Origin of the sequence: Cupriavidus cauae (assembly GCF_008632125.1) — a bacterium.
GTDB lineage: Bacteria > Pseudomonadota > Gammaproteobacteria > Burkholderiales > Burkholderiaceae > Cupriavidus > Cupriavidus cauae.
In genome coordinates this window covers 1-57,671 of record NZ_VWRN01000019.1, presented here as the reverse complement: position 1 = coordinate 57,671, position 57,671 = coordinate 1, and the positions used below count along the sequence as shown (strand labels likewise).

The 57,671-nt window shown below is 69.8% G+C and carries 35 protein-coding genes and 1 pseudogene (1 of these 36 running past the window's edge); 23 read left to right on the top strand and 13 right to left on the bottom strand.

What is annotated here, in order from left to right; all coding sequences use genetic code 11:
- Window positions 1–247 carry the final stretch of a TetR/AcrR family transcriptional regulator gene (locus tag F1599_RS05725; protein WP_150082483.1) on the top strand. 488 nt of this gene lie to the left of the window's left edge, so the window shows 247 of its 735 coding nt (coding positions 489–735); the start codon falls outside the window, past its left edge; the stop codon is at window positions 245–247.
- Window positions 244–2,907 (top strand): PEP/pyruvate-binding domain-containing protein, encoded by a 2,664-nt coding sequence (locus F1599_RS05720; protein WP_150082482.1) that lies wholly within the window; start codon window positions 244–246, stop codon window positions 2,905–2,907. The genes F1599_RS05725 and F1599_RS05720 overlap by 4 nt, the downstream gene beginning before the upstream one ends.
- Window positions 2,908–3,167: 260 nt before the next feature.
- On the opposite strand, the gene F1599_RS05715 is transcribed toward F1599_RS05720, so the two are convergent.
- The gene (locus F1599_RS05715) at window positions 3,168–4,772 is read right to left on the bottom strand and encodes a methyl-accepting chemotaxis protein (protein WP_150082481.1); all 1,605 of its coding nucleotides are present in this window, start codon (window positions 4,770–4,772) and stop codon (window positions 3,168–3,170) included.
- Window positions 4,773–4,940: 168 nt separating this feature from the next.
- Here F1599_RS05715 and F1599_RS05710 point away from each other — a divergent pair, with 168 nt between their 5' ends.
- Complete coding sequence (locus F1599_RS05710; protein ID WP_187829071.1) at window positions 4,941–5,294, top strand: thioredoxin family protein; 354 nt, start codon at window positions 4,941–4,943, stop codon at window positions 5,292–5,294.
- Window positions 5,295–5,468: 174 nt separating this feature from the next.
- Window positions 5,469–5,966 (top strand): DinB family protein, encoded by a 498-nt coding sequence (locus F1599_RS05705; RefSeq protein ID WP_149316519.1) that lies wholly within the window; start codon window positions 5,469–5,471, stop codon window positions 5,964–5,966.
- Between the two features lie 109 nt (window positions 5,967–6,075).
- Here F1599_RS05705 and F1599_RS05700 read toward each other — a convergent pair whose 3' ends face one another.
- Complete coding sequence (locus F1599_RS05700) at window positions 6,076–7,164, bottom strand: siderophore ABC transporter substrate-binding protein (RefSeq protein WP_150082480.1); 1,089 nt, start codon at window positions 7,162–7,164, stop codon at window positions 6,076–6,078.
- 9 nt (window positions 7,165–7,173) lie between these two features.
- A complete protein-coding gene (locus tag F1599_RS05695) occupies window positions 7,174–9,171 on the bottom strand; it encodes a ligand-gated channel protein (RefSeq protein WP_395895012.1) in 1,998 nt (665 codons plus the stop codon).
- Between the two features lie 378 nt (window positions 9,172–9,549).
- On the opposite strand from F1599_RS05695, the gene F1599_RS05690 reads away from it, so the two are divergent.
- Both F1599_RS05690 and F1599_RS05685 read left to right on the top strand, forming a co-directional pair.
- A complete protein-coding gene (locus F1599_RS05690) occupies window positions 9,550–10,257 on the top strand; it encodes a response regulator transcription factor (RefSeq protein ID WP_150082479.1) in 708 nt (235 codons plus the stop codon).
- 2 nt (window positions 10,258–10,259) lie between these two features.
- On the top strand, window positions 10,260–11,735 hold the full coding sequence (locus tag F1599_RS05685; protein WP_150082478.1) for a sensor histidine kinase: 1,476 nt from the start codon (window positions 10,260–10,262) through the stop codon (window positions 11,733–11,735).
- Here F1599_RS05685 and purT read toward each other — a convergent pair.
- From purT to F1599_RS05660, 5 genes are all read right to left on the bottom strand, one after another.
- Window positions 11,657–12,862, bottom strand: a complete 1,206-nt coding sequence (gene purT, locus F1599_RS05680) for a formate-dependent phosphoribosylglycinamide formyltransferase (protein WP_150082477.1) — start codon at window positions 12,860–12,862, stop codon at window positions 11,657–11,659. The two genes, F1599_RS05685 and purT, sit on opposite strands and share 79 nt — an antisense overlap.
- Window positions 12,863–13,067: 205 nt before the next feature.
- On the bottom strand, window positions 13,068–15,098 hold the full coding sequence (locus F1599_RS05675) for a gamma-glutamyltransferase family protein (RefSeq protein WP_150082476.1): 2,031 nt from the start codon (window positions 15,096–15,098) through the stop codon (window positions 13,068–13,070).
- Between the two features lie 194 nt (window positions 15,099–15,292).
- Complete coding sequence (locus F1599_RS05670) at window positions 15,293–16,084, bottom strand: SDR family NAD(P)-dependent oxidoreductase (RefSeq protein WP_150082475.1); 792 nt, start codon at window positions 16,082–16,084, stop codon at window positions 15,293–15,295.
- A gap of 176 nt (window positions 16,085–16,260) precedes the next feature.
- On the bottom strand, window positions 16,261–17,361 hold the full coding sequence (locus F1599_RS05665; protein WP_150082474.1) for a hypothetical protein: 1,101 nt from the start codon (window positions 17,359–17,361) through the stop codon (window positions 16,261–16,263).
- 200 nt (window positions 17,362–17,561) lie between these two features.
- On the bottom strand, window positions 17,562–18,287 hold the full coding sequence (locus F1599_RS05660) for a GntR family transcriptional regulator (RefSeq protein ID WP_149316521.1): 726 nt from the start codon (window positions 18,285–18,287) through the stop codon (window positions 17,562–17,564).
- 282 nt (window positions 18,288–18,569) lie between these two features.
- Here F1599_RS05660 and F1599_RS05655 point away from each other — a divergent pair, with 282 nt between their 5' ends.
- The 7 genes from F1599_RS05655 to F1599_RS05625 all read left to right on the top strand — a co-directional run bounded on the left by F1599_RS05655 (window position 18,570) and on the right by F1599_RS05625 (window position 27,917).
- Window positions 18,570–19,352 (top strand): alpha/beta fold hydrolase, encoded by a 783-nt coding sequence (locus F1599_RS05655; protein WP_223819496.1) that lies wholly within the window; start codon window positions 18,570–18,572, stop codon window positions 19,350–19,352.
- Window positions 19,349–20,659, top strand: coding sequence for an iron-containing alcohol dehydrogenase (locus F1599_RS05650; protein WP_150082473.1), 1,311 nt, complete (start codon window positions 19,349–19,351; stop codon window positions 20,657–20,659). The genes F1599_RS05655 and F1599_RS05650 overlap by 4 nt, the downstream gene beginning before the upstream one ends.
- Window positions 20,660–20,894: 235 nt before the next feature.
- Complete coding sequence (locus tag F1599_RS05645; RefSeq protein WP_150082472.1) at window positions 20,895–22,274, top strand: MFS transporter; 1,380 nt, start codon at window positions 20,895–20,897, stop codon at window positions 22,272–22,274.
- Between the two features lie 202 nt (window positions 22,275–22,476).
- A complete protein-coding gene (locus F1599_RS05640) occupies window positions 22,477–23,283 on the top strand; it encodes a sterol desaturase family protein (RefSeq protein WP_149316288.1) in 807 nt (268 codons plus the stop codon).
- A 192-nt stretch (window positions 23,284–23,475) separates the two neighbouring features.
- Window positions 23,476–25,143, top strand: a complete 1,668-nt coding sequence (locus F1599_RS05635; RefSeq protein WP_150082471.1) for an MFS transporter — start codon at window positions 23,476–23,478, stop codon at window positions 25,141–25,143.
- 21 nt (window positions 25,144–25,164) lie between these two features.
- Window positions 25,165–26,367 carry an HlyD family secretion protein gene (locus tag F1599_RS05630; protein ID WP_150082470.1) on the top strand — a complete coding sequence of 401 codons (1,203 nt, stop codon included), beginning with the start codon at window positions 25,165–25,167 and terminating at the stop codon, window positions 26,365–26,367.
- 185 nt (window positions 26,368–26,552) lie between these two features.
- The gene (locus F1599_RS05625; RefSeq protein ID WP_190286316.1) at window positions 26,553–27,917 is read left to right on the top strand and encodes an efflux transporter outer membrane subunit; all 1,365 of its coding nucleotides are present in this window, start codon (window positions 26,553–26,555) and stop codon (window positions 27,915–27,917) included.
- A gap of 157 nt (window positions 27,918–28,074) precedes the next feature.
- Here F1599_RS05625 and pdeM read toward each other — a convergent pair whose 3' ends face one another.
- The 4 genes and pseudogenes from pdeM to F1599_RS05605 all read right to left on the bottom strand — a co-directional run bounded on the left by pdeM (window position 28,075) and on the right by F1599_RS05605 (window position 34,536).
- The gene (gene pdeM / locus F1599_RS05620; protein WP_223819495.1) at window positions 28,075–28,827 is read right to left on the bottom strand and encodes a ligase-associated DNA damage response endonuclease PdeM; all 753 of its coding nucleotides are present in this window, start codon (window positions 28,825–28,827) and stop codon (window positions 28,075–28,077) included.
- Window positions 28,828–28,835: 8 nt separating this feature from the next.
- Window positions 28,836–31,565 carry a ligase-associated DNA damage response DEXH box helicase gene (locus F1599_RS05615; RefSeq protein ID WP_150082469.1) on the bottom strand — a complete coding sequence of 910 codons (2,730 nt, stop codon included), beginning with the start codon at window positions 31,563–31,565 and terminating at the stop codon, window positions 28,836–28,838.
- Between the two features lie 119 nt (window positions 31,566–31,684).
- Window positions 31,685–33,367 (bottom strand): annotated as a pseudogene (locus F1599_RS05610) (ATP-dependent DNA ligase); the annotation flags it as partial.
- A complete protein-coding gene (locus tag F1599_RS05605) occupies window positions 33,364–34,536 on the bottom strand; it encodes a ligase-associated DNA damage response exonuclease (RefSeq protein ID WP_150082468.1) in 1,173 nt (390 codons plus the stop codon). The gene F1599_RS05605 and the pseudogene F1599_RS05610, both read right to left, overlap by 4 nt.
- A gap of 325 nt (window positions 34,537–34,861) precedes the next feature.
- Here F1599_RS05605 and F1599_RS05600 point away from each other — a divergent pair, with 325 nt between their 5' ends.
- The 8 genes from F1599_RS05600 to F1599_RS05565 all read left to right on the top strand — a co-directional run bounded on the left by F1599_RS05600 (window position 34,862) and on the right by F1599_RS05565 (window position 51,329).
- The gene (locus F1599_RS05600; protein WP_149316293.1) at window positions 34,862–35,473 is read left to right on the top strand and encodes a type 1 glutamine amidotransferase domain-containing protein; all 612 of its coding nucleotides are present in this window, start codon (window positions 34,862–34,864) and stop codon (window positions 35,471–35,473) included.
- 18 nt (window positions 35,474–35,491) lie between these two features.
- Entirely contained in the window at window positions 35,492–36,814 is a 1,323-nt protein-coding gene (locus F1599_RS05595; RefSeq protein WP_150082467.1) for an ATP-binding protein, read from the top strand.
- Between the two features lie 234 nt (window positions 36,815–37,048).
- On the top strand, window positions 37,049–40,420 hold the full coding sequence (locus F1599_RS05590; protein WP_150082466.1) for an alpha-1,4-glucan--maltose-1-phosphate maltosyltransferase: 3,372 nt from the start codon (window positions 37,049–37,051) through the stop codon (window positions 40,418–40,420).
- Entirely contained in the window at window positions 40,417–43,842 is a 3,426-nt protein-coding gene (treS, locus tag F1599_RS05585; protein ID WP_150082465.1) for a maltose alpha-D-glucosyltransferase, read from the top strand. The genes F1599_RS05590 and treS overlap by 4 nt, the downstream gene beginning before the upstream one ends.
- Before the next feature lie 9 nt (window positions 43,843–43,851).
- Window positions 43,852–46,128: a 1,4-alpha-glucan branching protein GlgB gene (gene glgB, locus F1599_RS05580; protein WP_223819493.1), complete on the top strand. Its 2,277-nt coding sequence runs from the start codon at window positions 43,852–43,854 to the stop codon at window positions 46,126–46,128.
- An 11-nt stretch (window positions 46,129–46,139) separates the two neighbouring features.
- Window positions 46,140–48,269, top strand: coding sequence for a glycogen debranching protein GlgX (glgX, locus tag F1599_RS05575; RefSeq protein WP_150082464.1), 2,130 nt, complete (start codon window positions 46,140–46,142; stop codon window positions 48,267–48,269).
- Window positions 48,270–48,402: 133 nt separating this feature from the next.
- Complete coding sequence (gene malQ / locus F1599_RS05570; protein WP_223819492.1) at window positions 48,403–50,742, top strand: 4-alpha-glucanotransferase; 2,340 nt, start codon at window positions 48,403–48,405, stop codon at window positions 50,740–50,742.
- A 230-nt stretch (window positions 50,743–50,972) separates the two neighbouring features.
- Window positions 50,973–51,329 (top strand): response regulator, encoded by a 357-nt coding sequence (locus tag F1599_RS05565; protein ID WP_187829073.1) that lies wholly within the window; start codon window positions 50,973–50,975, stop codon window positions 51,327–51,329.
- 131 nt (window positions 51,330–51,460) lie between these two features.
- Here F1599_RS05565 and F1599_RS05560 read toward each other — a convergent pair whose 3' ends face one another.
- Complete coding sequence (locus F1599_RS05560; protein ID WP_223819491.1) at window positions 51,461–52,582, bottom strand: DNA topoisomerase IB; 1,122 nt, start codon at window positions 52,580–52,582, stop codon at window positions 51,461–51,463.
- A 382-nt stretch (window positions 52,583–52,964) separates the two neighbouring features.
- On the opposite strand from F1599_RS05560, the gene F1599_RS05555 reads away from it, so the two are divergent.
- A complete protein-coding gene (locus F1599_RS05555; protein WP_150082532.1) occupies window positions 52,965–55,490 on the top strand; it encodes a glycogen/starch/alpha-glucan phosphorylase in 2,526 nt (841 codons plus the stop codon).
- 241 nt (window positions 55,491–55,731) lie between these two features.
- Window positions 55,732–57,510 carry a glycogen synthase GlgA gene (glgA, locus tag F1599_RS05550; RefSeq protein WP_150082463.1) on the top strand — a complete coding sequence of 593 codons (1,779 nt, stop codon included), beginning with the start codon at window positions 55,732–55,734 and terminating at the stop codon, window positions 57,508–57,510.
- Window positions 57,511–57,671: the final 161 nt, after the last annotated feature.

Sequence of the window (57,671 nt, the reverse complement as noted above, 5' to 3'; positions counted from 1 at the left end):
AGCCCCAGGGCGCAGCGGCATGGACCTCGCCTTCGATGCGCTGATGGCGGCGGCCCAGCAGAGCGGCGAGCTGCGGCGCGACCTGCCGTCGGGGCAGCTCGCCACGCTGTTCCATCATCTGTACCTGGGCGCGCTGATGCGCTGGCTCGCGGCGCCCGCCGGCGACCTGCGCGCCGAGTTCGCGGCCATCGTCGACCTGTTCTTCCACGGCGCGGCACGCGCGGCCGAGCCGGAGCGCGCACCATGAGCGCCCTGCTGCTCGACTGGCCGGCCGCCGCGGTGCAAGGGCCGGCCGCCGCCGGCGGCAAGGGCTGGCAGCTGGCGCTAATGGCGCAGCTCGGCGTGCCGGTGCCCGACGGCTTCGTGATCCATGCCGACGCGAGCCGCGGCCGGCGCGCCGGCGATCCGGTGCCCCAGGCCCTGCGCGACGCGCTCGCGCGCGAACTGGCGGTGCGGGATTGGGAAACCACGCCGCTCGCGGTCCGCTCGTCGGCCCCGCAGGAGGATTCGGCGCAGGCCTCGTTCGCCGGCATTCACCTGTCGCGGCTGAACGTGACCGGCGTGGATGCCGTGGCCGAGGCGGTGCAGGCGGCCTGGGATTCGGTGTGGGAGCCGGCGGCGGTCGCCTATCGGCAACGCCTCGGTCTCGACCGGCAAGGACACCAACCGGCGATGGCGGTGGTCGTGATGCCGCTGCTGCCGGCGGTGGCGGCCGGCATCGCCTTCACCTGCGACCCGCTGTCCGGCCGCGACGATCAGTTGCTGATCCACGCGCATTGGGGCCTGGGCGAAGCGCTGGTCGGCGGACAGGCCGATGGCGACGAATATCGGCTGCAGAGCAACGAAAGCACCGATGGCGACGATGCGCTGCGCGTGATCGCGCGCCGCCTCGGCGGCAAGCAGCGCATGACGCGGGTCCAGTCCGGCGGCGGCACCACGGTGATCGACACGCCCGCGCAGCAGGCCGCCGAGGCGGTACTGTCCGACGCGCAGGCCATCGCGCTCGGCGGGCTGTCGCGCGATGCCGCCAGCGCGCTGGACTTCGCCAATCCTCGCTATGACATCGAATGGGTCTGGGACGGCGAGCGCTTCTGGATCGTGCAGGCCAGGCCCGTCACCGCGCGTGCGCGGCACACCTATCCGGCGCTGCGCGAGCAGCCGCGCTACTGGTCGCGCGGCAATACCCGCGAGATCATGCCCGACCCGCTGTCCGCGCTCGACTGGCACGGCTGCCGCACGATGGCCAACCGGATGCTGACGCTGGGCTTTTCGCTGTCCGGCTATCCGATCCTGCCCGGCACCGAGCACGCGGCGCTGTTCGACGGCCGCCTGTATCTCGACGTGTCGCTGATGCAGTGGGAGTGCTACGACGCGTTGGGCGTGCGTCCCGACGCCGTCAACCGCCTGCTCGGCGGCACGCAGCCGGAGATCGCGGTGCCGCCTCCCAGCGCGCGCGACCGCCTCGCCCGCGGCCTGCGCATGCTGCGCTATCTGGCGCGCTCACCGCGGCAACGACGCCTGGGCGAAGCGGCGCTGGCGCGCGCCGCCGAGCAGACGCGCCAGTGGCGCCAGCAGGCGCTGCCCGCCGATCGCGGCGCGCTGGCCCGGCTGCTGCGCGAGCAGTTCCGCACGGTCGCGCAGGCCGATCCGCTGTTCTTCCTGCAGGGCTCGGCCGGCGGCACGCTCGCCGGGCTGGTCGATCTGGTCGAGAAGTACTGCCCCGGCGAGGGCTATGCGGTGACCGCGGCGCTGATGGCCGGCGGCGAGCCGAGCGTCACCGCGCAGCAGGGCTATGCGCTGATCGCGTTGGCCGAGACCGCCGCGGCGGATGCCGAAGCGCTGGCGTGGCTGCGGAGTCCGCAGCGGATCGGCGCGCAGTGGGAGCAACGGCTGCCCGCGCACAGTCCCTTTCGCCGCGCGTTCGCCGAATTCCTGGAGCGCTACGGCCATCGCGCCACCGCGGAAAGCTATGTGCGGCAGCCGCGCTGGCGCGAGGCGCCCGACTATCTGCTCGACACCGTGCTTGGCATGATCGGCAGCGACGCCCACGCGGTGCGGCAGCGCCAGCGCGATGCCGCGCGCCAGGCGTGGCAGCGTCTGCGCGCCGCGATACCGCCGTTGGCTCGCCCCGCGATGCTGCCGCTGCTGCGGCGGATGGTGCGGGTCGCGACGCGCGAGTGCAATCAGCGCGAGGCCGCGCGCAGCGCGTTGATGCGGTATCTCGAAGTGGTGCGGCGCACCGCGCTGGCGCTAGGCGCGCAGTTGACCCGTGCGGGTGCGAACGCTGACGAGGGCAGCAACGAGGACGACAAGGAGAACGGCAACGACGCCGGCTTGAAGCGGGCCGACGATGTGTTCCATCTGACCGCGTTCGAATTGCTCGCGGCCGCGGAAGGCCGGATGCCGCTGCAGCACGCCGCCCGGCGCGCGGCGCGGCGCGCCGAAACGCTGGCGCGTCAGGCCGGGCAGACCGAGCCTGCGGTGATCGTCGAGCAGCCGGGCGCATTGCCGGCGGTGTTCCCCTCGTCGGAACCGAGCGCCGCGTCGGTGGCAGATGCCGCCGCCGGGCGCTGGTCCGGCACGCCAGTCGGCGCCGGGCAGGCGCAGGGACCCGCTTGCGTCGCACGCAGCCCGCAACAGGCGACGGCGATGGCCAATGGCGACATCCTGGTGGCGCCCAGCACCGATCCGGCCTGGACGCCGCTGTTCCTGCGCGCCGGCGGCCTCGTGATGGAGACCGGCGGCTACCTGTCGCATGGCGCGATCGTCGCGCGCGAGTTCGGCATTCCGGCCGTGGTCAATCTGCCCGGCATCCTGTCGCAACTGGCCGACGGCGACACGCTGGCGGTGGACGGCAATCGCGGCACCGTCCAGCGGATGGCCGCAAAACGGGTGGCCGCCCGCTAGCGGCCCGAACTGTCGAAGCCCGAGTTGTCGACGCCGAGTTGTCGACGCCGAGTTGTCGACGCCCGAGTTGTCGAAGCCCGAGTTGTCGACGCCCGAGTTGTCGACGCCCGAGTTGTCGAAGCCCGAGCCGTCGAAGCCCGAGTTGTCGACGCCCGAGCCGTCGAAACCCGAGCCGTCGACGCCGGAGCCGTCGAAGCGCGCCGTCCAAGCACGAGCTGTCGAAGCCCGAGCCGTCCAGGCTCAGGCCGGTGCGTCCAGCGTCAGGCCGCGGCCAGCTGCGCGCGGGCAACCGCCGCGCCCTTCGACGGCGCAGCGGCGCCGTGGCTCGCCACGAGGCGGAACATCGCGACCGTTTCGAGCAGGCGCGTTGCCTGTTCGTCCAGCGAATGCGCAGCGGCGGCGGCTTCCTCGACCAGCGCGGCGTTCTGCTGCGTGACCTGGTCCATCTGGCCGACCGCCTGGTTGACCTGCTCGATGCCGCGGCTCTGTTCGCCGGTGGCCGCGGCGATCTCGCCGATGATGTCGGACACCTGCTTGACCGCCTGCTGGATCTCGTTCATGGTCGCGCCCACGCTTTCGGCCTGGGCCGAGCCGGTGCGCACCGTCGACACCGAGGCGTCGATCAGTTCCTTGATCTCCTTGGCGGCGCTCGACGAGCGCTGCGCCAGCGTGCGCACCTCGCCGGCCACCACGGCGAAGCCGCGGCCCTGTTCGCCGGCTCGCGCGGCTTCCACCGCGGCGTTCAGCGCCAGGATGTTGGTCTGGAAGGCAATGCCCTCGATCATGCCCGTGATCTCGGCGATGCGGTTCGAGTTAGTGCTGATCGCGCCCATGGTCTCGACCATCTGGCCGGTGGCGACATGGCCGTGATGCGCCACGGCGGCGGCGTTGTCGGCCAGCGTGCTGGCCTGGCGCGCGCTGTCCGCGTTGTGGCGCACCGTGGTGGTCAGCTCTTCCATGCTGGACGCGGTCTCCTCGAGCGAGGCGGCCTGCTGCTCGGTGCGCGACGACAGGTCGGCGTTGCCGGCCGCGATCTGGCGTGCGGCCACGCCGACCGAATCGCTCGACTGGCGCACCTCGCGCATCGCCGCGGCGACGCGGTCGAGCAGCGCATTGAAGCTCTGCGCGGTGCGGCCCACCTCGTCGAGACGGCGCACCGGCGAGCGATGGCTCAGGTCCAGCGTTTCGCTGACATGCTCCATGCTGGCCTGCATCTCGCCCAGGCTGTCGCGGATGCGGCGATACAGCAGCCACGCCAGCATGGCCACGATCAGCACGGTCACGCCGATGACGGTGCCGAACACGCGCACCGCGATCGTGCTGGCGCGCTTGTTCTCGATCACCGAGTCGTCGCCCATCTTGCTGTTGAAGTCCAGATGCGCGTCGATCTGCTTGCGCAGCGCGCCCGAGGCCAGATGCAGCTCGCCCGACGACAGCATCGCGTGCAGGCCCGCAGTGTCGTTGGTGCGGGACAGCGCAAAGAAAGCGGGATGCTGGGCGCGATAGCGTGCCAGCGCGGCGCGGTCCTCCTCCAGCAGCTTGCGGTCGGCATCGTTGGAGATGTCCTCGCGCTCGTACCGGGCGGCCAGATCGTCGAAGCGCTTGATCGCGTTGGCGATCTCCTGCTCGGCGTCGTCCTTGGCCTTCGCGTCGTCGGCGAGCGCATGGCGATACAGCTGGACCCGGATCGCGGTGGTGCTGTCCTTGATCGCATTGAGCCGGCGCACGCTGGTCAGGGTGTTTTCGTTGAAATACTCCAGGCGTTGTTCGGCCTGGTTCAGTTGCCAGATGCCGCCGATGCCGACGACCAGCAAGGCGAGCAGGGAGAAGAACAGCGTGAAAAGCAGACGTTGACTGATGTTCATGATGGGGCCAGGGGACGGCTATCATCAAAAAAGCGGCTCAGTAGCCGCTTAATTCTGATGTTAGTGTGGTTTCATTCAGGGTTTACGTCAGCCCTGCGGCACTCTTGAGCCCTGCCTGGCGTGAATTTCGCTAGATCGGGATATCGAGGACAAATACGGAGACGACAAATGGCCATGTCCGAAACCTATATGGCGATCGAACCGCCACGCGAGGATATCGACGCGTTGCCCGGCGCCGCTGTGCTGGAATTCGGCGCACCCTGGTGCGGCTACTGCATGCGGGCGCAGGCGCCGATTGCCTCGGCCTTCTCGCGCCATCAGCAGGTGCGGCACATCAAGGTCGAGGACGGCAGCGGCCGCCCGCTCGGCCGCTCGTTCCGCATCAAGCTGTGGCCGACGCTGGTGTTCCTGCGCGACGGCAAGGAGATGGCGCGGCTGGTGAGGCCGACCGATGCGGACGAAATCGAGAAGGCGATGCGGCAGATCGACCGGAATGCCGGGGACGAGGCGGCCGCCGCCTAGCGTTGGTGCGGATCCGAGGGGTCGGTGTTGCCTGTGGGGGCATGTCCGGGCTGACTCTCTCTGTTCCGGTCCGGCAAGGGAGAACAGGGGCGTGATGATTGCCCGCGTGCCCCGCGCTTGGGTACATTGCGCGATGCGTACCCTCACGTCGCGTACCAGCGCCCCCACGACATGATCGACCCCGCCACCCTTGCCGCCCTGCGCGATTTCCCGCGCCAACTGGAAGTCTTCCACGCGGCCGTTCCGGCCACCCATCGCAACTGGTCCCCGGCCAGCTGGGAAGGCGTGCCGAGCGAGCCGTTCACCGCGATCGGCCAGCTGTGCCACGTTCGCGATATCGAGATCGATGGCTATCACGTGCGCTTCGCGCGCGCACTCGCCGAGACGCATCCGCTGCTGCCATCGATCGACGGCGACGCGCTGGCGATCGAGCGAGGCTATGCGACCGCCGATGCCGCGCAGGTGCTCGCGGACTTCCGCGCGGCGCGCGAGAAGACCGTCGCGCTGATCGCCGGCCTGGACGATCGGCAGCTTGCCCGCACGGCGGAGTTCGAGGGCTACGGAGCGCTGACGGTCCGCAGCCTCGTGCATTACCTGTGCAGCCACGACCAGCAGCATCTGGCCGGAATGCAGTGGCTGCTGGGGAAGATCCACGCCGAGCCATTGGCCTGAGCAGCGCGGCGGACGCGCCCGGATAACGCTGGCCCGACGCTGACCTCACGCTGACCTCACGCTGGCCTGACGCTGGCCTCATGCGGGCTGGCGCTGGGTTGGCGCTGGCCTAACGCTGCAAAAAGCGCTCGCTTGCCGCGATCGCCGGTGCCGCGGATCCTTGCGCCGTTGCGCTGCCGATCGCGTCGCTCAGTTGCCGCACCGTCAGCTGCATGCCGCGCAGCCCACCGCCATCCATCAGGTACCACAGGATCGGATCGAGCCTGACCACGCGCACCGGCTTGCCGGCGGCATTGCGCCCCAGTGCGCCGCCGTCGAGCGAGGCCAGCGCCGCCGAGGGCGGCTTGCCGACCGCCGCGTCGCGGTCGATCACGAACAGCCAGTCGGGATTGGCGTCGCGGATCTGCTGCACCGTCAGCTTCGTTCCCCTGCCCTCCGGATTCAGATCCGGCAGCGCGGCCTGGAAGCCGAACGCGTCGTGCACGGTGCCGAAGCGCGAGCCCGGCCCTTGCGCGCTGATGTTCTCGCCCGCGGTCAGCACCACCAGCGCGGTGCCCGCGGTGGCGGCCTTTTGCTTCAGCGTCTCCACGCCGGCGCGCAGCGCCTGCACCGCGGTCGCCGCCGGCTGCTGCCGGCCGAACACGCGGCCCAGGCTCTCGGCATGGCGTGCGATGCTGCCGATGCGGTCGGCGCGATCGATGCTCAGGTCCACCGTCGGCGCGAGACGGGACAGCGCCTCGTACTGCTTCGCCGACCGTCCGCCGACGACGATCAGGCCTGGCGCGATCGCCTCGATCACGGCCGGGTTCGGTTCGAACAGCGTGCCGACCTTGACCACGCTGTCGCTGCGATAGCGGGCCAGATGCGGGGGTAGCGTCGTGGCGGGAACGCCCGCGACCGGCACGCCGAGCGCGTCCAGCGTATCGAGCGCGGCCAGGTCCATCGTGACCACCTTGGCCGGCTGCGCCGGCAGCGTCGTGGTGCCTTTTGCATGGGCGATCGACAGCGTGGTTCCGGTGGCGGGGAGCGTTGCCACCGGTGCCGCCGATGCCGCCGGTGCGGGCGGTGCGGACGGTGCCGCCGCAATGGCGACGCAGCAGAACGCAGAAGACGCAACGCACGCCGCGGCGAGCGCGCCGGCAGGGGCGCGGCGCAAGGCCCGCGTCGCAGCGGACATCGTGAACGGAATCGATTGCATGGCCACTCCTCAGAACTTGACCGAGACGCTCATCCAGTAGCGCCGGCCGTCTTCGACATAGCCGTAGTCGGCATAGCGGACCGACTTGTCGAACAGGTTGTAGATGCCGGTGAACACCGACACGTTCTTGTTGACCGCATAGGTAGCGCCGAGGTCGACGAAGGTGTACGACGGCGCCACCACGGTGCTCGACGACGGCCCGGTGATCGGCTGGCTTTCCTTGCCGCGATAGTTGACGCGGGTCCAGGCGCGCAGCGCGCCGGTGGCCTGCCAGTTCAGCGTCGCGGTCAGCAGGTGTTTCGGCAGCTGGTTCAGCGGCTGGCCCTGGTACTGGCCGCTCTCCTGCTCGGACTTGGTGAAGGTATAGCTGCCGACCAGCGACCAGTCGCGCGCCAGTGGCCACTTCAGGTTCGCCTCGATGCCGCGCGAGTACGCCTTGTCGACGTTCATGTAGGTGGTCGGATTGGCGCCGAACTGGTTCGGTCCATCGGTGCACTGCGTGAGCGGACAGGCGACGCGGGTGATCTTGTCCTTGAAGTCGTTGTTGAACACCGTGAAGCCGGCGTGGAAGCCGGTGCCGTTGTCGTACAGCAGGCCGATTTCCTGCGTGACCGAGGTCTCGGGCTTCAGGTCCGGGTTGCCGTACATATTGCCGCCGCGGCTGGTCTGGCCCCAGCCCGCCACGGTCTGGCGCAGGTCGGGCGCGCGGAAGCCGGTCGAGACGCCGCCCTTGACGGTCCAGCGGTCGGCCACCTGCCAGACGCCGTACAGGCGCGGACTGTAGTGGTCGCCGAACTTCTCGTCCTTGTCCATGCGCAGGCCGCCGGTCAGCGCAAAGCGCTCGGTCAGCCGCCATTCGTCCTCGGCGAACAGCGCCCATTGATAGCGCTCGACCTGGTTCGGGCCGCCGGCGATCTGGTTGCCGGTCTGGTCGTTCAGGCGCTGGTTCAGATAGTTCGCGCCGACGGTGAGCATGTGGTTGCCGAGCGGCATCGTCCAGCTGGTGCGCATGTCCAGATTCCGGATCTTCATCCGGCGCGTACGGTTGTCGAACTCCTCCTGCTGGATATAGCTGTCCGAGGTCGCGAAGCCCCAGCGGCCGGTGTGCGACAGCGCGTATTTCTCGCTGCGGTAGTCGGTCTCGGACGATGCCGGGCAGCCGGTGCGCGGGCAGCTCGCGCCGGGCGGCAGCGGCGCCACGGTCCTGCCCAGCGTCTCCTCGATGTTCTGCCGCATCGAGGTGGCCTCGAGCACGATGTCGTGATGGCGGTTCGGCGTCAGCGCGAGTTTCGCCGTGATGTTGCGCGTGTCGCGGCCGCGAAATCCGTAGGGGATGTGGTCCTCTTCGCGGTGCGTGTACTGGCCGTACAGCTGCAGGCCCAGCAGGTCGGTCTGCAGCGGGCCGGCCAGATAGAAATTGCCCTGGTAGATGTTGCCGGAGTGGCTGTGCTGCTGCAGCGTGGCGTCGGTGCGCACCTCGCCGGTCCATCGCTTCGGCACCTTGCGCGTGATGATGTTGATCACGCCGCCCATCGCGTCGGAGCCATACAGCGAGGACATCGGGCCGCGCACCACCTCGATCCGTTCGATCGCGGCCAGCGGCGGCGTCCAGCCGCCCTCGACCCCGGCGCTGTCGGAATTGGTGCGGGTCTCGCGCGAATTCTGGCGCTTGCCGTCGATCAGGATCTGCGTGTACTTGGCGCCCATGCCGCGCAGGCTGATGTCCTGGCGGTCGGCGCCCCCGGTGACGACCACGCCGGGCACGCCGATCAGCGCGTCGTTGATATCGCGATAGGCGCCCTTCTCGAGTTCCTCGCGCGTGATCACCGAGATCGAGGCGGGCGCCTCCTTGATCTGCTGCTCGTAGCCGGAGGCGGTGACGACCACGGTTTCCAGCGTGGCTGGTGTGGCTGGCGCGGCCAGTGTGGCCGGTGTGGCCGATGTGGCGCGTGTTGCCGGCGAGATCGCCTCGCCGGCGGCTTGCTGCGCCAGCGCACCGCCTGCCATCCATCCGCCGCCGCCCGCGCACAGCATCGCCGCGACCCTTGCCACCGCGCGCAGCTTTCGTCGCCGAGTCGTTGCCCGGTGGCGCGTCGTTCCAGTCGTCCCGGTCGTTCCAGTTGTCCCCGTCCTTACCGTCATCACGCTCGCGCTGCCGCTGGCCGCGCCGCTGCCCATGTCGTTGCTGCTACTGCTCATGCTCGCGATTTCCCCGTATGCCCGGCACGTCGTACGCGGCCGATTCTGTGAATGACAATCATTCTCATATTAGAATGTGGCCCGCCGGGCTCATCAACGAGCTTTGGACAGCTTTTGACTTCTTTGCACTTCTTGACGTGGCGCACGATCGCGCCGCCGGGACGGTGCTTCACCCCTTCGACACGCATGCAAGTACGCTCGCCCGACGCGCCCCGCCGCATCCTGCTGATCGACGACGACGTCGAACTGACGCAGATGCTGCGCGAGTATTTCGAGCCGGAGCGCTGGCAATTCTCGATCGCACATCGCGGCGCCGACGGCGAGGCGCTGCTCGCGCGCGGCGACCACGACCTGGCGCTGCTCGATCTGATGCTGCCCGACGGCAACGGGCTCGAACTGCTGCGCCGGCATCGCGCGCGTTCGCAGCGCCCGGTCATCATGTTCACCGCGCATGGCGACGAGACCGATCGCGTGATCGGGCTGGAGCTGGGCGCCGACGATTATCTGGCCAAGCCGTTCAGCCCGCGCGAACTGAAGGCGCGCATCGGCGCGGTACTGCGCCGCTTCGACTCGACACCGGACAGCGGGGCCGACACGCTGAGGGTCGGCGGGCTGACCTTGCACGTGGTCTCCGGCAAGGTCACGCAGGCCCATGGCGAGGCCTCGCTGACGGGCACGGAAACGCGGATTCTCGAAATGCTGATGCGCTCGGCCGGCCAGGTGGTGGCGCGCGAACAGCTCGGCCAGTACGCGCTGGGGCGCGTGCCCGACCGCTACGACCGCAGCATCGACACGCATATCAGCAGCCTGCGCCGCAAGCTCGGCGGGGACGGCTCCGCGACCAAGACCGCGATCCGCAACCAGCGCGGACGCGGCTACGTGCTGGTGGCGTGACGATGGCCTCGCTGCCGCTGTTCTGGCGCAACTTCCTCGCCTTCTGGGCCGGCATGGCCGCGATCGTGGCGATCGGCATGGCGCTGACCGCGTCGGTCGCCTGGTATCGCTTCCAGGCACTGGACGGCCTCAATCCCGCCAGCCTGACCTACGACGCGCTGCAGATCGCGCGCACGCAGGGCCGGCCGGGTCTGGAACGCTGGGTGCGCGCGATGGACTCGCGCTTTTCGGCGCTGCAGATCTACCTGGTCGACGAGCACAACGTCGACATCCTCGGCCGCCGCCTGCCGACACGGGTCCATGACTGGGTCAGTACGCTGGAACGCCCGCGCCATGCGCTCGACGCGAGCGCGCCGCTCGACCACGATCGCGGCACGCTGCCGCTCGCGCCCGGCGCCAGCGTGTCATGGTGGGACCCGCAGGCGATCCCGCTGCCTGATGGCGAGGACCTGCTGATGGTCTTCCTGCCGTTCGATTCCTCGCGCTGGGAGATGCTGCACCTGTCGCCGGTGATGCTGGCGCTGGGCCTGTTCGCGCTGGCGGTCAGCGCGCCGCTGTGCTGGGCGCTGACGCGCCATGTCACGGCGCCGGTGCGGAGCCTGCGCGAGGCGGTCCGTGCCCTGGCCGGCGGCGATCTGCGCGCGCGCATGCCGCCCGCGATGGCCTCGCGTGCCGACGAACTCGGCCATCTGGCGCGCGACTTCGACAGCATGGCGGCGCGGCTGGAGGCGCTGGTCAGATCGCGTGAACGGATGCTGCGCAATATCGCCCATGAACTGCGCTCGCCGCTGGCGCGGCTGCAGGTGTCGAGCGAACTGGCCAGGCGCGACGATGGCCGGCTGTCGGTGCAGCTCGATCGGATCGAACGCGAGATCGAGCGGCTCGACGGCCTGGTCGCGCATACGCTGACGCTGGCCCGGCTCGGCGCCAAGGGGCTGCCGTTGCAGCCGCTGGAACTGGTCGGCGTGGTGGACGCCGTGGTCGAGGACGCCCGTTTCGAAGCCGCGGCGCGCGGCGTCTCCGTCGAATGGACCGCGCCGCCGCCCGCCATGGTGATGGGAGACCGCGTGCGCCTGTCCAGCGCGATCGACAACGTGCTGCGCAACGCGATCCGGCATACCGATCCGGGCGCGCCGATCCGCGTGACGCTGCGCACCGCAGGCGATCGCCTCGAACTCGATATCGTCGATGGCGGGCCGGGCGTGCCGCCCGACGCGCTGCCGCACCTGTTCGAGCCCTTCTATCGGGTCCGCGACGGCGCGCGGCCGGACAGTGAGGGCTCCGGGCTTGGCCTGAGCATCGCCATGGCGAGCATCGCGGCGCACGGCGGTGGCATCGCGGCGCGCAATGCCTTGCCGCGCGGGCTGTGGGTCGGCATGTGGCTGCCGCGGGCGGTGGATCAGTCCGGCAGCCGCGGCACGACCTTGCCCGCCGCTTCGCGCGCGTTGGCCCGCGCGGCCTCGACGTCGACGTCGTAGGCGAGCGCCACGCCCATGCGGCGCTTGGCGAAGCTCTCCGGCTTGCCGAACAGGCGCAGATCGGTGCGCGGCACGCGCAGCGCCTGGTCGACGCCATCGAACACCACGCCCTCGCCGTCCACGCCGCCATAGATCACCGCGCTGGCGCCCGGGCTCTTCAGCGTGGTATCGACCGGCAGGCCGAGAATCGCGCGCGCATGCAGTTCGAACTCGCTCTGCCACTGCGTGATCATCGTCACCATGCCGGTATCGTGGGGGCGCGGGCTGACCTCGCTGAACCAGACCTGCTCGCCCTTGACGAACAGCTCGACGCCGAACAGGCCCTGCCCGCCGAGGTCGCCAGTCACCGCGCGGGCGATTTCGCGCGCCTTCTGCAGCGCGGCGGGATGCATCGGATGCGGCTGCCAGCTCTCGACGTAATCGCCGGCCTGCTGCAGATGGCCGATCGGCTCGCAGAAATGCGTCTCGATGCTGCCGTCGGCGCCGCGGGCGCGCACGGTCAGCAGCGTGATCTCGTAATCGAAATCGATGAAGCCTTCCACGATCACGCGGCCGTGGCTGACGCGCCCGCCGGCCATCGCGTATTCCCACGCCCGCTCGACATCCTGCGGGCCGTCGAGCTTGCTCTGGCCCTTGCCCGAGCTGCTCATCACCGGCTTGACCACGCACGGGTAGCCGATGCCGCCGTCGATGGCCTCGCGCAGTTCCTGCAGCGAATCGCAGAAGCGATACGGGCTGGTCGGCAGGCCCAGCGTCTCGGCCGCCAGGCGGCGGATGCCCTCGCGGTCCATCGTCAGGCGCGCGGCGCGGGCGGTCGGAATCACGCGGACCGTGCCTGCCGCTTCCAGCGTTTCGAGCATCGGCGTGGCGATCGCCTCGATCTCGGGCACCACCAGGTCGGGCCGCTCGGCCTCGATCAGCGCCTTCAGCTGGTCGGGGTCGCTCATCGCGATGGTGCGCGCGTGGTGCGCGATCTGCTGGCCCGGCGCGCGGTCGTAGCGGTCGACCGCGATGGTTTCGACGCCGAGCCGCTGCAGGGCGATCAGCACTTCCTTGCCGAGCTCTCCGGAGCCGAGCAGCATCACTTTGGTGGCGCGGGGAGAAAGGGGCGTTCCTAGCGTGGTCATGGGAGCGAGGGGGATAAGAAATCAGGGCGGGCGGAAAGCGGGCATTGTACCGGGCGCAGGGGCGCGGTGCCGCGGGGCTGCGCCGGCGCTGCACGCGGCCACACCGGGATTCCCCGGGTCCGCAGCGGCAATGCAAGCGCAGCGGGCCGGACCTGCTCGCACAGGATCCGGCCCGCCGCACGACCAGGGCGCTAGCGCGCCGACATCACGGCCGGAACGTATCGCCCAGCACCACGCCCTCGCGCCGCGGATCGGCACCGCCGACCAGCGCCGGCGCCCCGCCGATCGTCTCCCGCACGATCGCGCTCAGGCCGCTGGACTGGTTCCCCACGCTGACGGTATGGCCCAGATTGCGCAGGCCCTTGACCAGCGGATCGTTGTCGCCGGGCAGTCCGCCCTGCGGCGTGCTGGTATCGACGTTCGGATGCTCGCCGCCGACGATCATCGTCGCGTTGTTCGAGCCGAAGTCGATCATCGACACCGCCTGCTGCGCGTCCATCTTCCAGTCGAGCACGCCGACCAGCGTCTTGGCGACGTACTGGATGATGGTGGCCCCGCCCGGCGAACCGGTGGTCATCTTGAAGTCGCCGCGGCTGCCGTCGCCCTTGCGCTCGAACACCAGCGTCGGCGACATCGAGCTGCGCGGGCGCTTCAGCGGCTGCACGCGATTGGCGATCTGCGCCCCGTTCGCATCGACCGGCTCCGCGCTGAAATCGGTCAGCTCGTTGTTCAGCAGGAAGCCGCCGGTCATGTGGTACGAGCCCAGTCCCGATTCGATCGTCGTCGTCATCGCCACCACGTTGCCGTACTTGTCGACCAGCGACAGATGCGTGGTGCCGCGCTCGGCGATGATCGGCGCCCCCATCGGCGCCCCACCGAAGTTGCCGGCCGGCACGGGCCGCGGCATCGCCGCGGTCAGGCTGATCATGCCGGCGCGCTGGGCCAGATAGCTCTTGTTGAGCATCGTGTCCGGGCTGCCGCCGGGCAACGGCACGAAGTCGGTGTCGGCCACGTACTGGTTGCGATCCGCATAGGCCAGGTTGCCGGCCTCGCCGACCAGGTGCACGCCGGTAACGCTGGGCTTTCCGCCGTTCTGGTCCATGCTGGTGGGCGCATGGCTGGCCATGTCGAAGTTCTCGAGGATGCCGAGAATCTGCCCGACCGCGATGCCGCCCGAGGACGGCGGCGGCATGCCGCAGATCTCGTATTGCCGATAGGTGGTGCAGACCGGCTCGCGCTTCTTGGCCTGGTAGTTGGCGAGATCGTCGAGCGTGGTCACGCCCGGCGTGGTGCCGCCATCGTAGGTGGTGCGGATCTTGTCGACGATGGCGCGAGCGATCGGCCCGTCCTTGTAGAAGGCATCGGCCCCGCCCTCGGCCACCGCGGTGAAGGTCTGCGCCAGCGCCGGGTTCTTCAGGATCGTATTGACCGCGCGCGGCGTGCCGTCGGGGTTCAGGAAGTAGGCCGCCATCTCCGGATCGCGCTTGATGTTCTGCACGGTGGTGGCGCTGGAGATCGACGCGGCCATGCGCGGCGGAATCGCGAAGCCGTCGGTGGCCAGCTTGATCGCCGGCGAGAACAGTTCCTTCCAGGTCTTCTTGCCGTAGTCGCGATGGGCGAGTTCGAGCACGCGGAGCGTGCCCGGCGTGCCGATCGAGCGGCCGCTGCGCACCGCGTTGGGCAGCGGCGGGGTCTGGTCGGTCGAGGACTTCCAGCGCAGATAGTTCTCGTCGGCTCCGGAGGGCGCGGTTTCGCGGCCGTCGTAGGCGATGACCTTCTTCGTCTGCGCGTCGTAATGCATGATAAAGGCGCCGCCGCCGATGCCGGACGACTGCGGCTCGACGAGGTTCAGCACCATCTGCGCGGCCACCGCCGCATCGACCGCGGTGCCGCCGTCCTTCAGGATGTCGCAGGCGACCTTGGTCGACACCGGATTGTTGGTCACCGCCATGTACGTCTTCGCATAGACCGTGCGCTTCGGCGCGTAGCCGGTGGCGACCTCGGGGGCGCCGGGCTCGCCGGGCAGCACGATCACTTCGCCGCCGGTCGTGCCATTCAGCTCACAGCCCGCCACCGGTTGTGGGGGCGGCGGCTTGTGGCCATGGTGGTCGTCGTCATCGTCGCCGCCGCACGCGGACAGCAACAGCGCGGCGGTGGCCATCATCAGCCAGCCGCGGGGGCGTCTGCGCGGCGGGGATGCGGGAAGGGCGGGATCGAAGGTCGTGCGCTGTCGCATGGCTGTCTCCTTGTTGTCGGGCATCAGCTGGCAGGGCTGGCTCGGTGCCCGGGATGCGAACGTCCGCCGGCGCGGATGGGGCGCCGGAACGGCGGCGGTGGGGAACGACAACTACGACGCTAGTACGCGCAAGGCCGCTATGCAATGGTCCTTAATGACGATTTGGCGCGCGGCGAGCCTTCGCTTCCTCGGGCTCACCGCTCCATGCCGCCGCCGGGCTCGGCCATGCGGCGGTGCTGCTCGGCCAGCAGATCGGCCGGTGTCACGTTCGAGATCGCGGCGCGCAGCTTGTTCTGCCACCCGGTGACGACGTCGCCGTCGCCCCGCAGCATCGCCTCGAAGCCCTCGCGCGCGACCTCGGCAGGGTCGTCCTTCTTCTGCTGGCCCAGCCGCGTGTCGAGCATGTCGGCGCGCTCGAAGAAATCGGTCTCGGTCGCGCCCGGCATCAGGCAGGTCACCGTGACCCCGCAATCGCGCAATTCGTGCCGCAGCGCAAACGAGAAGGAATCGAGGAAGGCCTTGGTCGCGTTGTAGACGGCCTGATAGGTGCCCGGCATGAAGCCGGCGATCGAGCCGGTGATCAGGATGCGGCCGGTGCGGCGGTCGCGCATGTCGCGGCCGATGCGATGCAGCAAGTCCAGCGTGCCGGTGACATTGGTCTCGACCACGCGCTGGATGTCGCGGAAGTCCTGGTCGAGAAAGGCGCGGCCCAGGCCGCGGCCCGCGTTGGCGCACAGCACGTCGACGGGACGCCCCTTCGTGGCGCGATACAGCGCCTCGACGCCGGCCGGATCGGCCAGGTCCACGCACAGCGCATCGACGGCCATGCCGGCATCGCGCAGGGCCACCGCCGCGGTGTCGATGGCGGGCTCGTCGGCCGCGATCAGCAGATCGTAACCTTGCATCGCACAACAGCGCGCAAGCTCGAAGCCGATGCCCGACGAGGCACCGGTGACGACGGCAAAGGGACGGGCGGCTTGGTTCACGGCGGTCTCCTGATGGCGGCTCGGTTCGTATCGCCCGGCGCAAGGCTGCGGGGGGCGGTACGGCCAACCCGTCCCTCAAGCAAAGTTCGTTCCGCGCATTGCGATGCCACCGCGCGCCCGCCGCTTCGTGCTTCCGTTGCCCGGAATTACAAAAGACGGCAGGCCGTGCCGGCACGTCAGCGGAAATCGCTGAAGCGGATGTCCGGTGCGCTGGTGTTGTGCCGCGACGGGACGGTGCGTCCGAAGCGGACGTCGCCGGCCTGCCAGGTCGACACCTCCGCGACCGTGGCGTCGCGCGCCTGCCCCGCCGGGTCCTGCCAGCTGACGCGGCTCATGTCGGCGTTGTCCTCGGTCACGTACATCGAGCGCAGCATCGCGAACGGCGCTTGCGCGCGATACGGCGGGTGGAAGGCGACATCGAGCGCGGTGCGCGTGCGGCTGATCTCGCGGATCGCCACCTGTGCCTCGCCCCCGGCGGTAAAGCGCAGGCCGATGGTGCGTTGGCGCGGATCGATATCGATGTGGGCGATATCGACGATCGGCCGCAGGTCCTGCTGTACCGGCCCCATCAGGAACGAGGAGCCATAGGCGTTGTCGGGCAGGTGCGCCGCGGGCAGCGGCTTGGCGCGCCAGTAGCCGTCCGAGGGATAGAGCACCAGCACCTCGGTCTCGACGACCTTGCCCTTGGGGCCCTTGCGCTTGTCGAAGAACTGGATCAGATGAAAACCGCCATCCTTGCGCCCGCCGACGGTGACAGGCACGCGCTGGGGCCGCCAGAAGCTGTCGAAGGTGATGCCGACGATCGCGAGGTCCTTGCCATCATACAGACGAACCTTGCGCGGCTTGAAGGTGTGGCGCGGATCGGTGGGATGCGGGGTATCGCCGAAATTGCAGCCCGAGAAGTCCGGCGCCGAGCTGTCCTTGCGGATCTTGCCGATGTAGGCGGGATGCAGCGCCTCGACGCGGAAGCGCTGGATGGACGGGGCCGACAGCGCGAAGGAGACGTTGTCCTCTTCGGCGCAGGTGGTCGGTGTCGTCAGGTTGCGGACCTCGACCGCGGCCGGGACCGGATCGGTCGATGCGAGCGGAGTGGGCGAAGTGGGCGAAGTGGGCGAAGTGGGCGAAGTGGGCGAAGTGGGCGAAGTGGGCGAAGTGGGCGAAGTGGGCGAAGTGGGCGACGTGGGGGACGTTGGCGATTGTGCGACGGCGGTGGCCGTCAGCAGGCTGCACAGCAGGGCCGGGATCAGTCGAAGCGGGCGAATCTGGCGGCTTGGCATGCGTTGGTGGTTTCCTTGTTTGCATACCCGCGCCGTGCCGGCTGGACGCCGTTGGCCTGCCGTGGCCGTGGCCTTGGCCGTGGCGAGCCTTGCCTTGGCCTGCTTGCTGGGTCTGCCAAGGCTTGCCTTGGCACACCGAGCTCTGCGTCGGCGCTGCCCTGGTGTTGCGGTGGCCTCGCCTGGGCCTGGTCCGGCAACCCCTAGCGGCGGTCGCCCAGCACGGTCGCGCGGGTAAAGTCCTCGATATTGTCCAGCAGCGCGTCGAGCGCCGCGCCCGCGCCTTCGACATCGCCCTCGGCGATGGCAGCGGCGACACGGGCGTGCAGGCGCGCCATCTCGGGAAGATCGGCGGCCTGCTTGTAGTGAAAATACCAGAAGCGGCGTGACAGCCCATGCATCAGCCGCATCGCGCCCTCGGCAAACTCGTTGCGCGCGGCCTGCAGACACAGTTCGTTGAAGCCCGCATCGGCGCGCACGAAGGCCACTTCATCCGCCTTCTTGACCGAGCGCTCGAACTCCGCGGCAAGCCGCCGGAAAGCCTGGCGTTCCTCGACGGTGGCGCGGCGCGCCGCACTGCGGCAGATCAGCCGCTCGACCTCCCGACGCGTTTCCAGCAGCCGCAATTGCTTGGCCACGTCGATCGGCGGAATCAGCAGGCCGCGCTGCGGCAGCACCACGATCAGATGCTCGCGCGCCAGCCGCTGTATCGCCTCGCGGATCGGCGTGCGGCCGATACCGGTCATCTCGCTCAACTGGAATTCGGAGACCGACGAACCGGGCGCGAGCTGCAACGTGACGATCGCTTCCTCGATCCACCGATAGGCCTGATCCGTCAGCCGCCCGCGCGGCCCCGCCCCGTTCTCGCTACCTTCGTCCTCGACATGGGTCGCTGCCGCCCGCCTGACTGTCGCCGCTTTCTTGACCATTGACGTCGTTTGCATGTTTGACGAATGCAAATTGTATATGAGTCATTTTCGGGGGAGGCGCGGCCCCCCCGGGCTCCGACTGGTTTTCACAGGAATGACCATTTTCAGCAAACGTTGCACATGGGCATTCCAGTGAAAATCGCGCGCCCGGTCCGTCAGACCGGAGACGATTCATGGCGCCGCGCGCCCGGAACGGTCCACGACAGAGACATCCCGCTTGCGTTTACTCACCGGCGTCCACTACTATGATCCATCTAATATATTAGATGTACAGGAGACACCATGGCAGCAGACTCCATGGACGTGATCGAAGTCGGCAGCGGGCCGTTGTGCGTCGTGGCGCTGCACGGCATCCAGGGCACGCGGGCGGCGTGGTTGCGGGTGGCGCAGCGCCTGAGCGCGCTCTGTACCTTCGTGCTGCCGAATCTGCAGGGACGGGGGGCGGCGCCGCGGCCCGGCACCGTCGACGGATACACGCTGGAGCGTTATGCGGCCGCGGTACGCGAGGTCGTGCAGCGGCATGCCGAGGCGCGGCCCTTCGTGCTGGCGGGATGGAGCATGGGCGTGTCGGTGGCGCTCGAGTACGCCGACCGCTATCGCGATGAACGCGCACCGCTCGCGCTGCTGTTGCTGTCGGGCTCCCCTGCCCTGTGCGAGACGCGCTGGTTTCACGCCGATGAGGGTACGGCGCTGATGGACGAGATCGCCGCGCGCGAGCGTCGGCTCGGCTTGAGCGAGGCAGCCGACCACGCCGCCGTCGCGCGGACGTGGCAGGCGATCCGGGGAAGCGATCAGCGTTCGCGCTTGCCCTCGCTGCCGATGCCGGCCCTGGTCATTCATGGCCGCGACGACGGCGATTGCCCATGGGCGCACGCGCAGGCGCTGGCCGATGGTTTGCCTGGCAGCCGGCTGGCCACCATCGAACTGGCGGGCCACGGTTTGCTGACCGGCCATGCCGTTGCCGTCGCCGAGCTCGCGCTGCCCTGGTTGCAGCAGCTCGCCGATTCGATGCGCCCTGCCGGATCAACCGCCCTTCCTTCGTCCATCCCGCTGGAGTTGCCATGAGAATCGAAGACCTGGTCTATTTCTGCGCGCCGGCGCGCCTGATCGTCGGCCCCGGTACGCGCGCGCAATTGCCGGCGCTGCTGCAGCGGCTCGGCCATCGCCACGGCGTGCTCGTCACCGATCCCTTCTTCACCGGACGCACGCCGTGGGTCGGCGAGTACATCGAGGCCGCGCGCGCCGCGGGCATCGAGACGGTGGTCTACGACGGCGGCATGCCGGATCCCAGCACAACGCTGTGCGACGAGGCCACGCTCGCGCTGCGCAAGCGGCTGGGCCGCCGTGTCCCGGACCATCTGGTGGCGCTCGGCGGCGGCAGCAATATCGACCTCGCCAAGGCGCTGAGCCTGACGCTGCTGGAAGGCCGGCCGGTGCGCGACTTCGCCGGTACGTTGCCCGCCGGCATGCGGCCGATCCCGCTGGTGGCGCTGCCGACCACCTCCGGCACGGGCTCGGAGGCGACGCCGGGCGCGATCCTCGTCGATCCCGACAACGCGACCAAGATCGCGGTGATGGACAACGCGCTGCGTCCGCAGATCGCGCTGATCGACCCCGAGTTCACCTATACCTGTCCGCCGCGCGTGACCGCGGATGCGGGCATCGATGCGCTGACGCATGCGATCGAGTCGTACCTGACCGTCGACAGCGCGGCTTATCCACGGCAAGGCAACGCGGATCCCGGTTATAGCGGACGTTCGGCGCTGACCATGCTGTTCGCCCGCGAGGCGATCGCGCTGTGCAGCCGCTACCTGCTGCGCGCCTACCGCGACAGCGGCAAGGGGGGCGACGGCGACAGCGGTGACGCTGTCGTTCGCGACATCGCGGCACGCGTCGGCATGTCCTATGCCAGCCTCTACGCCGCGCTGTCCTACGGCAGCGCCGGGCTGAACGCGGTACATGGCATCGCCTATGCCGTCGCGGGCCTGACCCACCGTTCGCATGGCAGCACCAACGCCGTGATGCTGCCCTATGTACTGGACGCGCTGCGTACTACGCGCGGTGCCGATCTGCTGGCGCTGGCGCCGCTGTTCGGCCTCGACCAGGGCAGCGACGAGGCGCGCATCGCCGGCGTGCCGCTGGCCGTGCGCAATCTGATCGACGCGCTCGACATCCCCTCGAACCTGCAGGCCTTCGGCGTCCCGCGCGAAGCGCTGCCCGCGCTGACGCGCGACGCACTGGCCGTCACGCGGCTGGCGCAGGCGTTCCCCGTCGACGACGTGCCGGGCACCTATGCGCGCGTGATCGAGCACGCGTGGCGCGGCGAACTCGCCGCCCATGGCCGCGCCGCGGCCGCGAAACAGGCGGCTTAAGACCGCTTAAGGCCGCTTAAAGCCGCTTAAAGCCGCTTAAGGCGGCGCCTTAGGGCAAATCCGGAGCTTCGCCCGGCAAGCCGCGCCGAATAACGCTTTCCGGGCGACCACCCGGCACCGCGGACGCCAGCGCGGCCCGCGTTCTGCCACACACGGTTTGCATACCTATCGCATCCATCTAATATATTAGCCAGACCGCCAACAGGCGGCCCCACGACAACGACAGGAGACAACCATGGACATGTCGGCAGGCAGTGTGGCGCTGACCCCCGGAGTCGCGGCGCGACTCGAGCGCCTTCCCATGACCCGCTATCAGCGCACCTTGTTCGGCATCATCGCCACCGCATGGTTCTTCGATTCGATGGACCTGGGCATGATGACCTTCGTGCTCGGCTCGATCAAGGCCGAGTTCGGCCTGAGCGCGGCGCAGACCGGCCTGCTGGCCAGCTCGAGCTTTCTCGGCATGTTTGCCGGCGCGGCGGTGGCCGGCATGCTGGCCGACCGCTTCGGCCGCAAGCCGGTGTTCCAGGTCAGCATGATCTTCTGGGGCGTGGGCAGCCTGATGTGCGGGCTCGCGGACAGCGTGACGGCGCTGATGCTGTACCGCGTGCTGCTCGGCTTCGGCATGGGCATGGAGTTCCCGATCGGGCTGTCGATGGTCTCCGAGATCGTGCCGGCCAGGAGCCGCGGCAAGTATGTCGCAATCCTCGAGGGCTTCTGGCCGATCGGCTTTATCGCGGCGGGATTGCTGGCGTATCTGACGCTGCCGGTGATCGGCTGGCGCGGCATCTTCATCGCGATGGCGCTGCCGGCCGCGTTCGTCTTCGTGGTGCGCCGGATGGTCCCGGAATCCCCGCGCTGGCTCGAAGGGGCGGGACGGCAACGCGAAGCCGAGGCCGTGATGGCCGGCATCGAGGCACGCGTCGAGCGTGCCAGCGGCAAGCCGCTGCCGGCGGTACAGGAAGGCTTCGCGCCCGCTACCGTGCACGACCGCAAGGCCATGTTCGGCGAACTGTGGAAAGGTCCGTACGCCAAACGCACCGTGATGCTGTGGGGCATCTGGTTCTTCGCGCTGCTCGGCTACTACGGGCTGACCACGTGGCTTGGCGCACTGCTGCAGCAGGCCGGCTACGCGGTCACCAAGTCGGTGCTGTACACGGTCTATATCTCGCTGGCCGGCATTCCGGGCTTCATCTTCTCGGCGTGGCTGCTGGAGAAATGGGGGCGCAAGCCGACCTGCGCGCTGATGCTGCTGGGCAGCGCCGCGTCCGCCTATCTGTACGGCCAGGCCGCCGTGCTGAAGCTGCCGGTCGAGCAGCTGATCGCCGCCGGCCTGTGCATGCAGTTCTTCCTGTTCGGCATGTGGTCCGTGCTGTATGCCTACACGCCCGAGTTGTATCCGACGCGCTCGCGTGCAACGGGATCGGGCTTCGCCTCGTCGATCGGCCGCATCGGCTCTTTGGTCGGCCCGTATCTGGTCGGCGTGCTGCTGCCGATCACCGGCCAGGGCGGCATCTTCACGCTGGGCGCGCTGTCGTTCGCAATTGCCGCGATCACCGTGCTGTGGCTCGGCATCGAGACCAAGGGCAAGTGCCTGGAGGAAGTGTCGAGCTGAACGAACATGCGATGTCGTCCGCGCCGACGCGTGGACGACCGCTTCCCACGGCCCTCGCTTGCGAGGGCCGTTTTCTTGGAGCGGCAGGCAGCAGCGAGACATCGTTTGGCACGAGCGGATGGCACAAATCGTTTGACATCGAACCATATACCACTAATATATTAGTACGATGTCAGTACGCCAAAGACAGGAGACAACCATCATGATGAGCGAACGCCAACGCAAATTCCGCGAGCAATACAAGGCCGATATCAGCCCGCTGTACAACGGCCTGCTGCATATCGGCGTGATCTTCGCCGCCGGCATCGCCGCGCTCTACTACTGCGCGACGAAGCTGGAAAACGCGACGTGGGAGTGGCTGCTGGTGCTGCCGGTCTTTCTCGCCGGCAACCTGGTCGAATGGTTCATGCACAAGTACGTGATGCACCGGCGCATCGACGTGTTCGCGTTGCGCGCCATCTACGAGCGGCACACGCGTCAGCATCACCAGTACTTCACCGATATCGAGCCCACCATCGACACCACGCGCGAATTCCGCATCGTGTTCTTCCCCTGGCGCGTGTTGATCACGCTGGGCGTCGGCGGCGGTGTGCTCGGCTACCTGGCCTATCTGCTGATCAATGCCAACGCGGCGTACATCGTCTTCATGACGATGGTCGGGCACTACCTGGTCTACGAAGTATTCCACTACTGCTGCCACGTCCATGACAACTGGTTCGTGCGCAATATGCCGTTCATCAACACGATCCGCCGGCACCATACCGCGCACCACAACCAGGGAATCATGATGCACTACAACATGAACCTGACCTTCCCGATCGCCGACTGGCTGATGGGCACCAGCGATCTGCGCCGCGGCCTGCTCGGCCACCTGTTCAACGGCTACAGCGAGGACCATATCAAGGAGGAACTCAAGCCCATCATCCGCAAGTTCCGCCACGACGATTCGCGCGTGACGCTCGACGGTCCGCAGCTGACCGAGGATGAACGGCGCGCGATGGCGGCCTGACGGCAGACCCACTGCAGCCCACGGATGGCCGGGACTTCGATCCCGGCCATCGCCATTTTGGCCGACCGAGGCCGACCTCCCTTCCCCACGCGCCTTTGCCTGACGGCTACCTCATCGCTTGACACTTCAGCCCCGCAGCGGCAATGATCGAACCCGCTGGACCTTCGCTGAACCCGCTTCCCCGTCATGCCAATGGGCGCTGCCACGGCCGAATACCAGTTCAAACCGCACGAGCGGCCCACCGTTCCGGGCTCCCCTGCGACGCCCGATCATCCGACGCCAAGGCGCGTCGGCTATTTCTGCGTCGGCGTGCTGATCGGCCTGACCGCCGGCTTCGGCAACGCGCTGGTGATCGCCAACCTGAACAATATCCAGGGGGTCTTCGGCCTCTACAGCGATCAGGCCGCGTGGCTGTCGACGGTCTACGTGATGACCAACGTCTGCGCCAGCATGCTGCTGATCAAGTTCCGGCAGCAATACGGCCTGCAGCAGTTCGCGCGGCTGTTCCTGCTCGGCTATGTGGTCATCACGCTTGCCCACATCTTCGTCCATACCTTCGAGACCGCGCTGCTGGTACGCGCGGCCAACGGCATCGCGGCCAGCGGGCTGAGCACGCTGGCGCTGTATTACATGATCCAGTCGATGCCGGCGGCGCACCGGCTCAAGGCGATCGTGCTCGGCATCGGCGTGCCGCAGCTGGCCACACCGCTCGCGCGCGTGTTCACCTCCGGCATGCTCGAAGCAGGCAACTGGAAGGCGCTCTACCTGTTTGAACTCGGCCTGGCGCTGCTGTCGCTGGTCGCGGTGGCGCTGCTGCGGCTGCCGCCCAGCGAGCGCATCCGGGCTTTCGAGAAGCTGGACTTCGTGACCTTCGCGCTGTTCGCGCCCGGCATGGCGCTGCTGTGCGCGGTGCTGAGCCAGGGCCGCATCCTGTGGTGGACCGAGGCCGCGTGGCTCGGGTACGCGCTGTGCGGCGCGGTCGCGCTGATCACCGCCGCGCTGTGGATCGAGCACAACCGCGCCAATCCGCTGCTCAATACCCGCTGGCTCGGCAGCAGTGCGATGCTGCGCTTCGCGCTGGTCGCCATCGCCGTGCGCGTGCTGCTGTCCGAGCAGGCCTACGGCGCGGTCGGCCTGCTGACCGCGCTCGGCATGGGCAACGACCAGCTGGTTCCGCTGTACGTGGTGGTCTCGCTGGCGAGCATCGCCGGCCTCGTCCTCAGCGCGCTGACGGTCAACCCGTTGAACCTGGAACGGCCGATCCGCATCTCACTGCTGCTGATCGCGATCGGCGCCTTCATGGACGCGCATTCGAACAACCTGACGCGCCCGGCCAACATGTACCTGAGCCAGGCGCTGATCGCCTTCGCCGCGGTCTATTTCATGGGGCCGACGCTGCTGATCGGCATGCTGCGCGCGCTGTCGAAGGGCATGAGCCATATCGTCAGCTTCTCGGCGCTGTTCGGCATCACGCAATCGCTCGGCGGGCTTGCCGGCTCCGCGCTGCTTGGCACCTTCCAGATCTATCGCGAGAAATTCCACTCGCATTCGCTGGTGCAGTCGATCACGCTGACCGACCCGCTCGACGCGGCGCGCATCCAGGCGCTCGGCGGCGCCTACGGACGCGTGCTGACCGACCCCACGCTGCGGCAGGCCGAGGGCTCGGCGCTGCTGGCGCAGCAGGTCACGCGCGAGGCCAATGTGCTGGCGTTCAACGACGTCTTCCTGATAATCGGCATCATCGCGTCCGCCACCTTCGTCTGGCTGCTGGCGCTCTACATCCGCGATCGCATCCGCGGCCACAACCCGATGGCCGAGCCGCTGGAAGCGATGGCACGGATGCGGCAACGCCAGCAATAACAACAACATCTGGAGCCACCGGTGACCGACCAAACGCCGAACCGCGAACCCGGCCCCGCTGCTTCCGCGCAAACGAACGCGCAGAAGTCCGCGCAGCCCGACTCGCCCGAGCGTCTGCAGGATCCCGTCGAGGTACCGCAGCAGGCCTCCGCCCCGCCGACCGGCTGGTCGCCGCCCAAGGGCACGCGTCGGGCCACGATCATCGTCGTCGCGATCGCGCTGGCCAGCATCCTGATCATCCTGTACGCGTGGGGACTCCCGCCCTTCACGCACGTGATCCAGAGCACCGACAACGCCTATGTGCGCGGCCAGACCACGGTGATCAGCCCGCAGGTCAGCGGCTATGTGGTCGACGTGCCGGTGCGCGACTTCCAGCAGGTCAAGGCGGGACAGGTGCTGCTGAAGATCGACGATCGCATCTATCGGCAGCGCGTCGAGCAGGCCCGCGCGAACCTGGACACGCAGATCGCCAACCTGAGCAACACCGACCAGACGCGCCGCTCGCGCGAGGCCACGGTGCTGGCGCAGCAGGCGAGCCTGGCCAACGCGCAGGCGCAACTGCTCAGGGCCCAGGCCGATATGCGGCGGGTCGACGAGCTGGTGGCCGACGGATCGGTCTCGCTGCGCGAGCGCGACCAGACCCGCGCCGCGCTGCGGCAGGCCGAGGCCGCCGTGCGCCAGGCCCGCGCCGCCGCCGAGATCGCCCGCCAGGACGTGCAGGCCGTCGCGGTCAGCCGCGAGGGATTGCAGGCGGCGGTCGAAGCGGCGCGCGCGGCGTTGAAGCTCGCCGAGATCGATCTGGCCAACACGGTGCTGCGCGCCCCGCAGGACGGGCAACTGAGCCAGATCGGCGCGCGCCTGGGCCAGTACGTGACGGCCGGCACGCAGGCGATGTTCCTGGTGCCGCCGACGCTGTGGGTCATCGCCAACTACAAGGAGGCGCAGACCTCGCACATGGCGCCCGGCCAGCCGGCGAGCTTTCGCGTCGACGGGCTCGACGATGCGCGGCTGACCGGCCATGTCGAGCAGCTGGCGCCGGCGGCAGGCTCGGAGTTCGCGGTGATCCAGCCGGACAACGCCACCGGCAACTTCGTCAAGGTCGCGCAACGGATCTCGGTGCGCATCGCCATCGATCCGGACCAACCCCTCGCGGCGCGGCTGCGGCCCGGCATGTCGGTGCGGGTCGAGGTCGATACCCGGCAGGCGGAGTCCCACGCGCGATGACGGCCGGCTCACATATTCGGCGCTTCGGCTCGCGTAGCGGTCCGCTTGTCGGTCCGCTTATCGGTCCACGTATCGGCCCGCGCATTGCCCCGCGTATCGGCCCGCGCATTGCCCCGCGCATTGGCCCGCGTATTGCCCCGCGTATTGCCCCGCGTATCCACGCCCGCATTGGCGCCGTGTTGCGCATGGCGCTGTGCGCGGTGGCGCTGCCGCTGCTGTTCGGCTGCATGGGCCCGCGGCCGGAGCCGCCGGCCGCAGCCGCGCTGACGCCGCCCCCCGCATGGCGCGTCGAACCCGGCCCGAGCGCGCCGCTTGAGCGCGACTGGTGGCGCCGCTATGGCGACCCGGTGCTGGCGCAGCTGGTCGAACGCGCACTGGCCAACAACGCCGATCTCGGCGTCGCCGCGGCGCGTGTCGCCGAAGCGCGGGCGCAGCAGCGGCTCGCGCAGGCCCAGCTGCTGCCGACGCTCGACGCCACCGCGACCGGCGGACGCTCCCGCAGCCTGAATGCGCTGGGACGGGAATCGATCTCGAATTCGTTCGAGCCGCAGTTCCAGGCCGCTTACGAGATCGATCTGTTCGGGCGCCTGGCCGACCTGTCGGCTGCCGCGCGCGCCGGCACGCGGGCCAGCGAAGCGGCCCACGACGCGGCGGTGCTGTCGGTCGCCGCGACCACGGCGCGGGCCTACCTGACGCTGCGCGCCCTCGATGCCCAGCTCGCCGTGGTACGGCAGACGCTGGCGGCGCGCGAGGACGCCTTGCGGCTGGCGCGGCGCCGTGCCGATGCGGGCTACACCTCGCAACTGGAGTTCGCGCAGGCGCGCGCCGAATACGAGTCCACCGCGCAGGCGGTGCCGCAGGCCGAGCTGGCGGTCGCACGACAGGAGAACGCCTTGCTGCTGCTGATCGGCGAATCGCCGTCGGGCGGGATCGCGCGCGGCGCCGCGCTGTCCGCACTGCGGCCGCCGCCCGTGCCCGATGGCCTGCCCGCCGACCTGCTGCGGCGTCGCCCGGATATCGCGCAGGCCGAGTTCCAGCTGGCCGCGACCGATGCCAATCTGAGCGCCGCGCGCAAGGCGTTCCTGCCGCAGCTGCACCTGTCCGGTTCCGCGGGTCTGCTGTATGCCAGCGGCGTGGCCAACCCGGTCCGTATCTGGTCGCTCGGCGGCAGCATCCTGGCACCGCTGTTCGAGGGCGGCCGCATCGAGGCCGGCGCACAGGTTGCGACGGCACAGCGCGATCAGGCCGCCTTCGCCTACCGCCGCACCGCGCTGACCGCCTTCCGCGAGGTCAACGACAATCTCGCGGCGCTGCGCCAGCTCGAGGCGCAGGTCCTGCATCTGGGCCAACAGCGCGACGCGCTCGCGGCCGCGCTGCGTCACGCAACCAATCGCTATCGCGCCGGCTATTCGCCGTACCTGGAGCAGCTCGATGCGCAGCGCGGACTGCTGAGCGCGGAGCTGAACCTCATCCAGGCGCATGCGGATTGGCTCAATGCCAGCGTGGCCCTGTACCAGGCGATGGGGGGCGGCTGGACTTGGCCACGGTAAGCGGTGAGCAGTAAGCGGTTAGTGGAAGCGGTAAGCGATGAGCCGTAAGCTCTGAGCTCTGAGCTCTGAGCTGTGAGCTGTGAGCTGTGAGCGGTACGCGGTGAGCGGTACGCAGCGAGCGGTAAAACGCCTCTGCGCGACTCCGCGTCACGCGACACTACCGCGCCGGCACCGCCCACACGCGGCCGTCGCCGATCACATAGACGCGCCGCTGCGGCGCGCGCCTGACCGGAGCGTGACCGGTAAAGGCGCCGAACGCCGGCAGGATGCCGGCATGCGCATCGAAGACGAAGCACGGCAGGCGGACCGAATCCGAACCGGCCCGCAGCGTATAGGCCGGATGCAGATGCCCGGCCAGTTCGTAGCCCCCGTTGGCCGCGCCCGGCAGATGGCACAGCGCGAACGGCCCCCGCCGCCACGGTTCCGAGACCACCGCGATGTCGAGCGAGGGCGGCGGATCGCCGGCGCGCGCATCGTGATTGCCGCGTACCAGCGTGCATCGCAGCCCCGGTTGCACCGCGGATTGCAGGCCGGCGCGCCAGTCGGCCAGCGCGGCCAGCAACGCCGGCGTTCGGCTCGCGCGGGCATGCAGGAAGTCGCCGAGAAAGACCAGCTCACGCGCCGGATAACGAGCCGCAAGGTCCGACAGCCGCGCGAGGTTGTCGCGCGTGGTGCCGGCCGGCACCGGCTGGCCAAGCGCGCGATAGGCCGCGGCCTTGCCGAAATGCACGTCGGCGACCAGCAGCATCGACGCGGCCGGCCACCAGACCGCGCGCTCGGGCAGCAGCCACAGCGTCTCGCCCGCGACTTCCACCCGGCGCGCGGAGGAAGATGCGGACGACGGCGCGGACGAGGGGGACGACGAGCGAGCGGACGAAGACGACGAAGACGACGAAGAAGCAAGCGACATCGGGGGACTCACAGCGGCGGCAGCGGCTTCGAGATCTTGCGCGGGCGCCGACGGCGCGAAGACGACGAAGAAGACGAAGACGAAGACGAGGACGAGGACGACCGCGACGACGACCCGGCATGATCGGCCATGCCGAAGCGCGCGATCTCCGCGACGCGATCGGCCGGCGGCTCTTCCACCGGCACCGACATGCCAACGCCCTCGCTGGCGCCCTCGCCCTCCGGCCCCGCGGCCCGTTCGAGCTCGGCCAGCATCCGCGCGATGCGGTCGGCGAGCTTCTCGGTGCTCAACTTCTCGCGCAGGAATTCGACGATCAGCGGAAACGACAGCGGCGTCGGCCGCTTCAGCACGCGCAGATCCAGCCGCAGCCCCGCCAGCCGATCCAGCGTGCGCGACAGCCGCGCGGCATCCAGTTCCTGGTTCAGGACCTCGCGCTCGGCCTGGCCCAGCAGCAGGTTCCCGGGGTCGTGCTTGCGGAAGACCTCGTAGAACAGGCTCGACGAGGCCTGCAACTGGCGCGCGCTCTTGTGCGCGCCGGGATAGCCCTGGAACACCAGCCCCGACACCCGTGCGATCTCGCGAAAGCGCCGCAGCGACAGCTCGCCGGCGTTGAGGCTGGCCAGCACGTCGGCGACCAGATCGCGCTGCCGCTCCTGCGCCAGCACCAGCGGCAGCCAGTGCGCCCAATCGAGCGGCGCGGCCGACAGCAGCTCCAGCCCGTAGTCGTTGACCGCGACCGAGATCGTGGTCGGCAATTGCGAGCCGAGCCGCCATGCCAGCAGGCTGCCCAGGCCCAGATGCACCGAGCGGCCGGCAAACGGATACAGGAACAGATGCGAGCCCTCGCGCGAGCGCAGCGTCTCGGCCAGCAGCGTGGTGCGCGTCGGCAGCGCCGACCAGCGCTGCTGCAGATCGACCAGCGGCTGGATCAGCGGCAGCTCCGGCGTCTGCGCGGGATCGAGCTTGCCGGCGGCGGCGTCCTCGAGCGTGGCGACCACCGCGTCGGCCAGTTCCGTCGACAGCGGCATGCGCCCGCCATTCCAGCGGGGTACCACGGGGCGCCCCTTGTCGGCGCGGCGGACGTAGGCGGTCATCTCCTGCACGCGCACCAGCTCCAGCAGCCGGCCGCCGAACAGGAAGCAGTCGCCCGGCGACAGCCGCGCGATAAAGCCCTCCTCGACCGTGCCGAGCGACGCGCCGCCACGCCCCGCGCGGCTCCAGTAGCGCACCTGCATGGTCGCATCGCTGACGATGGTGCCGACGCTCATCCGATGACGCCGCGCGAGGCGAACGTCCGGCACGCGCCAGACCCCGTGCTCGTCGGGCTGCACGCGCCGGTAGTCCGGATAGGCCGACAGGCTGCTGCCGCCCTGCCGCACGAAGTCCAGGCACCACTGCCACTCGGCGTCGGTCAGCGTGCGATAGGCATAGGCGCCGCGCACTTCGTCGAGCAGCGCGTCGGGAACGAAGCCCCCGCCCAGCGCGACCGTGACCAGATGCTGGACCAGCACGTCGAGCGGCTTGTCCGGCGACTCGCGCGCTTCGATGCGTCCGGCCATGACCGCATGGCGCGCCGCCACCGCTTCGACCAGTTCGAGGCTGTGGGTCGGCACGATGGTCACCCGCGACGGCCGGCCCGGCGCATGGCCCGAGCGACCCGCACGCTGCAGCAGCCGCGCCACGCCCTTCGGCGAGCCGACCTGCAGCACGCGCTCGACCGGCAGGAAATCGACGCCCAGATCGAGGCTGGAGGTGCAGACCACCGCCTTCAGCGTGCCGGTCTTCAGTCCCGCCTCGACCCAATCGCGCACGTCGCGGTCGAGCGAGCCGTGATGCAGCGCCAGCTGTCCCGCCCAGTCCGGCCGCGCCTCGAGCAGCGCCAGATACCAGCGCTCGGCCTGCGAGCGGGTGTTGAGGAAGACCAGCGTGGTGCTGCTGCCATCGATCTCGCGCACCACATGCGGCAGCATCGACAGGCCCAGATGCCCGGCCCACGGAAAGCGCCCGGCCGCATCGGGCAGCAGCGTATCGACAATCAGCTGCTTGGGGATCTTGCCTCGCACCAGCTCGCGCCGCTCGGCCGGCGTGCCCGACAGCAGCACCTCGCTGGCATGTTCGAGATTGCCGAGCGTGGCCGACAAACCCCAGACCACCAGATCGGGACACCAGCGGCGCAGCCGTGCCAGCGCCAGCTGCACCTGCACGCCGCGCTTGTTGCCGATCAGCTCGTGCCATTCGTCGACCACCACCATGCGCACGCGGCCCAGCGCTTCCTTGGCATCGGCGCGTGTCAGCAGCAGCGACAGGCTCTCCGGCGTGGTCACCAGCGCGGTCGGCAGCCGTCGTGCTTGCGCGGCGCGCTCGCTGCTGCCGGTGTCGCCGGTGCGCAGGCCGACGGTCCAGTTCAGTCCGAGATCGGCCAGCGGCGCCTGCAGGGCACGCGCGGTATCGGCGGCGAGCGCGCGCATCGGCGTCAGCCACAGAACGGTCAACGGCGGTGCAATGGAAGACTGCGCCGCCGGCTCGCCATGGCGCAGCAGCGCGCCGAGCCAGGCCGCGTAGGTCTTGCCGGTGCCGGTGGTCGCATGCACGAGGCCGCTGCGGCCGGCGGCGATCGCCTGCCACACCTGGCGCTGGAACGGAAACGGCTGCCAGCCGCGTTGCGCGAACCATTGCGGCAGCACCTGCGCCAGCGGCGCCGGGGTAGAGGCCAGCGCATCCGCGGCGCGCGCGCTCATGCGGCCTCCCCGCGCTTGCCGCGTTTGCCGCGGTCGTCGCGCTGATTGCGCTGATCTCGCTGATCGCGTTCATCACGCTCGGCACGTTCGGCGCGTTCGGCGCGTTCGCCGCGCTCTGCGGAGGGCAGCATGCCCTGCAGCGTCTGCAGCGTGTCGGCCTCCTCGATCGTCTTGTCGGTACGCCAGCGCAGCATGCGCGGAAAGCGCACCGCGATGCCGCTCTTGTGGCGGCTGCTGCGGGCGATGCCCTCGAAGCCGAGCTCGAACACCTGGGTCGGCTCGACGCTGCGCACCGGCCCGAAGGTCTCGATGGTGGTCCGCCGCACGATCGCATCGACCTGCCGCATCTCCTGGTCGGTCAGGCCCGAGTAGGCCTTGGCGAACGGCACCAGCACCCGGCCCTCGGTGCCCGGGGGCGCGCTCCATACCGCGAAGGTGAAGTCGGTGTACAGGCTGGCGCGACGGCCGTGGCCGCGCTGCGCGTAGATCAGCACCGCATCGACCGCGTACGGATCGATCTTCCATTTCCACCAGACGCCGACATCCTTGGTCCGGCCCGCGCCGTAGGCGGCATCGAGCGCCTTCAGCATGAAGCCCTCGACGCCGAGCTCGCGCGACGATTCGCGCAGCACCGCGTACCCTGGCCAGTCGTCCGCCTGCACCAGGGGACTCGCCCGCAGCGCCGGATGCCGATGCACGGCGAGCACGCTCTCGAGCGCGATACGGCGCTCGCCCTGCGCCCGCCGGCGCCAGTCCTCGCCCTGCCATTCGAGCAGGTCGTAGGCGAGCAGCACCGCCGGTGCGTCGCGCAGCAGCTTCGCGCCCAGGTTCTTGCGGCCGATGCGCTGCTGCAGCAAGGCGAACGGCTGCACCCGCTCGTCGCGCCAGACCACGATCTCGCCGTCGATCACGGTGCCGTCCGGCAACGGCGCGGCGGCCTCGGCCAGTTCGGGGAAGCGCTCGGTGATCAGGTCCTCGCCGCGCGACCAGATCCAGGTCTGGCCATCGCGCCGCACGATCTGTGCGCGGATGCCGTCCCACTTCCATTCGACCTGCCATTGCGAGACCGGACCCAGCACCGCGTCGAACTGTTCCAGCGGCGCCTGCAGCGGATGGGCCAGAAAGAACGGATACGGCTGCCCGCCTCGGCTGCGCGGGACGTTGGTCCCATCGCCGGCGCCCTCGCCGTGCTCGCCGTGCTCGCCGCCACCGTCGGGGGCGATCAGCGCCAGATAGTGCTCGGCATCGGGCCGCGCCGAGATATCGGTATAGCCGACCATCCGTTCGGCCACGCGCTTCGGATCGATGCCGGCCACCTCGCCGAGCGCGCGGGTGACCAGCAGCCGCGAAACGCCGACGCGGAAGGCGCCGGTGATCAGCTTGAACAGCACCAGCCGCGCCTGCGCGTCGAGCGGCCGCCATAGTGCATCGAGCCTGGGCAGCAGGACGTCGGGCGGCAGGCCACGCAATGGCAGCAGCCGCTGTTCGACCCACTCCGCCAGGCCCGCGTCGTCGGCATGCTCGGACTCGGGCAGCAGCAAGGCGATGGTCTCGGCCAGGTCGCCGACGGCCTGGTAGCTCTCCTCGAACAGCCAGGTCGGCAGCCGCGCCGCCTGCTCGGCCAGCGTGCGCAGCATCGCCACCGGCACCATCTGGCGCGGCTTGCCGCCAGCGAGGAAATAGACCGCCCAGGCGGCATCGGCCGGCGGCGCGGCCTGCAGGTAGGCGCGCAGCGCCGCTAGCTTCGCGTTGTTCGAGGTGGTGGCGTCGAGCGCGGCGTACAGCTCGGCGAAGGCCTTCATGATGCGTCCCGCGGGTCGATGGCGGAGGGGATGGCCGGGCCGGCCTTGTCATCGGTCGGCCCAGCCGCGGCCGCGGCGGGGGCCGAGGCAGCGGCGTCGGTCTTGGCGTCGGCCTGCGCATCCGCCTCTGCCAAGGCCTCGCTGTCCGGCTCGTCGCGGTCGTGGTCTTCCTCGTCGCCGTACTGCGTCTCGAAGCCCTGCGCCTGCAGCCCGCGCTCGCACAGATAGCGCACCATCGCGTGCACATAGCCATGGGTGACGAACACGCGCTCGGCCCCGGTCGCCTCGATCGCCGCATGCAGGCCGGGCCAGTCGGCATGATCGGAGATCACGAAACCGCGATCGACGCCGCGCCGCCGGCGCGTGCCGCGAATGCGCATCCATCCGCTGGCGAAGGCCTGCGAGGCATCGCCGAAGCGGCGCAGCCACGGCGAGCGCTGCGCCGACGGCGGCGCGATCACCAGCGCCTGGCGCAGCAACGGACTGCGCGGCGGCAACTCGGAGGCATGCACCGTCGCCGGCAACGCCACGCCGGCCGCCGCATAGGCCCGGTTCAGCGCCGTCATCGCGCCATGCTCGACGATCGGCCCCGGCAGCCCCGCTTCGCCGGCCTGCGTCATCAGCCCATGCAGGATGCGCTGCGCCTTGCCGAAGGCGTAGCAGTACAGCACGCTGGCCCGCCCCTGTTCGGCATTGGCGCGCCACCACGACAGGATCTGCGTCATCAGCTCGGCCTGCGACTGCCAGCGATAGATCGGCAGGCCGAACGTGCTCTCGGTGATGAAGGTATCGCAGCGAACCGGCTCGAACGGTGCGCAGGTGCCGTCGTGCGCGAGCTTGTAGTCGCCCGATGCGACCCACACCTGGCCGCCGTATTCGAGCCGGACCTGGGCCGAGCCCAGCACGTGTCCGGCCGGATGCAGGCTGATGCGAACGCCGTTGTGCACCACGGCCTCGCCATAGTCGAGGCTGTCCAGATGGATATCGGGCAGGCGCGACAGCAGCACGCCGCGCCCCGGCGCCGCGCACAGATAGCGGCCGCTGCCGGCGCGCGCATGGTCGGAATGGGCGTGCGTGATGACGGCCCGCGCGACGGGGCGCCACGGGTCGATATGGAAGTCGCCCGGCGGGCAGTACAGGCCCTCGGGCCGCGCTACGACAAGGTCCATGGAAGGCGGACTCCGGCTGCGATGGCGTGGCCGATGGGTCCATCGGCAGGCACATCGATACAACGATGGTATGCCAGCGGCCGCCGCCGGCCCATCGGGCTTAGGCCGACGCGGCGCGGCGCCAAATTGCGGGGGCACGCTTCTTGCCGCTATGGACCGAAGTGGACACGGACGCCGCCTTCCCGCAAGACCCGCGGCGTGGCGGCGAGCGCTTTTTTTACCGCCTGCCGCAAAAGCTACAAGGTCGTGCCGGTCCGCTTCCGTATCGACGCGTTCGCATCGACGCATCGACGTAGCAACTTCCCTGTGCAACGAGGACCGCAAGATGAACCGCAATACGTCCCCCGACGCCAATCATCCCCTGACGGGCAAGCGCATCGCCTTCCTCGTCACCGACCTGTTCGAGCAGGTCGAACTGACCGGCCCGCGCCAGGCCTTGCAGCAGGCCGGCGCCGAAACCGTGATCGTTGCCCCGCACGATGGCGAGGTGCAGGGCGCCCAGCACGACAAGAAGGCCGACCGTTTCGGCGTGCAGGCGACGCTGGCCGACGCCCATCCCGACGACTTCGACGGCGTGGTGCTGCCCGGCGGCACCATGAACGCCGATGCGCTGCGCATGGACCCCGCCGCGCAGCGCTTCGTCAAGAAGATGCAGGACGACGGCAAGCCGATCGCGGTGATCTGCCATGGCCCGTGGCTGCTGGTATCCGCGGGGCTGGTCAAGGGCCGCACGCTGACCAGCTGGCCCTCGCTGGCCGACGATATCCGCAACGCGGGCGGCGAATGGGTGGACCGCGAGGTCGTGCGCGACGGCAACTGGGTCAGCAGCCGCAAGCCGGACGATATCCCCGCGTTCAACCAGGAGATCGTCGCGCTGTTCGCCGAGCTGGGCAAACGCACCGCGCAGGGCAGCGAAGCCCGCGCCGGCCAGGCCTGATCGCCCCGGCACACGGCCATGCAGACTCGTATCGCCATCAACGCGACCGGCGATCTCGCGAACGCGCATGACGCGGCCACCGAACTGGCGGTGCGCTGCGGCTTCGGCGAAATCGCCACCGAGCGGCTCGGCCGCGCGGCGGTCGCGGCGGCCACCGGCATGCTGGATCACGCCGGCGGCGGCGTGCTGCATCTGCGGCCGCTGCAGGAGGAGGTAACGGGGGCCGCCGCGCCGCAGGTCGAGATCCTGGCCGTCGACCTGCCTCGTTCCGCCAGAGCGTCCGATGTGTCCGATACCTCCGATGCGTCCGATGCGTCCGATACGCCCGATGGGTCCGATCGGCCCGATGCCCTGCGCGGCGGGGATGGCAGTCACGGACGCACCCGCGTGGCCGGCAGGCTGGCCGAGCTGTATGAACTGGTGACCGCGCTGGACCGCTACGACAGCCCCGCCGGCTCGGTGATTCGCATGACGCTGTCCCCGGCCGATCGCCCCGGCCCGGTGTCTCTGCCGGCCGTGGCGGTGGGCGTGGTGTGGGCGCCGGCCGACGGCGATGCCGCGCCGGGCGGACTCAACATCCATTCGGCACGAGGGCTGTCGACCGTGGTGCTGGGCCTGGGACGCGGCGCCGAAGCGGCGCGCCGGGTCGCCGCGCTGCAGGGCTTCGGCGCGCAGATGCAGCAGATCGACCGCGTCCGCGCCACGCTGCCCGGGGGCGGCGACATGGCGCTGGCGGCCGCCCAGATCGAAGCGCATGCGGGCCACGTGCGCGTAGCGGGCGCAGGCCGCTTCTGCGCCTGCGTGGTGGAACCCGGCACCCCTGGAGCCGATGCGGCCGATGGCGCCACCACGGTCTCGGTACAGCCGTTGCTGCGCCACAGGGGGGCCCTCGTCGACGGCGGCGCGATGGTGCGCGGACCGCTGGCGCAGGCCCAGGCCGGCTGGCCGCCGCATGCGCTGCTGGTGCTGCATGACGACGGCCTGTCGTGGCCGTGGGCGCTGGAGACCTATCCGGGCCTGCTGGACTGCCATCCGGCCATCGTGGCCGCCGTGCTGCATCGCGATTACTGCCGTCAGCCCGGCCATGGCTGCGTGCTGGTGTGCCGCCGCAGCGCGGAATGCGCCACGCCCGCGCCTTCCCGCACCGCGCTGCCGGCCGCCGCCGCCACGCGCGCCGCGCCGGCCTTGGCCGCCGCCGATCGAGACGGAGAACAAGACGAAAGCCGGCCCGCCGCGGATGGAGACGGCAGCCGCCCCGTTGCGGCCGCACGGCGCCCGGCCGGTACTACCCGCCGGCGGCGCAGTGCTCGCAATCCCGGCGCGGGACGGCCGGCCGCCTGAGCCGGATCGCGCGGCACCGCTTCGGATACTTTCTGCCAGCGCGGCACTGTAGTTTTTACAGGCCACATTTCGGTGCTTGTCATTTCGGCAAGCGGCGTTCCTGCCGCAATCGCGCGCCGTGCCTTGCGGGGCAAGGCAGGCTCCGCGGGCGCGTCGGTGCTTGTCCGACGCGGCGGTATATTGGCACGCGCTTCGCATCAGTGCCCGGACTGTCCTCTTTCGACGAGCCCATCCGTGCGCATCTGCCAGATCGATCCGAACTTTGTCCACCAGGCCAATGACGGCACCCTCGGGGCCCTGGCCCGGGCCAAGGCGCTCGGCTTCGATCATGTGCTGCTGGCAGGCGCCTCTCCGCTGCATACCCCGCCCGAGACGCTGGCCGCGATGGCCGCCCACTGCCGGGCCCAAGGGCTGGGCTGCCTGCTGGAGCTGGCGCTGGACCGCTATCCCGACGGCGCGGCGCCGATCGATCCGGGCTGGCGGCACGACGGCGCGATGCCCGATCCCCGCGACACCGACAACCATCTGCCCGGGGCCCGCCTGCGCTGGCACGACGAAGGCGTTGCCGCGGCGCTGGTGTCCTGGTGGACCGAACGGCTGCAGGGGCTGGCCGAGCTCGATATCGCCGGTTATGTGTGCCGCGCACCGGCCCGCGTGGCGGGGCGGCACTGGGGCAGGCTGATCGCGGCTTTGAAGGGTGCGGGCGCATGCGGCAAGCACGGCGAGGCGCGCCGTCCGCCGCTGATGCTGGCCTGGACGCCCGGTACCAGCCCGGCGCAACTGGCCGATCTGGCCGGCGGCGGCTCCGGTGCAGGCTTTGACGGCGCCTTCTGCTCGCTGCCGTGGTGGGACTACCGCAGCCCCTGGCTGGCCGAGGAAATCGCCCGGCTGCGTCCCTTCGGCGCGGTGCTGGCCGCGCCCGCGATGCAGGCCCGCGGCCTCGACGCGCTGGCGGCGCGGCGCGCGCTGTGGACCGCGGCAGCGCTTGGCGACGGCATCCTGGTGCCCGCCGGCTTCGAATGCGGCGGCGGCGACTGCGACGACGACCCGCCTCGCGATCAGGCCCGCGATCAAGGCCGCGGCCAAGCCGCCGACCAATCCCGCGACCGGCACGGCGGCCGCGATGGCGACGCGGATCCTGAACTCAGCTACGACCTGTCGCACGAGCTGATCCATGCCAACGCCTGGATCGCCGCGCGCGGTCCGGCCCCGGCGCTGGCGGTGCGCCAGCTGAGCGGCGCCGATGGCGCGCTGGTCGCGCTGGCGCGGCTGCCGATGCCCGCCGCCGGCGCGCCGCTGCCACTGGCCATCGTCATCAATCCCGATTTGCAGCAGCCGGCCAGCCTCGGCGCCGACCGCATCCTCAGCGCGCTGCCGCATGGTGCGGGCACCCTGCTGGCGGCCGATGGCGGACCTGGCGGTGGCGTCGAGCCCGGCACGCTGCTCGATGCGCTGGACAACATCACGCTGGCCCCGGCAGGCGTGCAGTTGTTCCATGCCGCCCCGTCGGCGGCGCTGGCCGAGCCGGCCCGGCGCGAGGGCAAGCGCTTCGGCGCCTCGGTGCGCGCCGCGCTCGAACGCAGCGTCGCCGCGGCCGTGCAGGCGCCGCGCATCGCCATCGAGAACGTCGCGCCGGCCTGCGACAACGGCCGCTTCGCGGTGCGCCGCGTAACCGGCGAGCGGGTGGAAGTCAGCGCCGATATCTGGATGGACGGCCACGACAAGCTCGCCGCCGTGGTGCTGTGGCGCGGTCCCGGCGAGGAAAGCTGGCACGAGGCGCCGATGGTGCCGACCGTCAACGACCGCTGGGTCGGCAGCTTCGCGCTGACCGCGCTGGGCCGGCACGAATTCACCGTGGAGGCGTGGCACGATGCCTTCGCCACCTGGTGCGACGAGGTCACCAAGAAGAAGCAGGCCGGCGTCGACGTGACGCTGGAAATCGAGGAAGGCGCGCGCCTGGTCGCCAATACGCTGCGGCACGGGCGGACCGGCGAGCGCGAGGCATCGCGCGCGCTGCGAGAGGTGGTAGCCGAGCTCGAGGCCGCGGCGAAGGACGACCTGCGCCGGCTCGAGATCCTGCTGTCGCCGCACACCCGCACGCTGATGCAGGCGGCCGATCCGCGCCACTTCTCCACGCGCCACCCCGTCGCGATGCCGGTCGAGGCCGACCGGCTGGCGGCGCGCTTTGCCAGCTGGTACGAACTGTTTCCGCGCTCGCAGAGCGGCGACGCCGAGCGCCACGGCACCTTCGACGACGTGATCGAACGGCTGCCGGCGATCCGCGCGATGGGCTTCGACGTGCTGTATTTCCCGCCGATCCATCCGATCGGCCGTGCCAACCGCAAGGGCCGCAACAACAGCCTGCGCGCCGCGCCCGACGATCCGGGCAGCCCGTATGCGATCGGCTCGGCCGAGGGCGGCCACGACGCGATCCACCCGCAGCTGGGCACCATCGAGGATTTCCGCCGGCTGCGCGCGGCCAGCGCCGCGGCGGGGCTGGAGCTGGCGCTCGATTTCGCGATCCAGTGTTCGCCCGACCATCCCTGGCTGCGCGAGCATCCCGAATGGTTCGCGCACCGGCCCGACGGCTCGCTGCGCTATGCGGAAAATCCGCCGAAGAAGTACGAGGACATCGTCAACGTCGACTTCTACGCCAAGGGCGGCGCCGCGCCCGCGCTGTGGATCGCGCTGCGCGACGTCGTGATGTTCTGGGTCAACGAGGGCGTGCGCATCTTCCGCGTCGACAACCCGCACACCAAGCCGCTGCCGTTCTGGGAATGGATGATCGCCAACGTGCGCGAGCGCCATCCCGACACCATCTTCCTGGCCGAGGCCTTCACGCGGCCCAAGATGATGGCGCGGCTGGCCAAGCTGGGCTTCAGCCAGTCGTACACCTACTTCACCTGGCGCAACCACAAGCGCGAGCTGATCGAGTACATGACGGAGCTGACGCGCACGCCGCTGCGCGAATACTTCCGCCCCCACTTCTTCGTCAACACGCCGGACATCAATCCCTACTTCCTGCACGACTCGGGACGGCCGGGCTTCCTGATCCGCGCCGCGCTGGCAACGCTGCTGTCCGGGCTCTGGGGCATGTACAACGGCTTCGAGCTGTGCGAGGGCACGCCGCTGGTGGTCAACGGCGTGACCAAGGAGGAGTATCTCGATTCGGAGAAGTACCAGCTGCGCGCCTGGGACTGGAACCGGCCCGGCAATATCGTTGCCGAGATCACGCGGCTGAACCAGATCCGCGCCAGCCATCCGGCGCTGCAGAACCACCTGGGCCTGCGCTTCCTGCATGCGAGCGACGATGCGGTGCTGTACTTCGCGCGTTACGTCCCCACTTCGCACGATGCGGACGCGGCCTTCGGCGACGACGTGCTGCTGGTGGCGATCAACCTGGACCCGCGCACGGTGCGCGAGGCCGATATCGAACTGCCGCTGTGGGAATGGGGCCTGCCCGATCACGGCGCGCTGGCCGCCGAGGATCTGATGCACGGCCACCGCTTCCAGTGGCAGGGCAAGCATCAGCGCATCCGGCTCGATCCGCACGCGCTGCCGTTCGCCCTGTGGCACGTCAAGCCACGACGCGAGGAGTCTGCATGAAGCGCCTCTCCGAGCGCGGCAGCACCGCGCTGCTCAACGCCGATCCGCTCTGGTACAAGGACGCGGTCATCTACCAGCTGCACCTCAAATCGTTCTACGACGCCAATGGCGACGGCGTCGGCGACTTCGCCGGGCTGCTGGCCAAGCTGGACTATCTGGTCAGCCTCGGCGTCGACACGATCTGGCTGCTGCCCTTCTATCCCTCGCCGCGCCGCGACGACGGCTACGACATCGCGGACTACCGCAACGTCCATCCGGAATACGGCACGCTGGCCGAAGTGCGCCGTTTCATCGCCGCCGCGCATGCGCGGGGGCTGCGCGTGATCACCGAGCTGGTGATCAACCACACCTCCGACCAGCACCCGTGGTTCCAGCGCGCACGCCACGCCAAGCCGGGCTCGGCCGCGCGCAACTACTACGTCTGGTCCGACACCGACCAGGCCTACAGCGGCACGCGCATCATCTTCTGCGATACCGAGAAGTCGAACTGGAGCTGGGACCCGGTGGCCGGGGCGTACTTCTGGCACCGCTTCTATTCGCACCAGCCGGACCTGAACTTCGACAATCCGCTGGTGCTGCGCGACGTGCTGTCGGTGATGCGGTTCTGGCTCGACATGGGCATCGACGGGCTGCGGCTCGACGCCGTGCCGTATCTGGTCGAGCGCGAGGGCACCAGCAACGAGAACCTGCCCGAGACCCATGCGGTGATCCGCCAGATCCGCAAGCATCTGGACGACCACTACCAGGGCAGGCTGCTGCTGGCCGAGGCCAATATGTGGCCCGAGGACGCGCAGCAGTACTTCGGCGGCACGCCCGCCACAGGCGAGCGGCCCGCGCACGGCGACGAATGCCACATGGCGTTCCACTTCCCGCTGATGCCGCGCATGTACATGGCGATCGCACGGGAAGACCGCTTCCCGATCACCGACATCATCCGCCAGACGCCGGAGATTCCGCCGAACTGCCAGTGGGCGATCTTCCTGCGCAACCATGACGAGCTGACGCTGGAGATGGTGACCAGCAGCGAGCGCGACTATCTGTGGGAGGTCTATGCCTCGGACCGCCGCGCCCGCATCAACCTGGGCATCCGCCGCCGGCTGGCGCCGCTGATGGAACGCGACCGCCGCCGCATCGAGCTGATGAACAGCCTGCTGTTCTCGATGCCCGGCACGCCGGTGATCTACTACGGCGACGAGATCGGCATGGGCGACAACATCCATCTGGGCGACCGCGACGGCGTGCGCACGCCGATGCAGTGGTCGCCCGACCGCAACGGCGGCTTTTCGCATGCCGATCCGGAAAGGCTGGTGCTGCCGCCGCTGCAGGGCCCGCTGTACGGCTACGAGGCCGTCAACGTCGAGGCGCAGTCGCGCGATACCCATTCGCTGCTGAACTGGATGCGCCGCATGCTGGCGTTGCGGCGCCAGCACCGCGCCTTCGGCCGCGGCAGCTTCCGCTTCCTGTTCCCCGGCAACCGGAAAATCCTCGCCTATCTGCGCGAATACGAGGGTGAGCACATTCTTTGCGTGGCCAATCTGTCGCGCGCGCCGCAGGCGGTCGAACTGGACCTGTCCGAGTTCGAGGGCCGGGTGCCGGTCGAGATGCTCGGCGCGACCCCGTTCCCGGCAATCGGCCAGTTGACCTATCTGCTGACGCTGCCGCCCTATGGCTTCTACTGGTTCGTGCTATCCACCGAGGCGCAGCCGCCGTCCTGGCACGTCGACGCTCCGCAGCAGATGCCCGAGCTGATCACGCTGATCATGCAAAACACCGCGCAAGCCGACCTGACCGAAGCGTCGCGTCGCATCCTGTCCAACGAGGTGCTGCCGGACTACATCGCGCGGCGCCGCTGGTTCGGCGCCAAGAGCGAGAAGATCCAGGGCGTCACGATCGCCTACGCGGTACCGTTCGGCGCCGCCGCGCCCGGCGAGGCGATGTATCTGTCCGAGGTCGAGGTCGCACTGCAGGGACGAAGCGAGTGCTATCAACTGCCCGTCAGCGTGCTGTGGGACCACGACGCGCCCGGCGCCAGCGTCCCCCAACTGGCGCACGGACTGGCGATGGCGCGCGTGCGCCGCGGCAGCCGCGTCGGGCTGGCCACCGACGGTTTCGTGGTCGAGCGCTTCGCGCGGGAGGTCGTCAAGGCCCTGCGCGCCGGCACCGAGATCGCCACGCCGCGCGGCCAGATCCACTTCCGCGGCGGACCGGGCCTGGCCGCGCTGGCGCTGGAGGACGATCCGATCCAGTGGATGTCCGCCGAGCAATCGAACAGCTCGCTGTCGTTCAACAACTCGGCGGTGCTCAAGCTGGTGCGGCGCGTCTCCGGCGGCATCCATCCGGAAGGCGAGATGACGCGCTACCTGACCGAGCAGGGCTACGCCAATGCGGCCGCACTGCTCGGCGAAGTGGTGCGCACCGGCGCGGACGGCACGCCGCACACGCTGATGCTGCTGCAGGGCTACATCCTGAACCAGGGCGACGGCTGGAACTGGACGCTCGACTACATCGGCCGCGCCATCGACGACGCGCTGCCGATGGAGAACGAGAACGGCGACGACGAGTTCACCGAGGCGATGCACGGCTTTGCCGCCATGGCGGCGACGCTGGGCCGGCGCCTGGCCGAGCTGCACGCGGTGCTGGCGCGGCCGAGCGAGGACGAGGCCTTCACGCCCGTGCCGGCCGGCCACGCGCAGGTGCGCGAGTGGACCGATGACGCGATGGCCGCGCTGGACACCGCGCTGCAGCTGATGAGCGCCGGCGCCGGCCAGCCGCCGCAGGGCGCGATCGGCGAGCGCTACCGCGCGGACGTGCAGGCGGTGCTCGACAGCCGCGAGCGGCTGCCCGAGCTGGTCGCCTCGCTCGCCGCGGCGGCGCCGGGCAGCCTGCAGACGCGCATTCACGGCGACCTGCATCTGGGCCAGGTGCTGATCGCGCAGAACGACACCTACATCATCGACTTCGAGGGCGAACCCGGCCTGCCGCTGGCCTACCGGCGCCGCAAGACCTCGCCGCTGCGCGATGTCGCGGGCATCCTGCGCTCGTTCGACTATGCCGCGGCCACGGTCGGCACCGATCGCAGCGAGCGCACCCATTCGGCGCTGCCACCGGCGCAGGCCGAGCGGCGCGAAGGCCTGCTGGAGCGCTTCCGCCAGACCGCGACCGACGCCTTCCTCGGCGGCTACCGCGAGGTGGCCGACACCGCGCTGCACCCGTGGGCAAGCGCGGCACAGCTGCAGCCGCTGCTCGACCTGTTCCTGCTCGAGCGCGCCGCCTACGAGGTCAAGTACGAGGCCGACAACCGGGTGACCTGGATCGACCTGCCGGTGCACGGCCTCGCTCGGCTGATCCGCACGCTGACGGGCATGCCCGGCGGCACCGCCGCGGCACCGCCGGCCTCGCCGCCCCCCGCCCCACACGTCTGAGACGCAACCATGGCCACCATGACTTCCTCCGGCCCCGCGTCGACGCGGGGCCCGCACGGACACTCCGGGCACGCCGAACACGCCGCCGTGCAATACGAGGCGCTGCTCGATGCGCGCCACGCCGACCCGTTCTCGCTGCTCGGGCCGCACCGCGAAGGCGACCGTACGGTGGTGCGCGCCTGCCTGCCCGGCGCGCAGTCGGTCGCGCTGGCCGACACCCTGGGCAATGCCATCGGGCCGATGCAGTGCATCCACGCCGGCGGCATCTTCGCCGGCACGCTGCCCGACAAGCTGGGCCGGCGCGACTACCGGCTCGATATCACCTGGCCCGACGGCACCCGCCAGTTGAGCGCCGACCCGTATTCGTTCGACCTGCTGCTCGGCGAGCTGGACCTGCACCTGATCGGCGAGGGCCGGCATTTCGAACTGGGCCGCTGCCTGGGCGCGCAATGGATGACGGTCGACGGCATCGAGGGCGTGCGCTTCGCGGTGTGGGCGCCCAACGCCAGCCGCGTCTCGGTGATCGGCGACTTCAACGGCTGGCATCCGGCGCGCCATCCGATGCGGCTGCGCTACGGCGTCGGCGTGTGGGAGCTGTTCGTGCCGGCCGGGCTCGGCGTGCAGCCCGGCAGCCGCTACAAGTACGACCTCAGCGACGCGCACGGCCACCCGCTGCCCGACAAGGCCGACCCGCTGGCGCTCGCCACCGAGCTGCCGCCGGGCACCGCTTCGGTGCTGACGCAGGCCGGCGTGTCGGCGCCGCCGTTCGGCTGGACCGACCAGGGCTGGATGAGCCGCCGCTCCAGCCAGGACCCGTATTCCACGCCGATGTCGGTCTACGAGGTGCATGCCGGCTCGTGGCTGCGCGAGGTCAATGATCCCGCGCGCGGCTGGGAGATCCTGGGCGAGCGCCTGATCCCCTATGTACGCGACCTCGGCTTTACCCATATCGAGCTGCTGCCGATCACCGAGCATCCGTTCGGCGGCTCGTGGGGCTACCAGCCGCTGTCGCTGTTCGCGCCGACCGCGCGCTTCGGGCCGCCGCAGGCCTTCGCCGCCTTCGTCGACCGCTGCCACGAGGCCGGCATCGGCGTGATCCTCGACTGGGTGCCGGCGCACTTCCCGACCGATCCGCACGGGCTGGCCCAGTTCGACGGCACCGCGCTGTACGAGCACCAGGACCCGCGCGAGGGCTTCCACCAGGACTGGAACACGCTGATCTACAACCTCGGCCGCAACGAGGTGCGCGGCTTCCTGCTGGCAAGCGCGCTGCACTGGCTGCGCGAGTTCCATATCGACGGGCTGCGCGTCGACGCGGTCGCCTCGATGCTGTACCGCGACTACAGCCGCAAGGCCGGGCAGTGGGTGCCGAACCGCTTCGGCGGCCGGGAGAACCTGGAGGCGGTGTCGTTCCTGCGCGAGCTCAATACGGTGGTGCGCGAACGCTGCCACGGCGCGATGACGATCGCCGAGGAATCGACCGCCTGGCCGGGCGTGACCGCGCCCGTCGACAGCGGCGGGCTGGGCTTCACCTTCAAGTGGAACATGGGCTGGATGCACGACACGCTGCGCTATCTGTCGCACGATCCGGTGCACCGCGCCTGGCACCACCAGGACATGACCTTCGGCATGGTCTACGCGTGGTCCGAGGCCTTCGTGCTGCCGCTGTCGCACGACGAGGTCGTGCACGGCAAGGGCTCGCTGATCGGCAAGGCGCCGGGCGACCACTGGCAGAAGCTGGCGAACCTGCGCGCGTATTTCGGCTTCATGTGGACCCACCCCGGCAAGAAGCTGCTGTTCATGGGCGGCGAGCTGGCGCAATGGCACGAATGGAATCACGAGAGCGAGCTCGACTGGGCGCTGCTGGATCATCCCAACCATCGCGGCATGCAGATGCTGGTCCGCGACCTGAACCGCGCCTATCGCGAGCTGCCCGCGCTGCACGCCTGCGACCACCATCCCGGCGGCTTCAGCTGGGTGATCGGCGACGACAGCCATAACAGCGTGTTTGCCTATCTGCGCCGCGCCGCGCCCGACAGCGACGACGTGGTGCTGGCGGTGATCAACATGACGCCGGTGCCGCGGCCGGGCTACCGGCTCGGCGTGCCACGTGCCGGACGCTGGCAGGAGATCATCAATACCGATGCCGCGTGCTATGGCGGCAGCAATGTCGGCAACGGCGGCGAGCTGTTCGCGGAAGCCGTGCCCTCGCACGGGCTGCCCGCGTCGCTGTCGCTGACGCTGCCGCCGCTGGCGATGCTGCTGCTGCGCCATCTGCCCGACTAGGAGGGTCCTGCTTGTCGCGTTCCCCGATCGCCAGCACGCTCCTTCCCGGCAAACCCTACCCGCTCGGCGCCCATTGGGACGGCCTCGGGATCAACTTCGCGGTGTTCTCGGCCAATGCCACCAGGGTCGAGCTGTGCCTGTTCTCGCGCAACGGCCGCAAGGAACTGGCGCGGCTGACGATGCCCGAGTGCACCGACGAGGTCTGGCACGGCTATCTGCCCCACGCCTCGCTCGGCACGGTGTACGGCTATCGCGTGCACGGCCCGTACGAGCCGCACCACGGCCATCGCTTCAATCCCGCCAAGCTGCTGCTGGACCCCTATGCGCGCAAGCTGACCGGCCCGCTGCGCTGGGCCGATGCGCTGTTCGGCTACCGGCTGCAGAGCCCGCGCGCCGACCTGACGCCGGACCGGCGCGACAGCGCGCCGATGATGCCCAAGGCCATCGTCGTCGACGAGAGCTTCCATTGGGGCGACGACCGCCCGCCGGCGGTGCCGTGGGAGCGCACCGTCATCTACGAGGCGCATCTGCGCGGGCTGTCGATGCGGCGCGACGACCTGCTGCCGCATCAGCGCGGCACCTTCGCCGCGCTGTCCGACCCGCGCTTTGTCGACCATCTGCATCACCTCGGCGTGACGACCATCGAGCTGCTGCCGATCCACGCCTTCCTGCAGGACCGTTTCCTGGCCCAGCGCGGACTGCGCAACTACTGGGGCTACAGCACGCTGAGCTACTACGCGCCCGAGCCGGCCTACCTCAGCGGCGGCGAGCTCAACGAGGTCAAGGTCGCGATCCGCCGGCTGCACGCGGCCGGCATCGAGGTGATTCTCGACGTGGTCTACAACCACACCTGCGAAGGCAACGAGCTGGGCCCGACGCTGTCGTGGCGCGGACTCGACAACGCCAGCTACTACCGGCTGGTGCCGGGCGACGAGCGCCACTACATCAACGACACCGGCTGCGGCAACACGCTGAACCTGTCGCATCCGCGCGTGCTGCAGATGGTGCTCGATTCGCTGCGCTACTGGGTCCAGTGCTACCACGTCGACGGCTTCCGCTTCGACCTGGGCAGCACGCTCGGGCGCGAGGGCAACGGCTTCGATCCGGGCGCGGGCTTCTTCGACGCGGTGCTGCAGGACCCGGTGCTGTCGCGCGTCAAGCTGATCTCGGAGCCATGGGACCTGGGCCCGGGCGGCTATCAGGTCGGCAACCATCCACCGGGCTTCGCAGAATGGAACGACAAGTTCCGCGACACGGTGCGGCGCTTCTGGCGCGGCGACCCCGGCCAGCGCGGCGAGCTGGCCGCGCGGCTGACCGGCTCGGCCGACCTGTTCGACCGGCGCCACCGCAAGCCCTGGGCCTCGATCAACTTCGTCACCGCGCATGACGGCTTCACGCTGGCCGACCTGGTCAGCTACGCCGCCAAGCACAACGAGGCCAACGGCGAGGACAACCGCGACGGCACCGACGACAACGCCAGCGCCAACTGGAGCCCCGACGGGTCGGTGGAAGGCCCGACCGACGATCCCGCGATCCTCGCCACCCGCGGCCAGGTCGCGCGCGCGATGATGGCCACGCTGCTGCTGTCGCAGGGCACGCCGATGCTGACCGCCGGCGACGAATGGCTGCGCTCGCAGCAGGGCAACAACAACGCCTACTGCCAGGACAACGAACTGTCGTGGCTGAACTGGGACGACGCGCAGACGCCCACCGGGCGCGGCATGGTCGAATGCGTGCGCCGGCTGCTGGGCCTGCGGGCGCGGCTGCCCGCCTATGCGGAGCGGCAGTTTCTCCACGGTCGTCAGGAATTCGCACCAGGTCTTCACGATATCGGCTGGTTCGGCGTCGATGGCGAACCGCTGACGCCCGAACAGTGGTCCAATCCCGAGGAACGGACGCTGGCGCTCAGGCGCGCCAGACGCGACGCCGATGGGCAGGTCCACGTGACGGTACTGCTGCTGAATGCCGGCACCGAGGCGGTCGAATACCGGCTGCCGCCGCCGGCGCTGATCTGGTCCCGCCTGTTCGACAGCGCCCGGCCGGAATTGCCGGAAGCGCCGCTCGATCATCCGGTCCAGCCGGTCGCGCCGCACGCCGCGGTGCTGCTGGCCGCCACGCTGGCGCCGTCGGGGCCGTCGTAACGGACGGCCTCATTCGGCAACCCGATTCGGCGCCCGGTGCGGCTACCGATTCAGCGCCCCGATCACCGGCCACCGTCCGCCATCGTCCGCCAACGTCGCCATCCCGACCAGTCAGCCACAAAGGAGCCCCACCATGCCGCGCCAAGCCAATCCCGATGCCGCGCTAGCATCGCTGCACCTGCTCGCCGAGCGTGCCGGCCTGCTGGTGTATTGGCAGGATGCCCAGGGGCGCGATCGCGTGGTCCCCGAGGAATCGCTGCGCATCGTGCTCGAACGGCTCGGCCTGCCGTGCAAGACCATCGGCCAGTGCGAGGCCTCCCGCGCCCGGATGCTGGCCGACGACGCCGCCACGGCGTTGGCACCGCTGCTGACCGCCGACCAGGGCAAGCCGATCCGCGTGCCGCTGGCGCATACCCGGCAGGAGCAGCCGTTCCGGCTCGAACTGGAGGACGGCAGCGTGCAGACCGGCGTCGCCCGCCGCGATGCCCGCGGCGCGCTGATCGTGCCGGCGGTGCAGAGCGCCGGCTACCATCGCCTGCTGATGGGCGATGTCGAGGTGAAGGTCGCGGTCGCGCCGCCGCGCTGTTTCGGCGTGCAGGACGCGCTGCGCGGCATTGGCCTGTCCGAGCAGGAGCGGATGCGGCGCAAGCCCTGGGGCCCGTCGGTGCAGGTCTACGGCCTGCGCCGCGGCGCGCCGGCCGGCATGGGCGACCTGAGCGCGCTGGCGATGTTCGCCGAGGCGGCCGCGCGCGAAGGCGCCGACGCGGTCGCCATCAGCCCGCTGCACGCCGGCTTCGCGGCCTTTCCCGAACGCTACAGCCCCTACTCGCCGTCCAGCCGGCTGTTCCTGAACGTGCTGTATGCCGACCCGGCGCCGGTGTTCGGCCACGCCGCGGTGGCACGCGCCATCTCGGCGCTGCAGCTGGGCGGGCTCATGCAGACGCTCGAAGCGAAGGCCGAGATCGACTGGCCGGCGGTGGCCCAGGCGCGGCTGAAGATCACGCGCTGGCTGTGGGACCACCGGGACCAGCTGCTGCCCGCCGACGCCGCCGACGATCTGGCGCTGTTCCGCAGCAAGGGCGGCACGCCGCTGCTGGCGCACGCGGCCTTCGAGGCCCTGCAGGCCCAGCACGTGGCCGAGGCGGGGACGCGCGCCGAGATGCAGGTGGCCGGGGACTGGCGCCGCTGGCCGGTCACGCACCGTTCGCCGCAGGACGCGGCGCTGACGGCCTTCGCCAGCGCCTTCCCCGACGAGATCGGCTATCACGTGTTCCTGCAATGGATGGCCGAGGACGGCCTGCGCGCGGCGCAGCGCAGCGCCCGCGATGCCGGCATGGCGATCGGACTGATCGGCGACCTGGCGGTCGGCACCGACCCCACCGGCAGCCATGCCTGGACCCGGCAGAACGAGATGCTGCAGGGCTTCTCCGCCGGCGCCCCGCCCGATGTGTACAACCCGCTGGGGCAGAGCTGGGGCATCACGGTGTTTTCGCCGCGCGGGCTGCGCCGGCACGGCTACACGGCCTTCATCGAGATGCTGCGCGCGAACCTTGCCCATGTCGGCGGGCTGCGCATCGACCATGCGCTCGGGCTGGCGCGCGTCTGGCTGGTGCCGGAAGGCGTGCCGCCGCAATCGGGCGCCTATCTGCGCTACCCGATGGACGACCTGCTGCGGCTGATCGCGCTCGAATCGTGGCGCCATCGCGCGATCATCATCGGCGAGAACCTGGGCACGGTGCCGGCCACCTTCAACACCACGCTGGCCGAGCGCGGCATGCTGGGCATCGATGTGCTGTGGTTCGAGCGGGCGCAGCCGGACAGCGAAGGCAAGGACGAGACGGCGGGTAGTTCCGGCCGCAAGTCCGCCGCACGCTCTACCAGCGAAGAGACCGGCGCGATGAACAGCAATGCGAGCGGCCGCGCGCCCGACGACACGGGCGGCAAACCCGTACCGCAACCGGCGGAACACACCGCGATGCCCGCGCCGGAGGCCCCGGCGCCCTTCGTGCCGCCCGAGCGCTGGCCGCCCAACGCGATCGCGACGTCGACCACGCACGATCTGCCGACCATCGCCGGCTGGTGGGCGGGGCAGGACATCACCTGGCGCGCCCGTCTGGACCAGCTCGGCCCCGACGTGACCGAGGCCGGCGCCCGCGCCGAGCGCGCCCGCGACCGGCAGGCGCTGTGGCAGGCGCTGTGCGAAGCGGGACTGGCCAGGGGCGAGGCGCCCGACCCCGACCGTGCGCCGGTGGCGACGATCCTGGCCTGGCTGTCGCGCGCGCGCACGCCATTGCGGCTGGTGCCGGTCGAGGACCTGCTGGCCGATGTCGAGCAGCCCAACCTGCCGGGCACCACCAGCGGCCATCCGAACTGGCAGCGCCGGCTGCGCTTCGATGTGCAGGCGCTGTTCAGCCAGACCGGAGTCCAGCGGCGCATCGAGGCACTGCGCTCGGGCCGTGCGCCCAAGGGTTGAGCGGCCGAACGACACCGCACGTCCGCACGCCTTCGCGCCCTCCCGCCCTCGCGACCTCGCGACCTCGCGACCTCACGCCCGGACGGCTGGGCGCCGGACGCCATACCGTCATACCGTCATAACGTCATACCGCCATACCGTCTTGGCGCGGGGCCACGCCGCCCGCCCCTGGCGCGCCGCTTGCATGGCAAGGTCGGAACGATCGCGATCTGCCAACACAAGGTATTACCGTGCGAACCGTACTTGTCGTCGACGACGATCCCGCCGTGGCCCATGCAGTGGCCAGCGCCCTGAGCCGCGCGGGATTTAGCGTCGAGTTGGCCGAAGATGGGCTGGCCGGCTTCGATGCGGCCCAGCGGCTGCACCCCTCGGTGGTGGTCACCGACTGGGTGATGCCGCGCGGCGACGGCGCGCTGCTGTGCCATCTGCTGCTGGGCGATGCGTCGCTAAGTCGTACACCGATTGTCGTTTTCTCCAGCATCCAGACCATGCCCGAGGTGCCGAATCCGAACGTGCGCTACTGCCGCAAGCCGTGCGCGCCGGAAGCGCTGATCCGCACCATCGACGAGCTGCTCGAACACAGCTGAACCGCGGGACACCGCCCTCCCCGCGCTCGCCGCACCAGTTGCACAGGCTGCACCAGCCGGCCCCGCGGGCCAGCTGCCTCAGCTGCCCCAGCCGCCTCACCCATGCCAGCCGCACTGCCTCGCCAGCGGCACTAGCCGCGGCCAGCCGCCGCGCTCTGCCCTTCGAGCAACGCCAGCAGCCGGGTCTCGTCCATGCTCAGCGCCCTCACCGCGCGGCGGCACTGCGCGCAGGCCGCCATCTTCTCGTTCATATAGGCGTCGACCACGGTCGGGTGGACATAGCACTGCCGGCATACCGCCACGGTATTGCGCAGGCGCCGGGCCACGACCTTGATGGTGGCCGCCACCGCGCGCTTGCGGGCGGCCTCGGTTTCCGCCGCCGGCGCCTTGCGCAGTTCGGCCAGCGCATGCACGCTGCCGGCCCAGGTGCGGAAGTCCTTGGCGGTGAAGTCCTCGCCGGCCACCTCGCGCAGGTACGCGTTGACATCGTCCGAGCCGACCTCGCGAAGCTCGCCGTCCTCGTCGCGGTACTTGAACAGATGCTGGCCCGGCAGGTCCGCGCAGGTGCGCACCAGCCGCGCAAGCTGGCGGTCCTGCAGCGTGACGTCATGCTCGACGCCGCTCTTGCCGGTGAACAGGAAGCGCAGCCGGCTGCCGCGCACCTGCACGTGGCGGCGGCGCAGCGTGGTCAGGCCATAGGTGCGGTTCTGGCGAGCGTAGCGGCGGCTGCCGACCCGCACCAGCGTGGCGTCGAGCAGCAGCAGCACGGCGGCCAGCACCTTCTCGCGCGGAATGCCATTGCGCTGCAGGTCGCGCCGGGCGCGCCGCCGCAGCCGCGGCAGCGCACGGCCGAACGCGAGCAGGCGGTCGTACTTGTTCTCGTCGCGCAGCGCGATCCAGGCGGGGTGGTAGCGGTACTGCTTGCGGCCGCGGGCGTCGCGGCCGGTGGCCTGGATATGGCCGCGGGGGTCGGGGCAGATCCAGACGTCCTGGTAAGCGGGGGGAATCGCCAGCGCGTCGATGCGGGCGATGGTGTCGCGATCGCGGATGCGGGTGCCGTCCGGCGCGAAATAGGTGAAGCGGCCGCGCACCAGGCGCCGCGTGATGCCGGGCCCGGTGTCGTTGACATAGCGAACGCCGGGCGGCAATGTCTCGCGCGCCGCCGCTGCCGCGGTCGCTGCCGTGGTCGCTGCGGTGGTTCCTGCTGTCGTCCCTGCTGTCACGCTCTCAGCGGCCGGCGTCGAAGCGCGCATCGTGGCTCCCGTCTCCACCCTTCCCGTCCGGCGCCGTGGCCGCGCCGTTCTGGCGCCGTTGCAGCGCCGCTCTTTGCGCCGTGTCGCGCCGTTCCTCGGGATGGCATTCCGACATTAGTCCGGGGCGGCGCCCGATGCATCCCGCCGCGCGCGCAATCGTTTGTAGGAAACGGACGACATGGGGCGCGAACCCAGCCCCCGATCTTCCTAACCGTTTTCTACAAACTCACCAATAATTGGCAAGAACTGCCCGGCGCCCTACCCGTCCGGGCCAGCAAAACCCGCTTACCCGGGGCAAGGTACGTCTCTTGCAACTCCCTCCGGTTTTCCCAACCGGAGGACCGCCATGTCGCAAGCCGCCCGGGCCCAGCTCGCCGAAACCATGCCCGCCGACAGCCACGAGGACACCCGCACCGCGATGTCGGGCGCGACCATCCGCCGCGCCTTCCTCGACCATGTCTTCTACACGCAGGGCAAGCTGCCCGGCCTTGCCAGTCCCAACGATCTGTATCAGGCACTTGCCCATACGGTGCGCGACCGGCTGGTGCAGCGCTGGATCAGTACCGCGGAAACCTATCTGGGCCAGCCCTCGCGCACGGTCGCCTACCTGTCGGCCGAATTCCTGCTCGGTCCGCACCTGGGCAACAACCTGGTCAACCTGGGCATCTTCGACGAGGTCAAGGAGACCATGGCCGAGCTCGGCCTGGACCTCGACACGGTGCTGGCGCAGGAGCTGGAGCCCGGGCTGGGCAACGGTGGCCTGGGCCGGCTGGCCGCGTGCTTCCTCGATTCGCTGGCGACCATGCAGATCCCGGCGCTCGGCTACGGCATCCGCTACGAGTACGGCATCTTCCACCAGTCGATCATCGACGGCATGCAGGTCGAGAGCACCGATACCTGGCTGCGCCATGGCAATCCGTGGGAAATCCAGCGCTCCGAATGGGCGGTGCAGGTCAAGCTGGGCGGCCAGACCGAGCACTACACCGACGACCGCGGCCACTACCGGGTGCGCTGGGTGCCGGCCAAGACGGTGGTCGGGGTGCCGTTCGATTCGCCGATCCTCGGCTATCAGGTCAACACGGTCAACACATTGCGGCTATGGCGGGCGGAGGCGACCGAGGCCTTCGACTTCGGCGTGTTCAATCGCGGCGACTACCTGGGCGCGGTCAGCAAGAAGGTGACCTCCGAGAACCTGACCAAGGTGCTCTACCCGAATGACGAAACCGAGCAAGGCAAGGAGCTGCGGCTCGAGCAGCAGTATTTCTTCGTGTCGTGTTCGCTGCAGGACATGCTGCGGCTGCTGGACGCGCACGGCATTCCGGTCACGCGCTTCCACGAGAAGTTCGCCGTCCAGCTCAACGACACCCATCCGGCCATCGGCATCGCCGAACTGATGCGGCTGCTGGTCGACGAGCATGGCGTGGCATGGGACGAGGCCTGGCAGATCACCCGGCAGGCCTTCGCCTACACCAACCACACGCTGCTGCCGGAAGCGCTCGAGATGTGGCCGCTGCCGCTCTTCCAGCGCACGCTGCCGCGCCATCTGGAAATCATCTACGAGATCAACGCGCGCTTCCTGCATGAGGTGCGCATCCGCTTCTTCGGCGACGAGTCGCAGCTGTCGCGCCTGTCGCTGATCGACGAGCGCGGCCAGCGCCATGTGCGGATGGCGCATCTTGCCTGCGTCGGCAGCCATACCATCAATGGTGTGGCCGAGCTGCATTCGCGGCTGATGCGCGAGGACGTGCTGAAGGACTTCTACGCCATGTGGCCGGAGAAGTTCACCAGCATCACCAACGGCGTCACGCCGCGGCGCTGGCTGGCGCTGTCCAATCCGCGGCTGTCGCGGCTGGTGTGCGAGTCGATCGGCGACGGCTGGATCGGCGACCTCGACAGGCTGCGCGAACTGGAGCCCTACGCCGACGACACGGGCTTTCGCGACCGGTGGCAAGCGGCGCGGCGCGAGAACAAGGAAGACCTCGCGCGGCTGGTGCGCGAGACCACCGGCGTGGTGATCGACCCGTCGTCGATGTTCGACGTGATGGTCAAGCGCATCCACGAATACAAGCGCCAGCATCTGGCGGTGCTGCACATCGTGGCGCTGTACCACCGGATCAAGTCCGACCCGAACGCCGACATCGTGCCGCGCACCTTCTTGTTCGCCGGCAAGGCCGCCCCGGGCTACCACTACGCCAAGCTGATGATCCGGCTGATCACGTCGGTGGGCGACGTCATCAACCGCGATCCGCAGGTGCGCGACCGGCTCAAGGTGGTGTTCCTGCCCAACTTCAATGTGACCTATGGGCAGAAGATCTATCCGGCCGCCGACCTGTCCGAGCAGATCTCGCTGGCCGGCAAGGAGGCCTCGGGCACCGGCAACATGAAGTTCGCGATGAACGGCGCGATCACCATCGGCACGATGGACGGCGCCAATATCGAGCTGCGCGAAGCGATCGGCCCGGACCACTTCTTCCCGTTCGGCCTGTCGGCCGCCGAGGTCTACGCGCTGAAGGCCGCCGGCTACCGGCCCGCCGCATGCTACGAGAGCCATGCCGAGCTGCGCGCCGTGATCGACCTGATCGGCCAGGGCTTCTTCTCGCGCGGCGATCCGTCGGTGTTCCAGCCGATCTTCGGCGGGCTGCTGCAACACGATCCCTATATGTTGCTGGCCGACTTCGCCTCCTACCTGCATTGCCAGCAGGATGTGTCGGTGGCGTTCACCGACCAGGCGCGCTGGCAGCGGATGTCGGTGCTGTCGTGCGCGCGCTCGGGCCGTTTTTCGTCCGATCGTGCGATTCGCGAGTACTGCGAGCGGATCTGGCGGGTGAAGCCCGTGCCGGTGCCGCTGCTGCATCGCGCCGCGATGAGCACGGCGGGTACCCGCCACAAGGGCGGCCCCGGCATGTAGTTCTTACACCCGCCGGCGGAGGCTTTACGCAGTGCTTGTTTCAACAGTTACGAACCGGTTACGCAAACCGTTGAACGCAAAGCCTTTGCGAAACATCCGCCACGCTGGCATGCCATTCGCATGGCATCAACGCTTCACGCGCCGACGCCATGCAACGACGCTCCGCGAGTGAAGCGTAACAGCGGCGGTGCAGCCCGACCGCCGCCCCACCACCAGCGCATTCAGAATGGCGGAGATCAACTTGAACACGAACGTGCTATTCGTGGCGGCCGAGGCCATGCCCTTGGCCAAGACAGGCGGCTTGGGAGATGTCGTCAGCGGGCTGGCCCGCGCCCTGCAGCAGCGGGGCCTCGATGTCACGATCCTGATGCCGGGCTATCCGCAGGCCCTGGCCGGCGCCGTGGGGCTGCGCAGCCTCGGCGCGCTGAAACTTGCCGAGAGCGCGCCCGGGCTGGCGCTGGCACCCGGGCATAGTGCGATGCGGCTGATGGCCGGTCGGATGCCGGGCAGCAACGTGCAGGTCGCCCTGCTCGACTGCCCGTCGTTCTACGACCGCGCCGGCACGCCGTACACCGACCCGACCGGACGCGACTTTGCCGACAACCCGCAGCGCTTCGCCGTGCTGGCGCTTGCGGCGACCGCCATCGCCGCGGGGCGCACGCCGCTGCCGGTGCCCGCCGCCGTGCACGCGCACGACTGGCATGCTGGGCTGACGCCGCTCCTGATGCGCGCCGCCGGTCTCGACACGCCGAGCATCATCACGATCCACAATCTCGCCTTCCAGGGCATCTTCCCGCTGTGCCTGGCGGGGCAGCTTGGCCTGCCGGAAGACTGCCTGACGTCCGACGGCGTCGAGTTCTGGGGCAAGCTCAATTTCCTCAAGGCGGGCATCCGCTACGCCGACCGCGTCACCACGGTCAGCCACAACTATGCGCAGGAGATGCTGACGCCGCAGTTCGGCCACGGGCTGGAAGGACTGCTGCAGGCGCGGCGCGATGTGCTGGGCGCAATCCCGAACGGCATCGACACCGAGGACTGGGACCCCGCCAGCGACGATCTGCTGCCGCACTGCTACACGCCCAATTCGATGGCCGGCAAGCGGGCCTGCAAGGCGGCGCTGCAGAACCGCTTCGGGCTGCCGGCCGATCCGGCCGCGCCGCTGGTCGCGATGGGCAGCCGCCTGACGCACCAGAAGATGGCCGACGTGGCGCTGGGCGCCATCGAGCGCGCGCTGCAGGCCGACGACAGCGTGCAGTTCGCCGTGCTGGGCTGCGGCGAGGCCGCCATCGAGCGCGGTTTCGAGGCGCTGGCCGCGCGTTATCCGGACCGCGTCGGCGTGTCGATCGGCTACCGCGAGGAAACCGCGCACCTGCTGCACGCGGGCGCCGACGTGCTGCTGCACGGCAGCCGCTTCGAGCCCTTCGGCCTGACCCCGGTCTATGCGATGCGCTACGGCACGGTGCCGGTCGCCTCGCGCGTCGGCGGCCTGGTCGACACGGTGCGCGACGCCGGCCATGGGTCGACACCGCGGCCCGGCGCGACCGGCTTCCTGTTCGACGGCGAGACCGCCGAGGCGATGAGCGCGGCGATCGAGCGGGCGCTGCAATGGCTGCGGCGGCCGCGCGCGTGGAAGGTGCTGCAGCGCGCCGGCATGCAGGCACTGTTCTGCTGGACGCAACCGGCCGAGCAATACCTGTCGCTGTACAGCGCGCTGTCGCCGGCCCTGGCCTCGGCGCTGGCGATGCAGCGCGCCGCGCAACGGGCAGCCGAGGCCGCACAGGTCGCGCAGGTCGAATCCGCGCCGCAGCTGCAACGCTCGCCGCAGCGCGTGCCGCGCTCGACGCCGGCCAGCGCCCCCGTCATGGCTTCCGAGCCCACGCCCGAACTCGCGATCCAGGCCTCGCCGTCGCGGCGACGCGGCCGTGGCGCGCGCGTCGACCGCGGCGCAGTGCCCGCGCAGGCCAGTGCGGCCGGCAACGGCGGCGGGTTCGGCGATGCACTGCCGACGGCGGCCGCCTGATGCCGCAAGCCGGTGGGATCGCAAGGTGCGCGGGCCGCGCGCCGCTGCGGATCCTGCCGCCTGCCTTGAATCGCTGCGGCCTGGAATCGCTACGGCTTTGAATCGACACGGAAATCATCATGAGCGTAGAGCCGAACCCCGCCGCCGCGGCCGCGGCCCAG

Coding starts and splice junctions, on each gene's coding strand:
- F1599_RS05640 (WP_149316288.1), top strand. CDS start 22,477: ATGATGAGCGAACGCCAACGCAAATTCCGCGAGCAATACAAGGCCGAT.
- F1599_RS05710 (WP_187829071.1), top strand. CDS start 4,941: ATGGCCATGTCCGAAACCTATATGGCGATCGAACCGCCACGCGAGGAT.
- pdeM (WP_223819495.1), bottom strand. CDS start 28,827: ATGTCGCTTGCTTCTTCGTCGTCTTCGTCGTCTTCGTCCGCTCGCTCG.
- F1599_RS05645 (WP_150082472.1), top strand. CDS start 20,895: ATGGACATGTCGGCAGGCAGTGTGGCGCTGACCCCCGGAGTCGCGGCG.
- F1599_RS05700 (WP_150082480.1), bottom strand. CDS start 7,164: ATGCAATCGATTCCGTTCACGATGTCCGCTGCGACGCGGGCCTTGCGC.
- F1599_RS05615 (WP_150082469.1), bottom strand. CDS start 31,565: ATGAGCGCGCGCGCCGCGGATGCGCTGGCCTCTACCCCGGCGCCGCTG.
- F1599_RS05625 (WP_190286316.1), top strand. CDS start 26,553: ATGGCGCTGTGCGCGGTGGCGCTGCCGCTGCTGTTCGGCTGCATGGGC.
- F1599_RS05650 (WP_150082473.1), top strand. CDS start 19,349: ATGAGAATCGAAGACCTGGTCTATTTCTGCGCGCCGGCGCGCCTGATC.
- F1599_RS05695 (WP_395895012.1), bottom strand. CDS start 9,171: ATGGCAGGCGGTGCGCTGGCGCAGCAAGCCGCCGGCGAGGCGATCTCG.
- F1599_RS05655 (WP_223819496.1), top strand. CDS start 18,570: ATGGCAGCAGACTCCATGGACGTGATCGAAGTCGGCAGCGGGCCGTTG.
- F1599_RS05715 (WP_150082481.1), bottom strand. CDS start 4,772: ATGAACATCAGTCAACGTCTGCTTTTCACGCTGTTCTTCTCCCTGCTC.
- F1599_RS05720 (WP_150082482.1), top strand. CDS start 244: ATGAGCGCCCTGCTGCTCGACTGGCCGGCCGCCGCGGTGCAAGGGCCG.
- F1599_RS05685 (WP_150082478.1), top strand. CDS start 10,260: ATGGCCTCGCTGCCGCTGTTCTGGCGCAACTTCCTCGCCTTCTGGGCC.
- F1599_RS05675 (WP_150082476.1), bottom strand. CDS start 15,098: ATGCGACAGCGCACGACCTTCGATCCCGCCCTTCCCGCATCCCCGCCG.
- F1599_RS05560 (WP_223819491.1), bottom strand. CDS start 52,582: ATGCGCGCTTCGACGCCGGCCGCTGAGAGCGTGACAGCAGGGACGACA.
- purT (WP_150082477.1), bottom strand. CDS start 12,862: ATGACCACGCTAGGAACGCCCCTTTCTCCCCGCGCCACCAAAGTGATG.
- treS (WP_150082465.1), top strand. CDS start 40,417: ATGAAGCGCCTCTCCGAGCGCGGCAGCACCGCGCTGCTCAACGCCGAT.
- glgB (WP_223819493.1), top strand. CDS start 43,852: ATGGCCACCATGACTTCCTCCGGCCCCGCGTCGACGCGGGGCCCGCAC.
- F1599_RS05635 (WP_150082471.1), top strand. CDS start 23,476: ATGGGCGCTGCCACGGCCGAATACCAGTTCAAACCGCACGAGCGGCCC.
- F1599_RS05660 (WP_149316521.1), bottom strand. CDS start 18,287: ATGGTCAAGAAAGCGGCGACAGTCAGGCGGGCGGCAGCGACCCATGTC.
- F1599_RS05605 (WP_150082468.1), bottom strand. CDS start 34,536: ATGGACCTTGTCGTAGCGCGGCCCGAGGGCCTGTACTGCCCGCCGGGC.
- F1599_RS05600 (WP_149316293.1), top strand. CDS start 34,862: ATGAACCGCAATACGTCCCCCGACGCCAATCATCCCCTGACGGGCAAG.
- malQ (WP_223819492.1), top strand. CDS start 48,403: ATGCCGCGCCAAGCCAATCCCGATGCCGCGCTAGCATCGCTGCACCTG.
- F1599_RS05595 (WP_150082467.1), top strand. CDS start 35,492: ATGCAGACTCGTATCGCCATCAACGCGACCGGCGATCTCGCGAACGCG.
- F1599_RS05690 (WP_150082479.1), top strand. CDS start 9,550: ATGCAAGTACGCTCGCCCGACGCGCCCCGCCGCATCCTGCTGATCGAC.
- F1599_RS05665 (WP_150082474.1), bottom strand. CDS start 17,361: ATGCCAAGCCGCCAGATTCGCCCGCTTCGACTGATCCCGGCCCTGCTG.
- F1599_RS05555 (WP_150082532.1), top strand. CDS start 52,965: ATGCCCGCCGACAGCCACGAGGACACCCGCACCGCGATGTCGGGCGCG.